The organism is Pseudomonas haemolytica, assembly GCF_009659625.1.
GTDB classification, from domain to species: Bacteria; Pseudomonadota; Gammaproteobacteria; order Pseudomonadales; family Pseudomonadaceae; genus Aquipseudomonas; species Aquipseudomonas haemolytica.
Genome location: NZ_VOIW01000004.1, coordinates 571,403 through 629,073 on the forward strand (window position 1 = coordinate 571,403; position 57,671 = coordinate 629,073).

42 protein-coding genes and 1 pseudogene (2 of these 43 running past the window's edge) are annotated in these 57,671 nt (G+C 59.9%); 5 read left to right on the top strand and 38 right to left on the bottom strand.

Translation table 11 applies throughout. The features are described from left to right. A protein-coding gene (locus FRT59_RS16495) for a M10 family metallopeptidase C-terminal domain-containing protein (protein ID WP_153871703.1) crosses the window boundary here: on the top strand, positions 1 to 802 show its 3' end. It extends 1,412 nt beyond the left edge of the window; the window shows 802 of its 2,214 coding nt (coding positions 1,413-2,214); the start codon falls outside the window, past its left edge; its stop codon occupies positions 800 to 802. Between the two features lie 23 nt (positions 803 to 825). On the opposite strand, the gene FRT59_RS16500 is transcribed toward FRT59_RS16495, so the two are convergent. From FRT59_RS16500 to FRT59_RS27555, 7 genes and pseudogenes are all read right to left on the bottom strand, one after another. After that, on the bottom strand, positions 826 to 1,476 hold the full coding sequence (locus tag FRT59_RS16500; RefSeq protein WP_034116756.1) for a DUF799 domain-containing protein: 651 nt from the start codon (positions 1,474 to 1,476) through the stop codon (positions 826 to 828). Beyond that, positions 1,473 to 1,835 (bottom strand): DUF4810 domain-containing protein, encoded by a 363-nt coding sequence (locus FRT59_RS16505; RefSeq protein WP_153871704.1) that lies wholly within the window; start codon positions 1,833 to 1,835, stop codon positions 1,473 to 1,475. The genes FRT59_RS16500 and FRT59_RS16505 overlap by 4 nt, the downstream gene beginning before the upstream one ends. Before the next feature lie 29 nt (positions 1,836 to 1,864). After that, complete coding sequence (locus FRT59_RS16510; protein WP_005783620.1) at positions 1,865 to 2,545, bottom strand: CsgG/HfaB family protein; 681 nt, start codon at positions 2,543 to 2,545, stop codon at positions 1,865 to 1,867. A gap of 208 nt (positions 2,546 to 2,753) precedes the next feature. Continuing rightward, positions 2,754 to 3,161 carry a hypothetical protein gene (locus FRT59_RS16515; protein WP_034116754.1) on the bottom strand — a complete coding sequence of 136 codons (408 nt, stop codon included), beginning with the start codon at positions 3,159 to 3,161 and terminating at the stop codon, positions 2,754 to 2,756. A gap of 365 nt (positions 3,162 to 3,526) precedes the next feature. Beyond that, positions 3,527 to 6,097, bottom strand: a complete 2,571-nt coding sequence (locus tag FRT59_RS16520; RefSeq protein ID WP_153871705.1) for an autotransporter family protein — start codon at positions 6,095 to 6,097, stop codon at positions 3,527 to 3,529. A 537-nt stretch (positions 6,098 to 6,634) separates the two neighbouring features. Further along, positions 6,635 to 7,027: a hypothetical protein gene (locus tag FRT59_RS16525; protein WP_034116751.1), complete on the bottom strand. Its 393-nt coding sequence runs from the start codon at positions 7,025 to 7,027 to the stop codon at positions 6,635 to 6,637. A gap of 1,122 nt (positions 7,028 to 8,149) precedes the next feature. After that, positions 8,150 to 10,078 (bottom strand): annotated as a pseudogene (locus tag FRT59_RS27555) (DUF637 domain-containing protein); the annotation flags it as partial. 271 nt (positions 10,079 to 10,349) lie between these two features. Between FRT59_RS27555 and FRT59_RS16535 the strand changes: the two are divergent. Together FRT59_RS16535 and FRT59_RS16540 are read left to right on the top strand one after the other, a co-directional pair. Continuing rightward, the gene (locus FRT59_RS16535; protein ID WP_116665464.1) at positions 10,350 to 10,619 is read left to right on the top strand and encodes a hypothetical protein; all 270 of its coding nucleotides are present in this window, start codon (positions 10,350 to 10,352) and stop codon (positions 10,617 to 10,619) included. A gap of 216 nt (positions 10,620 to 10,835) precedes the next feature. After that, positions 10,836 to 11,399 carry an RNA 2'-phosphotransferase gene (locus FRT59_RS16540; protein WP_080752884.1) on the top strand — a complete coding sequence of 188 codons (564 nt, stop codon included), beginning with the start codon at positions 10,836 to 10,838 and terminating at the stop codon, positions 11,397 to 11,399. Between the two features lie 225 nt (positions 11,400 to 11,624). Here FRT59_RS16540 and FRT59_RS16545 read toward each other — a convergent pair whose 3' ends face one another. From FRT59_RS16545 to FRT59_RS16635, 19 genes are all read right to left on the bottom strand, one after another. Next, on the bottom strand, positions 11,625 to 11,861 hold the full coding sequence (locus FRT59_RS16545; RefSeq protein ID WP_153871706.1) for a hypothetical protein: 237 nt from the start codon (positions 11,859 to 11,861) through the stop codon (positions 11,625 to 11,627). Between the two features lie 358 nt (positions 11,862 to 12,219). Beyond that, the gene (locus tag FRT59_RS16550; RefSeq protein ID WP_153871707.1) at positions 12,220 to 12,699 is read right to left on the bottom strand and encodes a hypothetical protein; all 480 of its coding nucleotides are present in this window, start codon (positions 12,697 to 12,699) and stop codon (positions 12,220 to 12,222) included. A gap of 100 nt (positions 12,700 to 12,799) precedes the next feature. Continuing rightward, a complete protein-coding gene (locus FRT59_RS16555) occupies positions 12,800 to 13,267 on the bottom strand; it encodes a hypothetical protein (protein ID WP_153871708.1) in 468 nt (155 codons plus the stop codon). A 289-nt stretch (positions 13,268 to 13,556) separates the two neighbouring features. Further along, on the bottom strand, positions 13,557 to 14,153 hold the full coding sequence (locus FRT59_RS16560) for an imm11 family protein (protein WP_153871709.1): 597 nt from the start codon (positions 14,151 to 14,153) through the stop codon (positions 13,557 to 13,559). 1 nt (position 14,154) lies between these two features. Then, on the bottom strand, positions 14,155 to 22,539 hold the full coding sequence (locus tag FRT59_RS16565; protein ID WP_153871710.1) for a two-partner secretion domain-containing protein: 8,385 nt from the start codon (positions 22,537 to 22,539) through the stop codon (positions 14,155 to 14,157). A gap of 31 nt (positions 22,540 to 22,570) precedes the next feature. Then, entirely contained in the window at positions 22,571 to 24,292 is a 1,722-nt protein-coding gene (locus FRT59_RS16570; RefSeq protein WP_153871711.1) for a ShlB/FhaC/HecB family hemolysin secretion/activation protein, read from the bottom strand. Between the two features lie 481 nt (positions 24,293 to 24,773). After that, entirely contained in the window at positions 24,774 to 25,256 is a 483-nt protein-coding gene (pgaD, locus tag FRT59_RS16575) for a poly-beta-1,6-N-acetyl-D-glucosamine biosynthesis protein PgaD (RefSeq protein WP_034116748.1), read from the bottom strand. Between the two features lie 2 nt (positions 25,257 to 25,258). Then, a complete protein-coding gene (pgaC, locus tag FRT59_RS16580) occupies positions 25,259 to 26,599 on the bottom strand; it encodes a poly-beta-1,6-N-acetyl-D-glucosamine synthase (protein WP_034116747.1) in 1,341 nt (446 codons plus the stop codon). Between the two features lie 2 nt (positions 26,600 to 26,601). Further along, on the bottom strand, positions 26,602 to 28,605 hold the full coding sequence (pgaB, locus tag FRT59_RS16585) for a poly-beta-1,6-N-acetyl-D-glucosamine N-deacetylase PgaB (RefSeq protein ID WP_153871712.1): 2,004 nt from the start codon (positions 28,603 to 28,605) through the stop codon (positions 26,602 to 26,604). A gap of 12 nt (positions 28,606 to 28,617) precedes the next feature. After that, positions 28,618 to 31,098, bottom strand: coding sequence for a poly-beta-1,6 N-acetyl-D-glucosamine export porin PgaA (gene pgaA, locus FRT59_RS16590; protein WP_153871713.1), 2,481 nt, complete (start codon positions 31,096 to 31,098; stop codon positions 28,618 to 28,620). Between the two features lie 303 nt (positions 31,099 to 31,401). Then, a complete protein-coding gene (locus FRT59_RS16595) occupies positions 31,402 to 32,898 on the bottom strand; it encodes a YdgA family protein (protein WP_034116744.1) in 1,497 nt (498 codons plus the stop codon). 145 nt (positions 32,899 to 33,043) lie between these two features. Next, a complete protein-coding gene (locus FRT59_RS16600; RefSeq protein ID WP_034116743.1) occupies positions 33,044 to 33,676 on the bottom strand; it encodes a hypothetical protein in 633 nt (210 codons plus the stop codon). 81 nt (positions 33,677 to 33,757) lie between these two features. Then, positions 33,758 to 35,200 (bottom strand): efflux transporter outer membrane subunit, encoded by a 1,443-nt coding sequence (locus FRT59_RS16605; RefSeq protein WP_153871714.1) that lies wholly within the window; start codon positions 35,198 to 35,200, stop codon positions 33,758 to 33,760. Further along, the gene (locus tag FRT59_RS16610) at positions 35,197 to 36,087 is read right to left on the bottom strand and encodes an efflux RND transporter periplasmic adaptor subunit (protein ID WP_034116741.1); all 891 of its coding nucleotides are present in this window, start codon (positions 36,085 to 36,087) and stop codon (positions 35,197 to 35,199) included. The genes FRT59_RS16605 and FRT59_RS16610 overlap by 4 nt, the downstream gene beginning before the upstream one ends. Beyond that, complete coding sequence (locus tag FRT59_RS16615; protein WP_003187469.1) at positions 36,084 to 36,293, bottom strand: DUF1656 domain-containing protein; 210 nt, start codon at positions 36,291 to 36,293, stop codon at positions 36,084 to 36,086. Before FRT59_RS16615 ends, FRT59_RS16610 begins: the two co-directional genes overlap by 4 nt. After that, positions 36,290 to 38,368, bottom strand: coding sequence for an FUSC family protein (locus tag FRT59_RS16620; RefSeq protein ID WP_153838551.1), 2,079 nt, complete (start codon positions 38,366 to 38,368; stop codon positions 36,290 to 36,292). Before FRT59_RS16620 ends, FRT59_RS16615 begins: the two co-directional genes overlap by 4 nt. Beyond that, positions 38,365 to 38,784 (bottom strand): MarR family winged helix-turn-helix transcriptional regulator, encoded by a 420-nt coding sequence (locus FRT59_RS16625; protein ID WP_034116739.1) that lies wholly within the window; start codon positions 38,782 to 38,784, stop codon positions 38,365 to 38,367. Before FRT59_RS16625 ends, FRT59_RS16620 begins: the two co-directional genes overlap by 4 nt. 265 nt (positions 38,785 to 39,049) lie before the next feature. Further along, a complete protein-coding gene (locus tag FRT59_RS16630; RefSeq protein ID WP_153871715.1) occupies positions 39,050 to 39,295 on the bottom strand; it encodes a DUF2789 domain-containing protein in 246 nt (81 codons plus the stop codon). Between the two features lie 33 nt (positions 39,296 to 39,328). Continuing rightward, complete coding sequence (locus FRT59_RS16635) at positions 39,329 to 40,909, bottom strand: glycosyltransferase family 39 protein (RefSeq protein WP_198809706.1); 1,581 nt, start codon at positions 40,907 to 40,909, stop codon at positions 39,329 to 39,331. Positions 40,910 to 41,089: 180 nt separating this feature from the next. Between FRT59_RS16635 and FRT59_RS16640 the strand changes: the two genes are divergently transcribed. Together FRT59_RS16640 and FRT59_RS16645 are read left to right on the top strand one after the other, a co-directional pair. Then, positions 41,090 to 43,246 carry a PA5441 family protein gene (locus FRT59_RS16640; RefSeq protein ID WP_153871716.1) on the top strand — a complete coding sequence of 719 codons (2,157 nt, stop codon included), beginning with the start codon at positions 41,090 to 41,092 and terminating at the stop codon, positions 43,244 to 43,246. After that, complete coding sequence (locus FRT59_RS16645; RefSeq protein ID WP_198809707.1) at positions 43,243 to 43,947, top strand: DUF3142 domain-containing protein; 705 nt, start codon at positions 43,243 to 43,245, stop codon at positions 43,945 to 43,947. The genes FRT59_RS16640 and FRT59_RS16645 overlap by 4 nt, the downstream gene beginning before the upstream one ends. 112 nt (positions 43,948 to 44,059) lie before the next feature. Here FRT59_RS16645 and FRT59_RS16650 read toward each other — a convergent pair whose 3' ends face one another. From FRT59_RS16650 to FRT59_RS16705, 12 genes are all read right to left on the bottom strand, one after another. Continuing rightward, positions 44,060 to 46,513 carry a TonB-dependent siderophore receptor gene (locus FRT59_RS16650; protein WP_153871717.1) on the bottom strand — a complete coding sequence of 818 codons (2,454 nt, stop codon included), beginning with the start codon at positions 46,511 to 46,513 and terminating at the stop codon, positions 44,060 to 44,062. A 92-nt stretch (positions 46,514 to 46,605) separates the two neighbouring features. After that, complete coding sequence (locus tag FRT59_RS16655) at positions 46,606 to 47,556, bottom strand: FecR domain-containing protein (protein WP_153871718.1); 951 nt, start codon at positions 47,554 to 47,556, stop codon at positions 46,606 to 46,608. After that, entirely contained in the window at positions 47,553 to 48,062 is a 510-nt protein-coding gene (locus FRT59_RS16660) for a sigma-70 family RNA polymerase sigma factor (protein WP_153871719.1), read from the bottom strand. The genes FRT59_RS16655 and FRT59_RS16660 overlap by 4 nt, the downstream gene beginning before the upstream one ends. 73 nt (positions 48,063 to 48,135) lie before the next feature. Further along, positions 48,136 to 49,581, bottom strand: a complete 1,446-nt coding sequence (locus FRT59_RS16665) for an efflux transporter outer membrane subunit (protein WP_153871720.1) — start codon at positions 49,579 to 49,581, stop codon at positions 48,136 to 48,138. Then, entirely contained in the window at positions 49,578 to 50,636 is a 1,059-nt protein-coding gene (locus FRT59_RS16670; protein ID WP_153871721.1) for an HlyD family secretion protein, read from the bottom strand. The genes FRT59_RS16665 and FRT59_RS16670 overlap by 4 nt, the downstream gene beginning before the upstream one ends. Before the next feature lie 15 nt (positions 50,637 to 50,651). Continuing rightward, the gene (locus FRT59_RS16675; protein WP_153871722.1) at positions 50,652 to 52,187 is read right to left on the bottom strand and encodes an MFS transporter; all 1,536 of its coding nucleotides are present in this window, start codon (positions 52,185 to 52,187) and stop codon (positions 50,652 to 50,654) included. A gap of 159 nt (positions 52,188 to 52,346) precedes the next feature. Beyond that, positions 52,347 to 53,267: a LysR family transcriptional regulator gene (locus tag FRT59_RS16680; RefSeq protein ID WP_153871723.1), complete on the bottom strand. Its 921-nt coding sequence runs from the start codon at positions 53,265 to 53,267 to the stop codon at positions 52,347 to 52,349. Between the two features lie 60 nt (positions 53,268 to 53,327). Next, entirely contained in the window at positions 53,328 to 54,176 is an 849-nt protein-coding gene (locus tag FRT59_RS16685) for an ABC transporter permease (protein WP_153871724.1), read from the bottom strand. Positions 54,177 to 54,188: 12 nt separating this feature from the next. After that, positions 54,189 to 55,040, bottom strand: a complete 852-nt coding sequence (locus FRT59_RS16690; protein WP_153871725.1) for an ABC transporter ATP-binding protein — start codon at positions 55,038 to 55,040, stop codon at positions 54,189 to 54,191. A gap of 1 nt (position 55,041) precedes the next feature. Further along, positions 55,042 to 56,067, bottom strand: a complete 1,026-nt coding sequence (locus tag FRT59_RS16695; protein WP_034116724.1) for an ABC transporter substrate-binding protein — start codon at positions 56,065 to 56,067, stop codon at positions 55,042 to 55,044. 14 nt (positions 56,068 to 56,081) lie between these two features. Further along, positions 56,082 to 56,966, bottom strand: a complete 885-nt coding sequence (locus FRT59_RS16700; protein WP_153871726.1) for a TauD/TfdA dioxygenase family protein — start codon at positions 56,964 to 56,966, stop codon at positions 56,082 to 56,084. A 216-nt stretch (positions 56,967 to 57,182) separates the two neighbouring features. Then, positions 57,183 to 57,671 carry the end of an HlyD family type I secretion periplasmic adaptor subunit gene (locus FRT59_RS16705; protein WP_034116722.1) on the bottom strand. 876 nt of this gene lie beyond the right edge of the window, so 489 of the gene's 1,365 nt are visible here — the last part of the coding sequence; its start codon lies beyond the right edge, outside the window; the stop codon is at positions 57,183 to 57,185.

Here is a 57,671-nt window from a genome sequence, read left to right on the forward strand (position 1 = left end):
CCCGCAACCGCCCTCGCTACCGATTAAGGCACTGCACAAGCGACACACCACGCCAGTCACCGTGCCGCAACAAGCGCCCTTTTCCTTGCAGAATCACGCCAGCGCATCCCTCAAAGGCACGCCGATGCATGCAGCGGCCAGGGCCGTGGGCAGTATTCGCGAAGTGAGCGTCACACGTGACTCATGGGGCTACGAGCGCGTGCATTCCCGCGCATTGGGTACCGGCTCGCTGATCAACAATGGCAACAGCGTGTTGACCAACCAACATGTGCGCGACGCGCTGGCCAGGGGCAGCAAGCTCGAGCTTTGGCTGGGTTATGAACAAGACAACAGCGGCCGGATGAAGGTAGGGCGCAAAGTGCCGTTGGACCCCAAGCCGCTCAGTGGGGATGCCCGGCTGGACTATGCCGAGCTGCGTGTCGACTTGCCTGCCCAAGAGCGAAAGACCTTGGCCGAGCAGTTCCCGCCCCTCACGTTGGCCGCCCACCCACACGCATCGCCTGGGCAGAAAGTCTTTATGCCCAACCATGGGCAAGAGGCCCTCGGCATTTCATTTCTAAATACCAAGGGCCAACCCACCACACTCAAGGGATACGACCAGGACAGCCCTTATCAGGGCACGGTCTACCACGATGCCTTCAAGAAACCCGGCACCTCCGGTTCACCGCTGATCAGCGTCGATACGGGCGAGATCGTTGCCTTGCACAACGGCACCATCGGCACCAACGTCAACGGGCACCGTGACTCCATGGGCACGGCCACCCGCATCGACCTGATTCAACAGCACCGTCGTCAGAGGTGACGCGGTTTATGGGTTGCCGCTGATCAGTCGGTGCCGTACTTGGGGTTACGCGGGCCGTACAGAATCCCGGTGCGTTGCCCTGCCGACAGCAACCGCGCACTGGTGATACCGGCAATCGGATGCGCCGCATCGGTGGAACTGTTGATCACCTGCTTGACCGCTGCCGTGATCAGCATGCCCACCAGGCCGCCGCCATTGTTGTTGCCTTCCTCGCTGGAAGCCCGTGCCGAACCGGTCCACAAGGTGGTGCCGGTGCGCAGGTCCACCAGCTTGGCCGAGGCCGTCACCGAGGTGTCGCTGGAGATCAGCATGTACTGGGTGCCGTACTGGCTGATAGTGATGTACAACGCCGCGTCCGCACCAAAGATCTCGTGCAGCTTGGCCGGCAGTACGGCCTGGATGTCGTTGGCGGTGGTCAGGCCGTTCTGGCGAAAGGTTTCATCCACCAGGGCAATCGGCATCACGTAGTAGCCGGCTTCGGCCAACGGGTACGTCACCTGCGATACCAGGCTGTAGGACGCCTGCACTTCCGGCGACTCATTGATCGGTGGCAGTACCAGGATCGACTTGGGTCGTGCCTGCTTGTACGCCGTGTAATCAATGGTCTTGGGCGCTGCGCAACCGCCGAGCAACGCCAGGGCCAGCAAGGCGCCGGTGAGTTTTAACAGGCTCATTTAGTGGCGACTCCGGTCTTGGCGTTTTTCAGCAGAAAGTCCATGTACGCAGCGGACTCAGGGAACAGTGCCTTCTCGGTGCGTAACTCCTGCACCATCTGGTCGTCCTTGCCCATGGTCATGTACAGCATGCCCAGGTGCGCGTGGTAGCCCGGCGGTGCCTTGCGGCCACTGGCGTTGATCTTTTGCAGGTCACGCTCCAGTGCTTCCACCTGCGCTTCCTTGGGCTCGCCCTTGAAGTATTCGTATACCTGCGGCTGGTAACTTTCCCATTGATAAAGGGGCTGGGGCGCCGTCTGGCACCCCGCTACCGCTGCGATTGCTGTCAGCGTCAGCGCCAACTTCACTGCCTTGCTCATCCGTGTACTGCTCCTTGAGGTGTTGCTGATCAGTTACGCGGGTTCCAGGCACCGGCGTTGATGCCGTCCACCAGGCGGTTGATCGCTTCGCGCATGGCCAGGTCGAGCACCTTGCCATTGAGGGTGGAGTCGTAGCTGGCGGTGCCGCCGAAGCCGATCACTTCACGGTTGGACAGTGCGTACTCACCGGCGCCCTGGGTGGAATACACCACTTCGGAGGTGTTGATGTTGACGATATTCAGCGCGACTTTGGCGTAGGCCACTTGGGTCTTGCCACGGCCAAGGATGCCGAACAACTGGCGGTCGCCGGTCTCTTTGCGGCCGAACTCGGTCACGTCGCCAGTCACCACGTAATCAGCGCCCTTGAGCTTCTGCACGGTGCCTTTGATTTTGGCTTCCTGGGAGATTTCGCCCATGTTGTCGCGGTCCAGCACGCTGAAGCGGTTGGTCTGCTGCAAGTGGGTGATGAGGATGGTCTTGGCCTGGCCGCCGAGACGGTCGACGCCATCAGAGAAGATGCCGCGCATGTAGCTGGAGCGGTTGTCGAACTTGCCCACGGCAATCGGTACACGCACACCGGAATAAGCCACGTGGGCGCTGGCGACTTGCTCCACCGGCATGGCGCGGTTGCTCTCGGTGGCGCAACCGGCCACGGTCAACAGCGCCGCGGCGGTGAGGCCCGACAGCAGGATTTTGGACAGTGTCTTCACAGGGTGCTCCTTGGGTGAGGAAATCAGCGTTGCTGGGTTTTCCAAGGAGTTAGGCAGCCTGACAATACGCTGGCCTGAATTCTTCCCTGAAAGACTGTGATGCAACGGCTGCGGCATTTTACGGGGTTGAGAGCGGTTCTCAAGATGTTTCGGCCATGCACAGATCCAAATGTGGAGGTCTGCAGTGTGGCTTAGCCAGTGGGAGCGCTTAACGCGCCTGCTGCTGGCGCGGCTCTGCGCAAAACTGCTCCCACCCTTTTTCGATGCGGCCGGTGTATTTGCCGCAGGACGCGCCCTCCAATGCGGCATCGAGCTCATCGCGCTCTGGCGAAAACCATATTCCATCGGCCACATAGGCCGCGCCTGCCGCCAGCACGAGCACCACTGCCAACCGGGTCGCCATGTAGCGCGCAGTGGCCCGAGGCGTACGCGAGCGCTCGAATACAAACGCGAACAGCAGCCCAATGCCGCCCATCAGGAAAGCACCCGGCGCCGCCCCGAAGATGGCCCCCGTCGTACTATCGAGGCGGCCCCACGTCAGCATGAAAATGCTTGCACTGAGGAACATCAACAGCAGGCACACACCCTGTGCCAGTCGATAGCCAAATACCCTCATCTAAACCTCGCTCCTGCAATCAATAGGGTCATGCCTGCGTCGGCAGGCTTACTTGAGTTCCTTCACCAGATACCAATTAAGGGGACAGAATTATTAAATTGTCCCCTTTTACCCTGTTCTGACCCAACGCTCCGGATTCACGCAAACCAAATGCAAGGGCTAGCCGGAATGCTGGCCAGTCAAGCGCAGGTCCCCTGTGGGAGCGGGCTTGCTCGCGAAGGCGTCGGCCCAGCAAACATTGATGTTGACTGACCCACCGCTTTCGCGAGCAAGCCCGCTCCCACATTTGATCTTCGCTGCTTTGAGCATTTCGCTCGCTTAACTGACCGGCATTCGGGCCTGCCCACAGGGCTCAGCGGTGTTGGTTAGAACGCGTAGCGCGCCTTGAGCATGACGCCGTCAGCATCGAAACCGCTGCGCGCCTGGCGGGTGTAGCTGGCGCCGACGGTGAAGTCCGACACCTGGTAATTCACCCCCACGCTGGCTTCATAGCTGTCACGCGCCACCGACGCACCGGTGACGGTAAACGCCGAACCACCCGCCACGAAGTTGGAAGTTTGCGCGACGCGGTCACCCATCAAGTCGTGGTAAGCCATCAATGTGGCTTCCGGCTGTAACGTGCCGGTGCTCAATGGAAGGTTGGCCGCCAGGCGTATACCGGCACCCAACTCGCCCACTTCATAACGCTGCGAAGCCGTGCTCAAGGCCGCTGACGAACCTTTCTCGGTAAAACCATCCATGCGCACGTTGGCATAACGCGCAGCCACACGCGGCTCGATCACCACCGCCTGGGACGGCTTGAAGCTGTAGCCGCCGACCACGCTGGCCGACAACACATTGCTGTCATAGCTGCCCTTGGCCGTGGTGCCCGCGACGTGGCGCTTGTTGTCATTCTCGTTATGGCCGTAGCTGAGGCTGCCATCCACGAACCAGTTCTGCAGCGCCCAGTTGCCGTACAGCGACAGCGCATGGCCCTCGACGTCGGTCTTGTTGCCCAGGTCCGAATGGATATTCGAGTTGAGGTAGCTGTAGGCCACGCCCAGGGTGGTGGTGTCGTTCAAGCGACCGTCCACACCCACCGCCATGCCGCTGCTGTTGGCCGAGTAGCCGTTGTTGCCGCTACGACCGTCCTGGTCCATGTTGCTGCTCAGGCCTTGCACCCACACACCGCCAGTCTGGTGGCTGTCGCGCTGCTCGGTGAGGCGGTTGAAGATCGCGCCGTTGACCACGGTTTGCCCCGACAGGGCCACGTCGAGGGCGCCACGGTTGACGTCCGGTGTGAGCTGGTCGGCGAGCTGCGCGAGTTGCTGTGCACTGCCGGCGGTGGCCACGGCCTGGAATATAGGGTCGTATTGGCTGAGGTCGCCGAGCAGGTGGTTTTTCACCACATTGACCGCAGTAGCAGCCGACGCCCCAGCGCCGACACCCGCCAACTCTTGCTGCACTTGCTGATCGCTTTTCACCGCCACCACGGCCTTGACCGTCTGCGCATCCGCCGAGTAGCTGAGCACGTCCAGCAACGACGACGCGCTGGCGACGGCCACGCCGTTGTTCTGCAGGTTGGTGGCTTGCAGCAAGGTGTATTGCGTACCGGCCTTGGGCGCGGCGAAGTCGCCAGGGTTGGCGCTGATAGTCAGCTTGGAGGCCTGAGCCAGGTTGGCTGTACCGTTGACCGTGAGGTACGGCGTGGTCGGCACCACACTGTCGGCCAAGTGCATATCAATGCCCGCACCGCTGGCCACATTGAGGGTGCCGGTGACGGTGGTGCCGGGCGCGGAGAGGTTCAACGAACCTGAGTTGACCGACACCGGCGCGATGATGCGACTGCCAGTGAAACCTGCCTGGCCGTCGACGTTGACCGCGTTGAGGTTGAGCAGGTCGCCGGTGATTTGGCCGCCGGTCCAGTTCAAGCTCGCGAGGTTGTTAGCGTCGATAGCAGTCCCGCTGCCGCTGCGGATTTCGCCGGCTTGCTGGTTGATCTCCAGCGGCGCCACCGGGCGCGTGGGGTCGAGGTAAATGGCGGTGGCATCGGCGCTGATCACGCCACGGTTGACGACGCCCCGTGCACCGCTCGGTGCGTTGTTGGTGAAGGTTGCGCCACGCAAATCCACGGCGACGGCATTAACGCCCTTGGCCTCGATAGTGCCGGTGTTGAGCAGGTAGTCGATATTGCCGCTGTAAAACTGCACCGCTTTTGCCTGGTCGCCGAGCACCGAGATCAGCCCGCTGTTTTCAATTTTCAGGTCGTTGGTGTCGGTTTCGATCACGAACCCCAGCGCCTCTCCACCGGTAACACGCAGGGTGCCGGAGTTAAGAATCTTGCCGCCGACGGTGACCGGCATGTTGTTGTGCGTGTCCAGGATCAACCCGTAACCGTAGTAGGAGGTGACATCCACCACGCCGGAGTTGATCACATCGCCGCCGACACTCGTGCCGTTCAGGTAGATACCCTCGCCGTCGCTTTCCGGCCCCGAACCCGGCACGTCAACGGTGATGATGGTTCCAGAGTTGATCACACTGCCGCCGACGTTTGCCGCGCCGACTTCAAACCCTTCTGCCCAAATCTGGTTGGTCAGCCTGATCGTGCCCGCTTGAACGACATCGCCGGTGATGGTCCCACCCCGGCTCGTGAGGTCTGAATCCAACGCACCATCCACAACAAACCCGCGTATGTTCAGGCCACTGCCATCGATGGTGTAATCGGCGCGATTGGTCAGCGAACCCTGGATATTGGTATCGGCCACACTCGCGCCATCAACATAGCGCTGGGTCGCTACCACATTACGTGAACCCACCAGGGTGACCGGCTCGTTGAACACTTGGTCTTTCCAAACGTTCTGGCCAGTGCTCACATCGAATTCCACCGCGCTTGCGTGTGCGGCGCCGGCGCTGACCATCAGGGCCAACAAGGTTTTCTGGAACGGCTTGCGCTTCATTTCAAACTCCATGAACTACAGTCAAAGCCGCCAATACGCCCGGCGGCAGTAGGTGTGCTGAGCGAAAGGATCAATCGATCCGAATGATGCCCCCAGGGCGCCTTTGCAAATCGCAGGCGCGAGCCGGTGCACCGTGGGCGGTGGCACAAAGGGGCTGTAAGGGGGAGAGGTTCACATTAATCCTTAATGTTATTGAAAACGCTGCAGTCCATGCAGCCCGACCGATTGCGGGTGGGCGGGGTAAAGACACTGGGATAAACAAAATGTTCAAAGCCCAGGGTGGAGGCGCTTCACAATGGAAGGTATTGCATGAGGGGTGGTGCCATTGTTGTGATGCCTTGCGCGGTTTTGGGTGGGGGGCTTATAGCCCGGCGGTCGCTCAAAAAGCGACCGGGTTTGGCGACCCGAAGAACGAGCCCTCAATAATCAATGGAAAGAAAGGAGAAAGAAAAGAAAGGGGACAGATTTATTTATTTGGCTTTTTTACTGGCACCTCGAACCCGAATAAATCTGTCCCGCTTCTCCGTTCTTACCCATTCAGACGACGATGATGTCACCGGAATCCAAATAAATCGAGTAAGACTCATAACCATCTGAAACATCCGACTCGATGGTAATTTTCGCTCCCGTGCTAAATTTTATTTGTAGTGCGTCAGTTTCGACTTTCTCAACAGACTCAACGTCCATTAATAAAAAATCCAATAAGGGTGCACTGGTAGACGAGTCGTTAAATTCGCGCTGACCCACAATGTCGTCAATTTGATATTTCAACCCGGCTTCTACACAGAATGAAACTTTATAAGGCGACACACCAGCGAATGTCTGCGGTCTTGAAAAATCAAGCCTCGTGACACGCACTCCAAAACAAACCATTTCCAGATAGCAGCCAGAAAGTAGAGAAAAATCAAAATCATCTGACAAAGTGCTCATATGTACCTCTAATTAATCTATAAGCGTTCAGCGACGAACGGGGGGTAAAGAATCAGGAGGAAGCGGAATATGCGTGTCTCCCTGACCGATCCCCGGCTTTCCAGTCGCAGGATTCATCGGCTGCTTCCCTGAATTTTGCCAGCGCCAGTAGCCATTCTCATAACCTGAAACAGCTGACGATCCAGGGGGCATAACCCGTATGTGCTCTCCTTTCGCGGGATCTGTCCCTTGCGGATAGTAGACTTCACCGCCGTTTTTACCCGGTCGGCTCACCCAGCCAGACGGGATTATCGGGGCCTGTGGTGGATTTGATATTTCCTCTACGGTTTTTGGAGTCTTCGCTTTGCCTTTGGGTACCTCCGTACCTTTTACAGTATCCGCGCCTACTCCGCGTGGTTCGCCGCCAACGTACTGCTGCCAATCCGGATGATAAGGATTGGCTCTCATTTCATCGGAGACAGTTGTAATTCCACCAGAGGAGTTTTTTCCCCCTGCCGTTGTTATATCACTCTGACCGCTTTTCCCTTTCCCCGCGCCAGAACGTGAGGGTAATGTAATCCCAATTCCTGCCTTAATTGCCTCCGCGCCGAGCTTAACTAATGGCCCACCACCCGCAGAGCTGATATCTGCTGCAATTTGGCTGGACGCGTCTAGGTTGTTCCCTATCACAAAACCAACCGCAGAAGCAGCACCGCCCTGCCCTTGGGATCTCAACCTACCTACCAGATCAACGAGTTTCTGATCATCGTTCGCCAAGGAAGTGGCAATACCTCTGCAGCGTTGCGGATCGCGTGCGCAAAGCGCATCCAACTCGTCATTTCTCTGCTGATCAAGTTCCGCATAACGCTGCCGGACCTCACGCTTCTCTTGCTCCGTAGCCTTGCTATCTACCTCCCGAAGCATCTCCTCGACTTCTTCGTGGTAAAGATAGTTGAACGTCGTCGCCTTCTGAGCAATCTGAGAGCCTTTTTCCAAATCTCCATCGACCGCCGCAGCTGCTAACAAGCCTGTCAGCTGTGAAAGCATCAGCGTGATGTCGTCATTGCCTTGAGCAGCCCACACCAACTGATTGATGAGTGCCTCATTCAGCCCGGCAGAGGCAGCCCCGGTTTTGAAATCGCTACCTGTGGCTTCAGCTAGCAATCCCCCCATCAAAGCATGCGCAATAATCTTTTGAGGGCTGCCATTGGGGAACGTGACGTAATCACCCACCCAATTAAAACCGGTAGCCATTGCAACGTTGCCAGCCTCTCCCAACAAGGCCGCATTGAAGTTGTCGCCGAAGCTTCCCCCTTGAACGGCCGTCGATATCCCGCTGGAGATTACCGCCCGACCACCAGTACGCAGCGCGATATCGCCTGCTGACGTCCAGGTGAAAATATCTTTGGAGGAGTTTGTAACCGCCAAGGTTGAACCCGTACTCGGGGTAACACCTTGGACTGTGCTTGTACTTGTGCCTGCACCTGCGCCATCAGCACCAGCGAACCAATTAGTGTCGGCATACTCAAGAGCCCCCGCCGTAAACCCGGCGACTGCTGCGCTTTTCAGGCTATTGGCGCTGACCGTTTCCTTAAGCGCTGCACCCAAATTGCCTTTGTTGTTGATGGTGCTGGTGACTGCCGTCGTACTCAGGCTGGTGCTCACCGCAAGGGTGGCTCCCTGCAACCCGAATCCTACCGGCCCCATAATCGCCGCCATCATGATTGCTATCGCAATCTTGGCACCGGCACCCAACCCTGAATTGTCGTACTTGAAGCTCTCGTGAATCTCTTTCACCTGGCGCCAATCAATGTCGCCACGCGCCTCAGCTTGCTTCAACCAGGCCAAATTAGGATCAGCCTTGACCATCGCATCAACGGTCTGGCTTACAGTCTGCTGATCGACCTGTTTGACGTCGATACGAATGCCTTCGGCTGCCTTGATGACGAGTTTTCCTTGGGCAACCAACTCGCTCTGACGCAAGGTTTCGTCTGTATTACCTTTGCCCTTAGCGCTGAACCACGAAAGGTCGCTTTTGCTCTTAGTGTGGCTCTCATCGTGCAGGTCCTTGACGCCTTCAAAGACAATTGCACCGCCGCTATCAAGGATGATGTCCTTGCCGCTATTAAGCTTTGCGACTTGATACAGCTGGTCGCCATCGCTTTTCAGCACCAGGTTGCCACCTGTCTTGATCTCGGTACCTACCTGAGTAGTGCGGGTCACTTCATCCATCTGCGCCTTTTTAGCGCCCCAGCTTCCCTTCTCCTTCATGTCATACAACGTATGCGTGCTGTTCTCAGCCGCCAACAAACTCAACTTATCCCCGCTATACAGATAAGCCTCATTCCCCGCGCTGATCCTGCTCGCCACGATCGTGGTGTCACGCCCGGCCTGGCTGACAAAATCCCCACCCGCCGTGATTACGCTTGCCACTTGGGTAGTCTGGTCGTCCGAGGTCTTGATGCGTTTCTTGCCGTGTTTTTCCTTGCCCTCGACGTTGTGCATGTCGCTGACCGAGGCGACGCTTAAGTCGCGGCCGGCGGCGATGTTGAGGTCTTTGCCGGCGGTGGCGGTGGTGTCGTTGGTGATGTCGCCTTTAAGCGCCGTGAGGCTGACTTGCTTGCCGCGGATTTCGCCGGCCATGGCGTTGCGGATGCTGTCCTGGGCCAGCAGGTTGAGGTTGTTGCCAGCTTCGACCAAGCCGCCAGTGTAGATACTGCCGCTGCTGATGGCGGAGAGGTTGTTGCTGGCGCGCAGGGTGCCGACGTTGATCAGGTCGCCGCCGGTGACCAGGTTGAGGTCGCGGCCCTGGATGAGACTGTTGCCGCGTACGTTGCGCGAGTCCGCCTGGGCCAGGTAGAGCACCGGCACGAGGACGGTCTGGCCGTCGATGACGCGGTTTTCCATCCACACGATGTCGTGCGTCAGGGCGCCGACTTGCTGGTCGGTGAGGGCCACGCCAAGGCTAAGGCGCAGGGCGTCTTTGCTGGCAAGGCCGTTGTCCATCAGGTAGCGGAATTGGTCGGCGTCGCTGTAGAGGCCGCCGGCGAGGAAGCGTTGGCTTTTTGATGCCTTGCACGTTTTTACGTGAAGGACTTATAGTCCGCTGGTCGCCCCCATGGCGATTCAGGTTTGGCGACCTGACGGTAGAGAATGCGCAAGCTGGTGGCTTTTGTGCAGCCACTTGCGCGCCTGCAAAGTCGTTTTATGACGGCTGTGCGCGGGAGACCTTCGGGTCTGCCGGTTTTCTCTACTGCCGGTTCGCCAACCTGCGTACAGCTGTCACCCATACGTTTGGCGACGTTTGAGTGATGGCATTTATCACTTAAGTAGAGAGCTTAATATGAACCGATACATGCCGTTAACAGGTCACGACTCAACCATCCCCGCGCTGGTAATCGACACGCAAGCGCCTCTCGATGTTCTCTATGACGCCGCCGCGTATCGTATTCGCGCGGTGACGCAGTTTTTGGAGAACCTGGCGTTTCGGGAGGAAATCAGCAGTGATGCGATTGTGCTGCACGACTTTGCGCTGTTGCTGGCCATCCCTCTGAGAGATGGGTGTGATCTACTGGATGTGGTTGGACGGAAGTTGAATTCGCTAGCTTCTTAAATAAAAATGGGCGGTTATCTGGTAACCGCCCTACTCAAAAATCCAAGCAGACAAAAATAAAAATTGATTTTTAAAGAACGCAATTCTTGTAACCCTATCAAAAACCGGATACTTATGGCCCGACACGTCGGCCCTGTTCGCGACAGAAATATATTAAACAAATTGCCAATTTAAATATAGACAAAATTCTCATACTGACAAATAAGGTAAATGACTATGGATAGCAAACAGATCAATGAAGCCAGCAAATTTCTTAGCTACGTACTAAGACATAAACCACACTCTATTGGGCTTGAGTTAGACTCGGACGGGTGGGCAGAGATCGACCAATTAATAATTGGCTCCGCGAATGAGGGGCGTAATATAAATCGTGAAATGATTTTGGCTATCTTGACAAGCAGTGAAAAAAAACGCTTTGCAATTTCTAGCGATGGGCAACATATTAGAGCTTTGCAGGGACACTCAAGTGAAAATGTAAGTATCCGACTCCCTGCTGAAACCCCGCCGACAATTTTGTATCACGGAACGGCCACTCGCTTCCTAAAGTCAATCCAGCAACAAGGATTAATCTCCGGTTCTCGCCATCATGTACATTTAACAAAAGATAAAAGCACAGCATTAGCCGTTGGACAGAGATACGGAAAACCTGTGATCCTCATAATTGACTCTCTAAAAATGCATCAAGACGGTTTAGCTTTTTATCTAGCTGAAAATGGTATATGGCTAACAACCCACGTTCCGCCACAATATATTATGCAGGAACAAGGAAGCTCCATCTAGCATAAAGGTCTGGATACACGCACCTTATAGCTTACATCAACCAAACACCCAACTCTCAGCGTAAATCTTTTCATTCAAAAGAAAAGGATTTGGCTATCACATATACAGCGACACCTATAGAATGGAAAAACAATCGATAATGAGCATAACCGGAAATACCAGACCTTTCTTTATCTATATCTACCATCTCTGAATAACCATACTCGACCAAACAATTAAGAAGCTCTATGCCTTCATCACTTGAACAGCTAAATGGGCTGTACCCAGGGAACGGCAACTTATAAAAGTATTTTGCCTTTTTAAATCGAAACGTTTTTTTTCGTCGGAAGCCCCATCACCGATTTCAAAAAAAACATTTATGATCAGTTCTGTTCCTGCATAAAGTATTTCAACCCTACTCTCACCATCAAGGGGCAAAAAACTATTCATATCAACAAGTTTTTTAGGATTAGATAATTTCACTTTGTTTATTTCCTCGCCTTCTCTACAGAGCCTTCATAGTTTTTATTAAGCTGATTCTTTACCAAATCATCAAAAGTTGTATTATCAAAAGCTTTTAGGCCGGTTTTATCGATACCGTGCCATTGGCTCTTCGGTATGCCTGCGTCTATGAGCGCAGTGGAGGTTCTGGTGTTGGAAATTACTTTTCTTCCGTCGATAACCACATAATCAAGAGGTACCTGATTCGGACGAATAGTAGGAGAAAGGGGACAGATTTATTTAATACGCTTTTCAACTCTAATTTAAATAAATCTGCCCCCTTTTCTCCCGAACCAAAAGAATAAATTATCAAGTTTTTCATATTTATTAGCCAGACCTTTCAGTCCTCTCCCTCCACGGCTATAAAAATAAGACATTCACTCTCAACAACATCCGAGGGGATAGACCTGTAAACAAAAATCTCATCTCCCAAATTCAAAATAAAAAGACGCTCTTCGCAATCAAATGAAAAACCAACACCCACAACCCTATCCTCCACTGAGGATTTCACCAGAACAGCTGAAGACAGCGTTTTTTTTATAACATTACTAAAGCATGCATCGTCGGACATCGACGCAATTACTTGCGCGCCATACTCTTGCATATCGCACTCGATTAATGGCTCCACGGATAGTCCTATCGAAGCCCCATCACTATCGCAAAAAAAACGGCCAGGAATGCTTCCTTCAAAATGGAAACTAATCTCTTGCGGAAAGCCATGCGCCACCGAGCCTAACTTATGAATCAGGGCGTCCACCGACAAAAGCTTTTTGCCAATGGCAAGTATAAGCCACGCTTTCAACGAAGAGTCTTTCATCATCTAACCTTCCCTTCCAGGGGAAAAGGGGACAGATTTATTTGTCAACTTTCTACGAAAATTCAAATAAATCTGCCCCCGCTTTCTGATCCCATACGACGCTCTATTCACTAGGCAGACTTTGAGGGAGAAACCAATAAGCGGCAGCCCAAGTAGAGCCCCCACCCAACAAAAAACTCAAAACCACAGGAAAAATATTTCTCATTATTTGATAGTTCTCAACTTTATTTATAAAGAAAAAAACAACACCAAACATCCATACGGAGGAAACAATAGCGCCCACAACTGAAACCACTACGTACACTTTAAACCCACCCACAGGCTTAATAAAAACCAGTGATAGAGCGAAGACCAATGAAGGAAGAAAGAAAATCAATTGCGCCATTAATGGAATTGTAATAAATAGCGAAAAAACCTCACCCCCTCTCACCTCTCCGATTAATGATGAGTTTTCAAATACTGTTACCATTATCGAAATTAACATTAATGGAACAGCTACCAACCCCGCAAAAAATGGACATAATAAGAATGCGAAAAACACTTTTATTCGGGGATATGTACTAGACGTCATAGCGCGCATCCTTGACTAGCATCATAGCCTAGCAACTTACAACCAAATTCAACCCTAGATCTATAATCTAAGATATCTACACCATCGGTGATACCCGGCACATCAACTGGCAATTTTGCCGCACCTTTGTCCGAATCCGTCATGTATTTTGATACCCCAAAAAAGGAACAAAGAGGAACAAAAGGGGACAGATTTATTTATACGCTTTTCCAGCTCAACTTAAATAAAATCTGCCCCCTTTTTTCCGCCCCCTTTTTTCCAACTGTCCCCTTCCCAACTATCTGACTAACTAGGCAACGGTTTCTTGATCACCATTAACAGAATCAAACAGTACGCCGACAACACCAGCCGCCATAAATCGCCGCTTCACTTCCTCGCTAACTATGATCGCACCCAAATATTTTTTGAGTCTAAAGATATGACTTGATCCGACCCTGCCCGGGTCAACCACCAAATTGTAGAAAGCACGATAATTGCCGGCCATATCTGGCCTAACAGGATCATTAACCTCAAACTTTTTATAGCGAGAGCGCTTTTCATCCACGCAATCAATTTGCGTTTCTATAATCATCAAGAAATAGTTCTGACAAACCTTTTTATTATTTATCTTAACCGGCTCAAAAATGACATTTTGATAAGGTTCGTCTATCTCTGGCAAGCCGGCGAGTGAATTTATTGCCCTCTCGCTTAAAACAGGAACACTGGCGTACCCAGCAAGGGAATAATCAACTTCTTTACCGTCGAATCTTACATCGAGGGTATATGTGCCTGGCTCCATAAAATTAACTGGAGGATCACTGAAATGCCAGTTATCTACATGATGTACATCTCCGAGCACCCACCTATCGCAGACAGTTACATCTTGTCGCATTAAATAATATTTCATTTCAGTCCCTCGTAAGCCATTTATTAACTTCACTACCCACGATTACTGCTTCTGACTTAATTCCTTCCAATGTCCTTGTCACAGCTGACTTATACGCTGGAGTCCCTGGAGCTAATCCTCGAGTAGCCTGCTCCAAACTACCAAATACATACTGGTGATACTCAATCGGATGAGGACCTCTGTGTCCTGGCACCGCAACCAAGTTTTCCGTGGCACGGTTAATATTAAGGTCAGCGCCATCAAAGAATTGCTGATACTCCTTTGTCCACGCTATCTGTCCATTCGCGCCAGAGGTACATTTGTTAGTACAAATATGATGTATGGGTATAGATTCGTAATTTACTGGTGCGGGGACACTGACCCGGCCTTCATCCAATGTAACATAACCACCGCTGTTATCCCGATACACAGGCTTCCCTTCTGCAGTATAACGCCCAGTTGAGTTATACACTCCACCTCTAGGCCCAGTAACCGTGGCTGTACCATCTGCGTTCCGACTCAAAAGATAGTCTACTGGCACGTTAAACTCAGGTGATGGTAAGGCTAAAGGCTTGCTTGAGGGTATTTCTCCCGCTGCTTTTAAATTGCTCGCTGAAAGCTCTTTCGAAAGCCCCTCAACCAAATCCGCAGACTCGGCAACCTTACCTTCCAGATAAAGTTTTTTAGCCTTCCCTAAGACTTTCTGGGCGGCATCACCGGCGCCCGGGATGAGTCCAATACTCGCCATGGCATAGTCAAACGGATCCTCAGCCTCATAGAAGCCCTTTGCATCGCCGTAAACCGGAATGAAGTCTGAACCAAATTCAGCGAGCTGCTCAGCCAGGCGCTTTGTCTGAGCAAGCGCAATCGGGCTATCTACTTGCTTAATGCTTCGAAGCTCCGCCTCAATGGAATACGCCGCAAGCTCTTTATTCTGGTCAATTTGCTTAGCCTGCTCTTTAGCCTCAGGGCCAAATCTTGCAACCACAAGGCTTCGAGCAGCCTCCGATGCTTCTCGCCGTAAAGAACGACAGGTAGCACCTGCACCATTCGCACTGCAGGCTGTGGTTAGCGCCAAATCTCGACTTTTATCTAGAGCATCCAGAGCGTCAGCACGCCCACACGCAGCACTATCTCCTCCCTGGCATTTCTTCTTGGCAGCCCAGCGCTCTTGGTTTTCTTCATGGTTGAGGTAGTTGTACTGTGTCGAACTGCCCGCCACCCATGCTCCGGTCTGCAAACTCTCACCGTCAGCATCACTGTCCACCGACGCCGCAAGCACACCAATCAACTGCGAGCTCATCACCAGCAAGCTCTTTCGCTTATCCTCCGGCATGCTGGCGTACTGTTTGGCGAGGCTGTCTACCAGGGCTTCGTTCACACCTGCTGCCAACGCACCGGTACGGAAATCGCCGCCAGCGGCTTCAGCTGCCAGCCCGCCCATCAACGCATGCAGCCCAATCTTGGTGATACCGCCGTCGGCAAACCGATTCTTGGATACATCACCAATCATGTTGAAGCCATAGGCAGCAAATGCATTGGCAAGGCTGCTTTGCAATGCATCCCCGAAGCTGGCTTCTCCTCCCAGCGCTTTAGTCAGGATGGCCGATGTGCCGTTTTGCAGAACCTGATTCGCAGTAAATTGACCAACACCTTGCCAGGTACTCAATGGGCTCGCGGATGTCACTGCGCCCGAGTTAGGCAGCGCAGTAGTAGTGCCTGTCTGCGTGCTGGTCCAGTCGTCGTAGAACCCTGCGGTCAGCCCCGCGGTAACCCCCGAGACAACATAGCCCCGCATCGCATCGCTGGAGGTTACGTCCTTGACCACTGCGCCTAAATTGCCACGGTTATTGATTGTGCTGATAGCACCATTGCTGGCCATGCCGGCAAGCACAACGCTGCCCGCAGCATTGGCCCAGCCTGCGGCAGATGTGGCAGTGGCAGCAGCCGTCGCCCCAGCCATCGAGGTGCCCGTCCCAGCGGCTGCAATTGCGCCGCTGGCGGCCCCCATCGTGAAGTAGGTAACAATGATCGCTATGACAATTTGCGCACCGGCGCCCAGGCCGGAATTGCTGTATTTGAAGCTGTCGTGCAGCTCTTTGACCTCGCGCCAGTCAACATCGCCACGCTGCTCCATTTGCTTGATCCAGGCGAGGCTTGGGTCCGCCTGGACCATCGCGTCGATGGTCTGGCTTACCGTGTTCTGGTTAACCTGCCTTACATCAATCTTCAAGCCGTCCACGGCCTTGATTGCCAGCTCACCCTGCGCCACCAACTCACTCTGACGCAACGTCTCGTCGGTATTACCCTTGCCCTTGGCGCTGGTCCAAGCCAGGTCACCCTTGCTTTTCTCGTGGCTCTCCTGATGCAGGTCTTTGACTGCCTCGAAAGTCACCGCACCGCCACTGGTGATGGCCAGGTCTTTACCGCTCTTAAGCCTAGCCCGCTGATACAGCTGGTCACCGCCACTGACCAGCGACAAATCCCCACCGGTCTTGATCTCAGTCCCCACATTCGTAACGCGTGTCACCTCATCGCGCTTGGTCTTCTTCGCGCCCCAGCCACCCTTCTCCTTCATGTCGTAAAGGCTGTAGGTGCTGTTCTGCGCCGCCAACAAACTCAACTTATCCCCGCTATACAGATAAGCCTCATTCCCCGCACTGATCCTGCTCGCCACGATCGTGGTGTCGCGCCCGGCCTGGCTGACAAAATCCCCACCCGCCGTCAGCACGCTTGCCACCTGGGTGGTCTGGTCGTCCGAGGTCTTGATGCGTTTCTTGCCGTGTTTTTCCTTGCCCTCGACGTTGTGAATGTCGCTGACCGAGGCGATGTTGAGGTCGCGGCCGGCGGCGATGTTGAGGTCTTTGCCGGCGGTGGCGGTGCTGCCGATGATGTTGACGTCTTGCCCGGCCTGCATGTTGAGGTTGCCGCCGGCCGTGACGCTGGCGGCGAGGTTTTTGACGTCGGTGGTGATGCTGGATTTCTCGCCGCCGTCGCGGGTTTCGTGCTTGATGCTGGTGTCGCTGGCGGCGATGAGGTTGAGGTCGCGGCCGGCGGTTAAATTAGCGTCGTTGCCAGCGGTGAGTGCGCCGCGGTTGGTGAGGTCGCGGCCGGCGTCGATGGCGAGGTTTTCGCGGGCGACGATGGTGCCGGCGCTGGTGTCGGTGAGGGTGCGCATGCCGACGCCGTCACGCACCTGGATGGCGGTGGTGTCGTTGGTGATGTCGCCTTTAAGCGCCGTGAGGCTGACTTGCTTGCCGCGGATTTCGCCGGCCATGGCGTTGCGGATGCTGTCTTGGGCCAGCAGGCTGAGGTTGTTGCCGGCCTCGACCAGGCCGCCGGTGTAGATAGTGCCGCTGCTGATGGCGGAGAGGTTGTTGCTGGCGCGCAGGGTGCCGACGTTGATCAGGTCGCCGCCGGTGACCAGGTTGAGGTCGCGGCCCTGGATAAGGCTATTGCCGCGCACGTTGCGCGAGTCGGCCTGGGCCAGGTACAGCACCGGTACGAGGACGCTCTGGCCGTCGATGACGCGGTTTTCCATCCACACGATGTCGTGGGTCAGGGCGCCGACTTGCTGGCCGGTCAGTGCCACGCCGAGGCTCAGGCGCAGGGTGTCTTTGCTGGCCAGGCCGTTGTCCATCAGGTAGCGGAACTGGTCGGCGTCGCTGTACAGGCCACCGGCGAGGAAGCGTTGGCCGGTTTGCGCGAGCACGGCGTCACGGATCAGACGGGTTTCGTACTGGCCGTCACCGAGGCGGCGCCAGGCGTTGTCGGAGGTGTAGCCGAGCTTGCCGAGCATGTAGTCGGAGCTGAGGAAGCCTGATACGGAGGTGAACTCGGGGTTGGTCTCGATCAGGTAATGGCTGGTGGGGTCGGCGTTCTTGACGAACAGGCCGTACTCGCCCTTGGGCAGTTGGAAGGTCGGCGAGGTGGTGGGGTCGACCGGGGCGAAGGCGGTGCCGGTGTAGTCCACGGGCACGAAACCGCCGCCGGGGGCCACGCCCACGACGGGCAACACGCTGCCGGGCGCCTGGGCGCTCGGGTCGTTGGCGTGTTTGCTCAGGTTGATGTTGATGCCGCCAACCGGGATGCCGGTCTGGTCGTCGCCGAGGGTGCCGGTCAACTGCGCCAGGGTGTTGTTGTGCAGCGTGCCGTTTTGCAGGGTGCGGGCGACGTTGAGGTTGACCGTGCCGCCAGCTTGTAGGGTAGCGTCGTAGCCAGGGCCGCCGTTGTTGGTCCAGGTGGTGACGTCGCTTGTGTGGGCGAAAGGCCGGCTATTGGGCGAGCGGTTTTTCAGTTCTTCGAAGCGCGCCTTATCGAAATGCCCAGCCGCCGTGGCCGCATTGAACGCGGGAACGTCGACATATTGCATGCGTTCAAACAAATCGTCGGAAACATGCCCTGGCGTGCTGATGACAAGCTTGCGCTGCCCCGTGCGCGTGGCGGCGCCCTGGTTGAGCAGGTCACCGGCGGTGATGCTCAGGTCGCCATTGGCGGCCATCAGGCTGTAGCGGTTCTGCACATTGTCGCCTTGCACTAGCATGTTTTTGCCAGCCACCAGGCGTGCCGCTACCGAATCCTTGGTCGCCGCCTCAAGGTACGTCTCGTAGATGGTGATCTCGCCACGTTCCCAGTTGTCTTTCTCGCCGCAGTGCTGGTGACAGATCCAACTCAAGCTGCCGGTGGTCAGCGTCTGCCCGAGTTCGAATTCATCTTTGGCGTTTTCGATGAAGCCCGCATTGATGCCGATCGAGCCTTCGCTTTCAACGGTGCCGGAGCGGTTGCTGAACAGCACGGCACGCCCGCCATCCCGTGCGGCGAAGCTCAAGTTGCCTTTGCTGTAGACATCGCCATAGAGGTTGCTGAAACCATTGCTGCGCAAGGTCATGTCGCCGCCGCTGAACAGCAGCGTGTCGGCGGCGTTGGTGATGCCGTTGACTGCGGTGAGGTTCACTGCACCCTGGGCACCGAGGGTGCCGCGGTTGTTGATTTGCGCGGCGGCGATATCCAGCTGCTGGCGGGCGGTGAGGAAGCCGAGGTTGTCCAGGGTGCCGCCGAGGGTCAGGCGGGTATTGGTGGCCGCCAGGCGGCCGCCGTTCTGGCTGAGGTTGTTGGCGGCGACGGTGAGTGTTTGCAGGGCCGAAACGCGGCCGCTGTTGGTCATCTCGCCGGTGGTGATGCTCACGTCACCGTCGCTGAGCAACTCGCCGCCGTTGTTCAGGCTCGCCACATCAAGGGTCAGGCCCTTGCCGCTGGCCATGCGGTCGCCGGCCTTGAGGGTCAGGCCCTGGGCGCTCTTGTAGGTGAGGACTTCGTTGAGTTGTACGCGGCCCAGGCCGTCGACGGTGCCGAACGCCCAGTCGGCGGTGCCCATGCCATTGATAGTGCCTTGGCTGCCGCTGAGGCTGGCGGTGTTGAGGCGAAACAGGCCGGTGCCGGCGTGCTGGATCTGACCGACCTGGTTGTTGAGGCTGGCGGCGTCGAGGCTGAACGCCTGGCTGCCGAATTCGAGGGTGCCGTTCTGGTTATTCAGCGCACCGCTGAGGTTGAGACTGCTGTCGGTGCCGCCCAGGGCGCGCAGTTGCCCGTTGGCGCTGTTGTCCAGGTTGCCGCCGTTGAGGCTCAAGCCCTGATTGGCTTCGATCAGGCCGCCCTGGTTAATGAGAGTATCGCGTGAGGTCAGGTTGAGTTGGTTGCCGCTGATCTGGCCGCCCGCGCTGTTGTCGAGGGTGGCGCCGCTGACGGTCACCTGCTCTTTGCCGAACAGTTTGCCGCCTCGGTTGGCCAAGGCTTCGACGGTCAGTTGCAGGTTGCCAACCAGGCTTGCCATCAGGCCGTCGCTGGCGTTGTCGAGCGTGTCGGCAGTGACGGTCAGGCTGTCGCCCTGCACGGTGCCGCCCTGGTTATCCAGGCGGGCGGTGTGCAGTTCGGTAAGGGCGCCGCCGCTGAGGATCAGACCTTTGCGGTTGCTCACGTCCTGGCCGCTGTAGCTCAGGCCCCCGGCGCCGGCCAGCAATTGGCCGCCGTCGTTGTTATTCAGGTGTTGGGCGGCGATATCCAGACGCTTGCCACGCAGGGTGCCACCGTCGTTGTTAAGGGTGGTGAGTTGCTTGACCAATACGCTGCGTTCGCCCGCGTCGATCTGGCCGCCGACGTTGGTCAGCAGGTCGCTGACATTGAGCACCACGTCGCCGCCATCGCTGACCAGCGCGCCCTTGTTGCTGTTGTTGAAGCTCTGCGCCGTCACCTCGACGGTTTGTCCAAGCAGAATGCCGGCGCTGTTGTCGAAACGCTCGCCGCGCAGTTGCAGCAGGCCTTCGCTCTGGATGCGGCCCTGGGTATTGAGCAACTGGCCCGGGCCGTTGAGCAGCAGGCTTACGCCCTGGGCGCCACCGGCCAGCAGGCCGGCGTTGCGGTTGTCGAGGCCGGAGGCGCGCACGTCGAGCCCATCCCCCAATACGCGCCCGGCGCGGTTGTCGACGTCACCACCGGCGACGTCGAGCAGCAGTTGCTTGCCGACGATCACGCCGCCTTGGTTATCCAGGTTCGCGGCGTGCAGTTCGATATCGCCCTGCCCGGCCTGTAAACGGCCCTGGGCATTGTTGAGCTGTTGCGCGGCGGTGAGGGTCAGCTTGCCGCTGTCGGCGCTCAGTACGCCGCCTGCGTTGCTGCTGAGGTTGCCCGCCTTGACGTTGAGGTCTGTGCTGGCCTGGGCGAAACCCTGGTTGTTGTTGAAGCTGTTGTTGACGGTGAGGTTGAGCGCGCCGCCGTCGGCCTGGATCAGGCCCTTGAGGCTGTTGTCGAGGTCGCTGGCGTTGACTGTGGCGGTCTTGGCGACCAGCACGCCGTTCTGGTTATTCAGCTTGCCGGCGTTGACGCTCAGGTCGTTGGCGATGACCTGGCCACCCCTGTTGTTCAGGTCGGCACTGCTCAGCACCAGGCTGCCACCGGCCATTTCGATGCGGCCTTGGCGGTTGTCCAAGGACGCGCTATTCAGCGTTGCGGCCTGGCCTTCGCCGAAGCGAATCAGCCCGCCGAGGTTGACGATGGCCGGCGAGCTGATCGCCAGGCTTTGTTCGCCAAACAGACGTGCGCTGGCACCTTGGTTGGTCAGTTTGGCGCTGCTGACCTCGACAGTCTTGGCCTGGATGATCGCGCCCTGGTTGGTCAGCGCCTGCGCGGCGGTAATCGCCAAGGCACGGCTGGCCAGCAGGTTGCCGCTGGTGGTGACGGTCTGCGCATTCACGACCAAGTCGCCGATGGCGTTGCGGCTGTTGTCGGGCGCAACGCCGGCTTCGATGATGCCCGGGTTGGTCAGCGTGGCCGCGTTGAGTTCGATGCGTTGGCCGGCGGCCACGCTTTTCTGGTTGACCAGGGCTTGGGCGCTGGTGACCTGCACATTGCCCGTGGCGTAGACCTTATCGGTCAGGTCGACGTTCTGCGCGGTGACCTTGACGTTACCGCTGGCCGCCGCCTGCGCCATGCTCAAGCGCCCATTGGCATCAAGCTGGATATCGCCGCCACTGGCCGCCAAGGTGCCGTCGAGCTTCACGCCCACACCGGCTTCGGTACCGACCAGCTTGATCGCGCCGGCATACATGCCGCCCAGGGCCGAGGAGTCGATCGCCAACTCGGGTTTAGCGCTGCCGTCGTCGGCGCGGGCGGTGGCTTTCAGGGTTTGCGCATCGACGTCGTTGCGGCCAGCAATCACGTTCAGTTCGCGGGCGTTGATCTGCGCGTTGATCTTGGCCGAGCGGGTAATGATGTCGAAGCGCTCGACGTTGCTGGCGTTCAGGCCCTCGCCGTCGATGGTCACGGCGCCGCCATCGACCTGGTAGCGCTGCAACTGGCCGTTCTGGTCGATCACCGGTTTGCCGGTGGTCAGGGTGACGTTCGGGGTGTTGATAAAACCGCAACCGCTGCAGGTGATGCCGTACGGGTTGGCAACAATGACCTTGGCCGACTGCCCCGCCACTTCGGTGTAGCCGCGCAATTGGCTGCGGCTACCGCCGTTGACTTCGTTGAGGATGACGCTGGCCGCGCCGCCCTTGAGGTTGGGGTTGCCGACGATGTAGCCGCCCAGTTGGGTGTTGACCATGGCGCCGTTGGCGTTGTTGAGGATCACGCCGTTGGGGCCGACGTTGTAGTCCTTGTACTGGTTATGGGACAAGCCAGCGCCGTTCGGCGTGGCGATGTTCACCACCGGTACGCCATTGCCCGCCTGGCCGACCGTAGTACCCGGCGCACTGACCACGATACCTTCGGCCTGGGCCAGCAGCGGCTGCCAGAACAGCGCGTTGGCCAGGATCAGCACCAGCCCGCGCTTGGGCAGGCCGAAGAACGCGTCGCGCGGCTTCAGGGCAGCAGAAGGTTGGCGGGCCAGGAAGGCAAATTGGCGAACATCCATTGTCAGTTTCTCGTTGCAGCGGGGCGTTGAATTACAGGAAGAAATCCATGCGGAAGTAGATCGGCGCTTCGCGCTCGGTGACTACACCGGGTCTTTCCAAGGAGTGGGCAAAGGTCACGCTGGTGCTGACGTTTTTGCCACGGGCGAACAGCTCCAGGGAGTTGCTGGACACCCGGCCATGGACGTTGTCGTTGTAACGGTCATTGCTGATCACGCCCTGGTCGTAGCCGACGCTGGCGCCGTATTCGGCGAAGGCCGGGCGCATCCAGTCGAGGGTCACCGGGCGCGCCCAGCGCACCTCGTTGCGCCAGTAGCCGCCGCTGTCGCCGGTCAGCAACTGGTCCTTGAAACCGCGTACCGAGGCCGAGCCGCCGAGGCTCATGCGCTGGGGCGAGAACAGGATGTCTTCGCTGCGTTGGCCGGTGGCCAGGCTGCTGAAGCTGAACGACTCGCCCCACAGGCTGAAGGGTTGCAGGTAACTGACGGTGGCGGTGTATTTGCGGTAGCGCGAGTTCGGTTGGCGCCCGCCGTAGGGGTCGCGCTCATCTTGAGATTGGGCGTCGAGCAGGCCGATGCCGCTTTGCATACCCAGGTCCACGTTGACGAAGGCATTGCCGATACGCCGCCCGTGGTTCACGCCCAGTTGCAGTTCGCTGAGGCGATTGCTGCTGGGCGCGGTGCGCACGTCGAGGACGTAGTTATTGGTGCGCAAGTGCGCCAAGCCGACATTGACCGAGGTCTTGCTCACGTCATCGCGATGGATCACTCGCTCGGCGCGCAGTTGATGGTTCTGGTTGTCGCCGTTCTGCTTGTATTTGTAGTCGTCGGTCACGCCGTAGGTGCGGTAGTCGCTCTCGCTGTAGGTGTAGCTGAAGTTCCACCAGCCCCACGGCACGTTGTAATAGAGCATGGTGTTTTTCGAGGTTTTCTGGTGGTCGCTGATGGCGTCATGGCCGCCGCGTAGCATGAGCTGGTCGCCCAGGCCGAGGGGGCTGTCCCACTCAAGGCCGGCGCCCCATTGCTGTTCACCGGTGCTTTTCTGCCCGTCGTTATTGCGCGACAGGCTGGCGCGCCAGGGCTTTTGCGCGGTGTTCTTGACCACCACGTCGCTGCCGCCGACTTGCTTGCCGGGGGTCAGCTCCATTTGCGCCTGTTTGGACGGCAGGCGGTTGAGCTGGTCCACCAGTTGCTCGATCTCGCGCAGGTTCAGTGCCTCGCCGACCTTGCCGGGAAAGGCCATGGCCAGTTCGCGCTCGGTCACCGTGCTGCCTTCGGCGCTGCGCAAGGCTTCGAGCTTGCCTTCCACCACCAGCACTTGCAGATGGCCGCTGGAGAGGTCTTGTTGTGGCAAGTAGGCGCGGCTGGTGACGCGGCCTTTGCCGAGGTAGTAGTCGGTGATGGCCTTGAGCAATTCGTTGAGCTGCGTCACGCCCAGGCACTGGCCGATATAGGGCTTGAGCAGGCGCTCGCGGTCGGAGGCCGGCAGGCTGTCGGCGCCCTTGAGTTCGATGTCTTTGATCGGGAAGCAGCGAGTGTCGGCAGGCGTTGCCGGGGCTTGGGGCTTTTGCGCTTTACCGGGCAGGTCCTGAAGTTCCTGGAGGCGTCGCTGTTGCTCTTCGAGCAGGCGGTTTTGCCGGTCGCGGATCAGGTCTTGGTCCCCAGGCGTGGGGGCGGCGAACGCGCTGTTCTGGCTCAAGCAAGTGAACAGGAACGTGCAGAGCAATAACCGAGTCCGTGGCAGTAACGAAGACATGTTCGATCCATCGAAAATCAAAGGCCGGCAAACTAACATCGAACTTCCAGCTAGCCTAGAAACTGGCAAAGTTGGAATTTTTGATGAGTTAGTTATCCAAGCTATTGATTAATAAATACAATTTTTTATCAAAAGAGTTTGAGGCGATCACTTGAAGTGATTATTCCGACAAGCGGCAACTGTTTTGATGGCGATTCGACGAATGACTTTTGAATAGCCATTATTTAGCCATCAAGTTCTCGTCGAGTTAGGTTAGTACCGGGGAATGGAGAAAAGTTCGCGGGAGTTTTGTGAATTGGATCCCATTTATCGGAATTTCGACGATAGGGTTGAACCACCGCAACCTATGGGGTGGGCAAATATCAATTGTGGGAGGGGGCTTGCTCCCGATCGCGGTGTATCAGTCATATACATGGTGACTGACACTCTGCTATCGGGAGCAAGCCCCCTCCCACATTGGATACTCGTAGCAGTGAGAATGTCAGCCTATACCCTTGTCTTTTTCTGCGCCGGGTACCAGGGTCAGGCCGGGGCGCTCGACGTCGCGGGAGACATGGGACTTCACGTCTTCCACGCCGCCCTCCTCGTCGTTGTGAATCACCAGCACGCCGGGTTTGCGAAACTGCTCCAGGTGGCCGTCTTCCAACTTGAAGCTTTCGCTCAAGTGCTTGTCACTCAGGGCATTGGCCTCGGCGCGGCGCTGGGCAAATTTACGTCCGCGACGTTGCTGATAACGCGCCCAACTGATCAGGATCAGCGCATTGAACAGGGCGATCCACAGGTAGATCTGCAAGGTGTTGAGCGCGGCAAAAATCGGCGCCTCGATGCGTGGGCCGCCATGGGTTTCGAGCATGGCGTTGATCCCACGTGCGAGCAGCCAAACCAACCCGCCCCAGGCCAGCAGGGTCAGCAGCACATCGATGATCCACATCAGCGTGTTTTGGCGAGTTCTGACCAGTTTCATGCTCACGCCTCCTCTTCGGCAGGTTTGATACCGCGATCCGGGCTGACCCAGCGTGCGCGCTTCTGGTGCTGGTTGAACAGCACTTTGGGAAAGCTGACCAGGGTGGTCAGCAGGCTGACCAGCCAGAACACCATCGGGTACCACACGGTCCAGAACAGGGTTTTCCACAGGTCTTTTTCGTAGCGCCGGTCGATCAGGATGCTCACCGCAAACTGCAGCAGGCACACCATCGCCAGCACCAGGCCGGTAAAGGCAGGCGGCACCAACGAGTCCACGGTAATCGCCGCTGGCAGCGTGACGAATTTACCCACGGCCCAGAAGATCACCGAGAGCAGGAAGGTGAAGGCCCAACCGGTGGACAGGCAGTATTCGAACAGCAGCGGCCACAGGTAGCGATGACGCCATTGCCAGATGCCACGGATATTCTTGAACAGCACTTCGGCGCCGCCCTGGGCCCAGCGCAGCCGTTGTTTCCACAGGCCGCCAACGGTTTCGGGCATAAGGATCCAGCACAGTGCGCGCGGCTCGTAGAAGATCGACCAGTGGTCGAGCTGCAGCTTCCAACTGACATCGATGTCCTCGGTGATCATGTCGGTGCTCCAGTAGTCGATGCGGTCCAGCGCCTTCTTGCGGAACGCCACCACCACACCCGAGACCGTGAAGATCCGCCCGAACACCCGCTGGGTACGCTTGATCAAGCCGATGATCGAGGAGAACTCGCCCACCTGTACCCGGCCGATCAGGGTCGAGCGGGTACGGATACGTGGGTTGCCGGTCACGGCGCCCAGGCGCGGGTTGTCGAGCATCGGCGCAACCATGTAGGCCGCCGCGTTTTTGTCGAGCAAGGCATCGCCGTCGATGCACACCAGGTATTCGCTGCGGGCGGCCACGGCGCCCATGCGCAGGGCCACGGCCTTGCCCTGGTTCTGTGCCAGGTGCAGCACGCGCAGGCGTGGGTGTTGCAGCGCCAGGGCATCAAGCACTGCGGCGGTGTTGTCGCTGGAACCGTCGTTGACCGCGATCACTTCGATGTTCGGATACAACTGGCCGAGTGCCGCATCAATGGTTTCGGCGGCGTTATCACCCTCGTTGTAGCAAGGGATGATGATCGAGATCAGCGGCTCGCCGGCCAGGGTCGGCGCGGGCGTATCTTCCTTCCACGGCCAATGGCGCTCCCAGTGCAGCCAGAAGTACAGGCCTCCGGCGATCCACAGTGCCGACATGAACAGCGGGTAGAAGAACACGAAGTCCATCAGGAACTGCCCGGTGACCAGGAAGATCAGGCCCAGGGGCAAGCCCAGCACCAGCGCCAACACGAATAGAGCCAGGATTCTGTCAAACATGATCAAGGGTTCCATTGGTTGGAGAGGGCCGGACGTATCGTCTTCAAGTCCGGGGAGTTTTCCAGGAAGTTGTCCGGGTAGTAGCCGAAACTGGTGACGCCCTGGCGTTTGAGCACGCTCATCCATTCCGCCAATTGCGTGGCGCTGATATCCGGTGCGGCCTTGGTGCGCCAGTCTTTGGCTTGCAACTCGAAAACGGTTTTTTCCAATGCACCGGGGCGCGCCTTGACCGTGGCCACCAGTTTTTCCAACCAGGCATTGGAGTTCTTCAATGCCTGGCCTTCCATCAACGGCATGGCCATGGGGGCGGTCCAGTCGTAGGTCTGGAGGAAGTCATCAAGGTTCTGCGCGAACCAGGTTTCGCTGCCGGGGTTGAGCATCGGCTCGGCGAAGATATTGCGTGCGGTGAGTATCTGCGGGCCACGGATAGCACGGACCTTCGCCGTCAATTCGTTGGTGAAGTCGATCAGGTAGCGGCTCTTGAAACGGGTCCAGCGCTGCATCACCGCAGGGTCGGCACGCAAGGCAGCAATAGTGTTTGGCAAGCCTTGGGCGGCATACGCCTTGAGTGCTGCTGGGCTGGCGTCTTCAAAGTCGCTCAGCAGCGCATCGTCGTGATAGAGCACACCGTCGATTGCACTGTTGCTGGTGCGCGCCAGGTCTTCATAGATCTCGCCGATGAGCTGCCGCACTTTCGGGTCAAAGGGTGACAGCCGCTGGTATTGATCCGGATCGGTACCAACCTTGCCGGTCTCCGGGTCCCAGCGGGTGACGCGTGGCAACTTGGAGTCGAGGGCGAAGCTGAGCACCGGCATCCACGCAAACACGCTGGCGTGGGCACGGGTATGCAGCTGCCAGGACACGCGGTTGAACAGGTCGGCACGCATCGGCAGGTGGCGGTTTGGGAAGTACAGCGAATGCACCAGGCCATCGCCCTTGGGGTCGGCGTAGGCTTGCAGGAACACCGTGACGGCGCCCATATCCACAACACGCTGCACCAGCACGTCAAGATTGCGCGCCTGTTGCTCCGGGTCGGGATCATAGACGTGGTCCAGGTCCACATGCAGGACGCGCAGCGGCGCCTTGGCCTGTACCGCAACCATGCTGCTGGCGAAGTGTTCGCCATCCGGGTCGGAGGCCACCAGGAAGCGCGGGCTGTTCATCAGCTTGTTCGAATCATCCAGACCGTCATCGAGGGTCAACGCCATCTCATAGCCGTGCTCACCCACCACGGCCAAGGTGGTGCCGTCAGCCGCGCCGTACGGCCATACCCACACCCGTGGCGCCTTGCCGGTGACGGTACGGATCTTGTTGGAGATCGCCGCGACGTCGGTACGCATCCGCGCCTGGAACTGTGCTTCGGTTTCGTAGCGACCGGTCGCCGGGTCATAGCGACGCGTGGTGGCGGCCGGCTCAAGGTTGCCCTGAGGGTTGGCCAGTATGCCTTTGTGATTGGCGTCGGTATGGGCGGCGATTTCCACCAGGCCCGATTGGGACACTTCACGAATCTGCTGCCAGGTCAGGAAGTCGCCCCGCGCCCGTGGTGTACCGGCAAAGTCCACCGGCTGGTTCAGCGGGGTATCGATCCAGGTGCCCACCGGCGCCAGCACGGCCGGCCAGTTGTAGGCCCGCAGGATCGGCATCACGCGGGTGTAGAAGCTGGAATAGCCATCGTCGAAGCTGAGCATCACGGCCTTGGGCGGCAGTGTCGGCCCACCACGGCGCGCGGCGAGAACCTGATTCACGCTGACCGCCTGGTAGCCGTTCTCCCGCAACCAGGCCAACTGCTCGATCAAACGTTCGGTACGCACCGCCACCACGGCCTGGTCTGGGTCGTTATCCGAAACGTCGTGGTAGGCAATGCCCAGGAAATGGTTCTTCGGCCACGGCGCTTCGCTGGCCAGTGTCGGCCGCTCGGCAGGTGGAACGAATGGCGCGGGTTGCTGGGCGCAGGCAGCGGCCAGCATTACACCCAGGACCAAAAAGCAACGGCTGAGGAGGGTCATGGTCAGGCTCTTTTAGAAACGGTAAGTGAGGTCGAGGAGCAGGCGCAGATCACGTTCGCGCTCTCCATCGTAAGGTCGGCTGACCAGGCTCAGGTTGGCGCCGGCTTCCAGCACGTCATTCCAGCGAAAACGTTGGCCGTAACCGATCAAGCCAACGCCGCCGGTGGAGTAATCCTTCTGGCTATAGGTACCCGCACCGAGCTGGAACTGCTGACTCCACTGGGTTTCGTAGCGGTGATAGAGCACATGGTTGACGTTGACGGTGGGCAACACGCTGAAGTCGGACTTGGGGTTGAAGTAGATCGCGTCTTCCTTGCTGTTGCGGCTGGCACCGACTTCCAGACCTAACTCCACTTGCACCTTCGGCGAGCTGTAGACGCCTTCGCGACCTGTGAGCAAGGCTTCGACGCGGTCGTTGCCGTCGCTGAAATGAGACGGGCTGATGGCGAGCTTCCACTCGCGGCTTTCGTTGGCGCGCCAGCGGATGAAGCCGCTGCCGCCGTTGGCTGTGACACCGTCATTCAACGCCCGCAGCGGTGTGGTGTTGAGCAGGTAGCCAAGGCTGCCGCCGTACTGCCAGTGGTCGTTGATGTCGCGGGCAATCGACACGCTGGCGCCTTGTTTGGCGCCATCGCCATAAGAATGGTTGGACACTTCGGCTTCGATGGTCATGTCGCGGGTGCGCCGCTCCACCCCCACGCGCTGCCAGCGGTGCTGGCCGGTGCCTTCGGCAAAATCGGCGGTGCCATAGCCAACGCCGGCGAATACGCGCCAGTCTTCGTCGATGGGCGGGGTGTAGATCACGCTTTCGATGCCCCAGTCACGGCTGCCTGACACCGCCCCGGCCTCTTGGTTATTGCCGCCACCGAAGCTTTTACCGGTGTAGGCTTCCACCCGCACCTCGGCCATGTCGTGCACGTCGCGCAGACGTTTGAGGCGCTGTACCTGGCGGTTGTCCGGGTCACGGGCGACGACGTCATCGGTGAGCAGGTCGAGTTGCCGCCATTCCTGCAGGTCTAACGCGGTGAAGCCTTGGGACATTTCCACACCGATGTCGCGGGGGCTCTGGTTTTCAGTTTCCTTGAGAGAGTCTTCAGCGCGTCTTGGCCAATCACGGGCACGGTACATTTCCGCCTGGGCCAAACGCACACCGATGCTCCCGGGCGCTTTATTGCCCAGGTCTTCCAGGGTTTGTTCGCTGGCGTTCAGGTCAGCACCATAGGTACCGGCCTGGGCCGCCAATTGCTGGGCGTCCATCCACTCGTCGTTAGGGTTGCCGATGGGCAAGCCCTTGAGTTCCACCCGGGGTTTCTCGGTGCTGGCCAGCTGCGTGGCGACCGCACGTGCCTCGTCCACCTGGTCGTTTTCCAACAAGGCGTAGAACAGCGCGGTGCTGTCTTTGACATGATCACCCACATCGGCGTCCGCGGCGCCCAGCGCCTGGCGGTACAGCGGCGCGGCTTTTTCCGGCAGACGCTGGTCGAGGTAGGACGCGGCCACCCAGCGCACGGCGTAGGTCGGCAATTGCACGCCCTCAGCCGTGAGGGCTTCGTATTCGCTGATGACCTCAGCCGTACGCGCCCGTGCCTTGAGCGCGCCCAGGCGGTCAATGCGCCAGACCACCACGTCTCCGTGAGCGGTGGCGTCAGGGCTCCAGCGGCTGATCAGTCTGTCGTAATCCTGCAGGGCACGATCGGCGATGACATAGCGTTCCTTCTCAGTGCGCGTGGCGAACTCGGCCATGCGCACGCGCTCGGCGGCGAGGTCGCCTTCCAGGCGGCGCTGGGTGACCGCGTCCACCACGCCGGGGCGCTTGGCCGACAGGCGCAGGGCCGGTTCCGGCAAGCGCGCGTTTTGCAGGGCGACAATGTATTCGCGAACGACTTCGGGCTTGTCACCGGCGCGGGTAAAGGCTTGGTCAAACTCAAACAGCGCGTCGTAGTTCAAGCCGGCGCGCGTCAGCGCATAACCCAGGGCCATGCGACGGTTCGGGTCATTGGGTTGCGCCGCCACCATCGCGCGCAAGCGTTGCACCGCTTCGTTGGCTTTGCCGCCATCAGCCTGGGTCAGGGCCTGGCCCAGTTGCAGGTCGACATTATTCGGTTCACGCAGCAGCGCCTGGCGATAGACCGCCTCGGCCTGGGCCCACTGCTTTTGATTACGGTATGTGCGCGCCACCGTGGCGAGTGCCTGGGTGGTGAGGTTGCGATTCCTGCCTTGTGCCTCATACACCTTCAGCACTTCGGCGTCTTGCCCGGCCCAACCGGCGATCACCAGGTGGTCGCTGACCTGGCCTGGGGTCTGGCGTTCGGTGGACAGTTGGCGCAGTTGGTTCAGGGCCGGCGTGAAGTTACCGTTGCGGGCCTGGATGATCAGCGCGTCGTAGGCGGGGTCGGCGAAAGCGAGGCCCGGGACCAGCAATTGGCTGCACAGGGCTGCCCCAATAAGCAGACGCAACCGGCCTGAGGCACTGTAGGGGAGGTTTCGCAGCATATCGTGAGCTTCCTTACACACGGAAAGCCCTAACGATAGATGGTCCTGAGCGAAACGCATCAGGGCGCCGGTATCTAATGACCCGGCCTAGCTTTCCTGTAGGAACTATCGCTTAGCGACGTCAGAGGGAGGGCAATTCAGAACAATTGTTCAGAATTGGCTGACACAGATTTTTTGCCTGGCACACAAACCAAATGTGGGAGGGGGCTTGCTCCCGATGGCGGAGTGTCAGTCAGTATATTTTTTCTGACCTACCGCCATCGGGAGCAAGCCCCCTCCCACATTTTTTACCGCATTCCAGGCTTATTGAGCGCCGCTTACTGCACCAACTTTTGACATCACAAAACCAATGAACTGCTCAACGGTCATCTTCTGGCCGTTGAAGGTCACTTCATTGTTGGCGTAGTGCAGCTTGGAAACCACATCGGTACCCACCAGGGTCGCCAGTTGGGTGCCGACGGCCATGCCGCTGACCATCTCGGCCGCCATCTGCGATTGTTGCTCGATAGCCTGCGGGTCAGTCACACCACCTACCTGGGCTTGCAGAGCAGCTACATCGCTGATCATCGGCTTGGACAGGGTCAGGTTGGCATCCAGCAGCGAGACCATCTGCTTGCCCAGTTCAACCGGCGGCAGTTCCATGGACGTTGGCTTGGCCAGGTCGACCACCAGGTTGAACTTGCTTTCGCCGTGGGTGGTTTTCAGCGATAGGTTTTCCACGGCCAGTTGCGGCTTGGCGGCCAGCACCTGGTTGACGTTGGCCTCGGCCAGGGTCTGCTCGGCTTCGGTCAGTTGCAGTTCCGGCACCGGTTGACCGGCAGCGGCGGCGGCTTGCACCGGTTGCATCTTGTCCTGGTAGAGCTTGGTCAGCACCAGCATCGCCGGGATATCAACGTTCTTCATGCTCACGGCCATGGCGGCCGAACCTACCGGCTTACCCTGGTAACCGATCTCGTCAATCTTGTAGTCGACGCGGCCGGCCAGGTTGTTGTCCTTGGTCTCGCTGGAGTCTTTCTGCTCGAAGCCCTTGAGGGTCAGCACGGCTTTCTGCGGGCCGAAGGTGACCTTGGTGTCGGTCAGCTCCACGGTGTTCTGGCCGGTGTAGAAACCGAAGGTAGATTTCTCCAGGTTGCTGGCCACGGTCAGGCCGTTCAGTTGCGCTTCGAACGGTGCGCCATTGGCATCCACCGCCGCGACCTTGAGGCTATTCATGAAGCCCTCGGCCTTGACCTTCTTCCCTTCGGCGCTGCTGTCGAAGTCCAGGTTGGCGCCGGAGAAGCTCACCGAAGATGTGTCGTCCTTGAACTCAAGAGGCAGCAATTCGACGTTGCCGCTGACCGAACGGCTATAGCCGATATTCGCCACGCCTTTGAGCGGCGACACGTCTTTGCTGGCGGCGAACCATTTTTCCGTGGTGGGGTTCTTTTCCAGTTCGTAATGACTGGTGGCCATGACCGGCAGCCATTTGAGGGTCACCAGACGCGAGAACGGCAGCGGGCCATGTTCGATATGGTCGACGAACAGCAACTCGGGGGTCGGGTTGTCTTCACCGAAGACGCTGCCCTGGCCCTTGAGGCGATAGTGCGCGGTACTGCTGAACACGCCACGGTCAAGGGACACCAGTTCCAGGGCCAAGGTACCGTCGACGCCGGCCATGGAGGTCTGCAGCTCTTTGTTGGCGTTCTGGATCGCGGTCTGCAGGACCGGCTCCAGTTGTTTACCGGTGTACCAGGCGCCGCCCGCACTGACAGCGCCGATGGCGACAACAAAACCCAAGAAAACAACTGCTGGCTTATTCATGAAGTGACCTGATCAATCCTGTGAGAAGTGGGCTGTCTTCCCTGAACCCCGAGGGGGTTGGCTCAAGCCCGCCGAAAACGGGGGAAGATTAGCACTGGCGGCCGCAAACGGCCCAGCCTTTCAGAGGGATCAGTTCGCCAGTAGTTCAGGAGTACTCCAGTTCGATTTCGTCCAACTGGTGATCAAAACTCTTCAAACGTGCGGTCCAGGTGTACACCAGCACCTCAAACTCGCGGTGTATCACGGCATTGCCGGGGGTGTCGGCCTTGGGATCGCAGAAATCCAGCTGGTAGCGCTCACGGGCCATTTGCGTGGCCACATCGGACAATTCCCGCGCGTTATTCAGCCAGTGCCTGCCGTCGGCTACCTGCCGGTCAAGCAACACACATTGTTTTTTCAGGACTTCGAGGCTTTTTTCCAGCGGCGTACCGGTGAGGTCACCCATGACTTCCTGGAACGTGCGCCCGGGCTGCCAGTAGCTGCCCCAGAAATAGCGGTCGAACACGGTTTCGACGCGGCGCAGGGCGACCTTGGTGTCCCAGATGGCCACCCGGGTCTTGCCTTGCTCGAGGAGCTTTCGTTTCACCCGCTGGTTTTGATAAGACGCCCAGGCCACCACGCCGATGGACAAGGTGCCGATCACCAGGCAGGCGCTGTCGAGGAACACCATGGCCTTGTCGAGTTGATGGGCGAGCATGACGCCATAGAAATACGCGGCCGATAACAGTACCAGTGCGAAGAGCACGCACCAGAAAGCGGGAGCATAAGGGTTTTTCATTATTGGAATCCCCATGAGCAAACGCGAGCTTTGTCGGGTGAGACGTCACGGCGCCTCACCAGACAAAGCATAGCAATCCGCTCAGGGTTTGCCGGGTTGTGATGCTTGCGTTCGTCCGCTTTCCCAGCCGCCGCCCAAGGCCAGGAACAGATCGATCTGGCTCATGGCAACCTGGGTATTGGCCGCTGCCAATTGCGCGCGCATATCGGTGTAGGTGCGCGTGGCTTGCAGGTCGGCCAGGAACGATTCGCGACCGGCCTGGAAGAAGCGATGGGTCTGGCCTGCGGCCTCTTGCGCCGATTGTTCGGCCTCGGCCAGGGCGTCGCGGCGCTGCAGCACGGCGGTGTATTGCGCCAGACCGGTCTGGGTTTCGCGAATGGCGTTGAGCACTACGCCGTCAAAGTGTGCCAGGGCGCCCTGGGTCGCGGCTTCGGCTTCATGGATACGCGCACGGGCGCCGTTGGTCGGCACGGTCCAGCTGATCATCGGGCCAAAGCCCCAGCGGTTGGTGGCTGGTGTACCGAGGTTTTCCAGCAGGCCCACGGTGCCTACCGTGGCGCCGATGCTGATATCCGGGTACAGCGCGCCGGTCGCCACGCCGATACGTGCGGTGGCGGCAGCCAGTTGGCGTTCAGCCTGGCGCACATCGGGGCGACGTTTGAGCAGCGTGGCGCCGTCGCCCACCGGCAGCAGTTGGGCGATGTGCGGCAGCTCGGCGCAAGTGCCTGTGCCGGCAGGCAGTTGGTCCACGGGCTTGGCCAGCAACATCGACAGCCGGAACAACCCGGCCTGGCGCGAGGCTTCATAGCGCGGGATGTCGGCGCGCAGGGATTTGTATTGGGTTTGCGAACGCGTCACCTGGGTTTCATCGCCGCGCCCGGCATCGCGCAGGCGCTGGGTCAGTCTAGTGCTCTGGGCTTGCAGGTCGAGGGACTCGTTGGCAATCGCCAGCTCTTCGTTGGCCGCGCACACCTGGGTGTAGGAGCGCACCACATCGGCGACCAACGTGATGCGGGCGATATCGGCAGCAGCCTGGGTCGCGTCTGCACTGGCCTGAGCGCTTTCGATACCACGCTGCAAGGTGCCGAACAGGTCGAACTGGTAGGACGTGGTGATGCCGACGCTACCGATATTGCCAACCGGGACTTTTTCCGGCAGCAAAAACGCTTCGCCCGACTCTTGCAAACGCTGGGCCTCGGCCTTGGCGCCAGCACTCCAGCCGCCAGCGGATTCGGCCTGCTGCACCTGGTAACGCGAGCGCTGCAGGTTGGCCGCGGCCACGCGCAGGTCGGTGTTGGAGGCCATGGCTTGGTGCACCAGTTGGTCCAGGCGCGGGTCTTTATACAACTTCCACCAATCGGCCGGCACCGGCGCCGAGACCACGTTGCTGCCCTCGCCCATGATCGGCCCTTGCAGGTCGCCACGGTTGACCGCGGCCTGTTCCGGCAGCTTGTAATCCGGCCCCACCACTTGGCAGGCCGACAGCAGCAACCCCAACGCAGCGGTTGGCAACAGCCGCTTCATGGCTGTTCTCCATCTTTAACCTTATCGCCGATGATCGACACCGTCGCCGTACGCCCGGCGATCATGCGAAAGTCCGCCGGTACGTCATCGAAGGCAATGCGCACCGGGATCCGCTGGGCCAGCCGCACCCAGCTGAACGCCGGGTTGACGTTGGGCAACAGGTTGGAGCCGCTGCTGCGGTCGCGGTCTTCGATACCGGCGACGATGCTCTGCACATGCCCATGCAGGCGGGCGTTGTCGCCAATCACACGGATATCCACGCCCATGCCGACATGGATGCCATCGAGCTTGGTCTCTTCGAAGTAGCCGTCGATATGGAAGGAATTGCTGTCCACCACCGACAGCACCGGGCGCCCGGCGGTGACGAATTCCTGGGTACGCGGTGCGCGGTCGTTGACGTAGCCGTCCACGGGACTACGGATCACCGAGCGGTCGAGGTTGAGTTGGGCCGAATCCACCGTCACTTGCGCTTCGGCCAGGGCCGATTGGGCGCGGGCGACGCGGGACTGGCTTTCTTCCAGTTGCTCGCTGGGCACCAGGTTGCCGAGGCCACGGTTACGCTTGTACTCGCGCTGGGCCTGGGCCAGGGTTTCCTGGCGGTCGGCCACGGCGGCCTGGGCTTGGCGCAGGGCCAGCTTGAAGCGGTCCTGGTCAACGGCGAAGAGCACCTGGCCCTTGGTCACCAGCTGGTTATCGCGCACGTCGACGCGCTGGATCAGCCCGGACACGTCCGGGGCGATCTGCACGATGTCGGCGCGGATGTGCCCGTCACGGGTCCAGGGCGCATACATGTAGTACATGACCATGCGCCACACGACGACGACCGCGAAACTCACGATCAACAGCGTCAGGACGACACGGCCGATGGTCAAAAAAGGTTTTTTCATGTCATCAAATATCGACTGAGTGAGTCCACCGCGCCCAGCAACAGCGCGTAGAGCCCCACATTGAACAATGCCCGGTGCCAGACCAGGCGATAGAAGTGCATGCGCGTCAACAGCCCGTGCACCACCAGAAACAACACATACGTAATGCCCATCAGCACCAGCAGCGTGGGCAGGAACACCCCACTGATATCCAGATCACCGATCATAAAGGCGCTCCATCGGGTAGCGGCGCTTCCATCTCAGTGCCGCCAATGAATTCCACGCCGGGCAGCAGTGCCAGGCGCAGGCCGGCCAAGGCATGCAGCAGATGCAGGCGAGTGTCGTCTTCGTCTTGCAGGCCCTGGCCGTTGAGGGCGCGGCGCGTGCGGTCCAGGGTCATCAGCAGACCGCTGGGCGCGGGCAAGCGTTCACCCGCCTTGAGGCACGCCTTGAAGTAGCCGCCCACGCCTTCCACCACCTGGTTAAGTAATACCCGTGGCACACCGAGGATGCGCGGCGAGTAGGCCAGCAGGTCGAGCAGGTTCAGCGCTACACGCAGGTCGCGCAGGGCGATGCCGGTGTCTTGGCCAGTGAGAGCCAGGCGCGGCAGGTGTTGCATCAGGCGGTCGAGCATTTGCGCGGCCATGTGCCGGTGCTCGGCCAGGGTTGCAGGCTCGGTGAGGCTGACAATGTCGCGCCAGCTGAAACGGGTGAGGCGCTTGGCCGCCAGTTCGGCACCGAAGGGCCGTGCAATCAAGGTCCATACAAACGCGAACAACAAACCCACCGGCCCGGCCAGATTGACGTTGGCGAAGTTGAGGAAGTCGGCGTCATAGGCGCCCTGGATGCTGATGAACGACGAAGTGTTCACCAGCGTCAGCAGCATGCCCAGGTAGAACCGTGGCTGCACGGTAAGCGTACCGATGCAGATAAACGGTACGGCGAAAGCCAGCACCAGCATGGGGAAATCGTGCAGGTTGGGCAGCACCAGAAACAGGTACAGGCTGGCGAACAGCACCGACATGGCGGTCCAGAAAAAGAACCGATAAATCTGCGGTGCCGGGTCATCCATCGAGGCGAAAAAGCTGCAAGCGACGGCGGCCAGAATCACGGCGCTGCCGCCATCGGTCCAGCCCAACAGAATCCACAGCACCGAGGCGACGATGATCGCGGTGACGGTGGAAAACGCCGAGTAGAACATCAGGCCACGGTCGAGGAATGGCGTCAGCCGGCCCAGGCGCCAGTGGCGGTAAACGGCGCGCCAGGTGTCCTGGCTTTCGCACTGGATGGCGGCTTGCAGGCTGCGGCAGTCTTGCCACAGGTCGATCCATTCACCCAGCCGGTACAGGGCGTTGGAGAACAGCAGCGTGTGGCGATCATCCAGCGCTTCGCCCTGGGGTTGCGCAGCGTCAATCTTGTCGCGCAACACACGCCAGCGTTCCAGCGGCGCTTGCTCGGTGGTGCTTTGCAGCCAGGCGTTGGCTTCTTCCAGCAAAGGTTTGAGCCGGTCAAGAAACTCCGGGGCGCGGTGCTCGATGGCGTACACCGCGTCATCCAACGCATCGATCACCGGCAGCAGATGAATCATGCGCCCACGCAGTTCCTTGGTGTTGCGCACCGTCTGCGGGCGCGCGCCTTCGTGGGGCAATTGGCCGATCATCAACTCAAGGGTATTGAAGGTGGCGACCATGCCGCCGCGCAGGTTGCTGACGGCTTCAGGGTCTACCTGGCGGGTGAGGAAGCGCTGGCTGTAGACCTGGGCGTCGCTGAACCACTTGGCCACTGAGCCATCGAACACCGGCATCAGGCGCCGTGGCCAGAACATCGCCCCCACCACCGCCGCGACCGCGATACCGAGGAAGATTTCTTCAGTACGCGCCTCGGCCACATCCCATACCGCCAGCGGGTTATCCACTACCGGCAAGGCGATCAGCGGCAAGGTGTAGCCGGCCAGCATCAGGGCATAGTTATTCGCGGTGCGCAGGTGCATGGAGAGGAACAGCAAGGTGCCCGTCCATAACGCAATCACCACCACCAACAGGTAGGGCGACTGCACGAACATCGGCACAAACAGCACCGCCGCCGCCGCCCCCATGAAAGTGCCGATGGCGCGGTACAGGGCCTTGGAACTGGTGGGGCCGACAAACGGGCTGGAGACGATATACACCGTGGCCATCGCCCAGTACGGACGCGGCATTTGCATCAGCATGGCGATGTACAGCGCGATCATCGATGCGGCGAATGTGCGGACCCCATAGAACCAGTCGCGGGCAGGCGGGAAGCCAGTAAAAAAACCGTTCAAGGCGTCACAGCCTCGGCCGCCTCGAAGGCCCGCAGCACGCGCAGCGCGGCTTCCAGATCGGTGGGGGCGATATCCGCAAGGACTTCGTTACGCAGGCGTACCAACTGCGCTTCCACCGCCTGCACCAGCTCACGGCCACGCTCGGTGAGGCTCAGGGCCTTGGCGCGGCGGTCGTGGATGTCTTCGGTGCGGCAGACATACCCGTCGTTGCAGAGCCGGTCGAGCAGGCGCACCAGCGACGGGCTTTCCATCCCGGAAGCCTGGGCTACCTTGACCTGATGCACACCGTCGCCCAAGCGGCCGATCATCAACAACGGCACGGCGCAGGCTTCGGAAATGCCATAGCTCACCAGCGTGGTCTGGCAGATTTTGCGCCAGTTACGGGCGCCCACCACCATGCTGCTGCTGAGGTTCATCTGGAGTTGTTCGAGGGATTGGGACACTGGATAGTTCGCATACAGTTAGTTTGCTAACTATTAATATGGTGGAGTGATCCCAATGCGTCAAGTTTTGAAACAATTTCGCGGATGAGTGGTGGGCTGTGGCTTGAGTAAAGCGGGTTCCGGTGTAGGCATCAGCAAATCGCGATATTTGCCACACAACAAAACAAAATGTGGGAGCAATCCCGCTCCCACATTAGGTCGGCGTCGGCTTCAAGCCAGTGGCTACCCTCCAGCCTTTTTACACCCCTCGCCCACCCCGCAACATCAGGTTCAACTCATCCACCACCTCCGCCCAATCCGCATCCTCCAGAATTTCCTCACGCAAAAAAGCCTTCTGGCTATCCGTCCAGAAGAACGCCTCCGCCAGTTTCAACTCCGGCTTGAGCGGCGAATGAGCGACCACAAATTTTTCAATACTGACCGGGTCATCGTCCAATCCAAGCTGTTTGAACAACGACGGCAAGCTATGCACTGGCAATTCCATGATGAGCTCCTGATAGAGAAGGTTTAACCGAGGCTAGCGACAGCCCTCGGGTTGCGGCGCCGGCACTTTGCACAGCACGAACAGACGCGCCCGTGCGCCACCGCCGTCCTGGCGACTGAGTTCGCGCCAGCCTTCGGGTAGCGGGGCGAAGTCGTCCGGTGCTTCGTTGCTGCTGATCAGCCACACGCGCCGGGTATTGGCCGGTAATGCCGATAAAGAGTCGAGGTATATGCGCCCGCCATCCTGATCTACCAGGGTGCCAAAGCCGTAGGCATTGGGCCGGGTCGACGTGCCGTCGGGTTTGGGCGGGGTGTAGAGCTGCAACTGGGCGTCAGTCTCGTCGTAGTACACGTAGCTGAGGTACCACAGCATGTCGCTGAGGACGATGCGGTCGTCTTCCTGGTAATTGCGATTGACGAACTCCACCGGCACGTTGAGTTGATCGTGCTCATCCACGGTGAAGTTGTTCTTCAACCCCAGCAGTTCCACGCCGACAAACAATACCAACAGCGCCACGCCCAGCCATGACCAGCGTGACGGCAGGCGATCGATGGCAAGGGCAACGAGGATCGGCAAAGCCAAGGCGTACACGGTGAGATAACGTTCGATAAACACCGGCGAGATAAACGAAACCCCATATACCAGCAGCAGCGGCAACAGGAAAAACAGTGCCAGCAGGCGTGCCGGTCGATAGTGCCAGGCCGTCATCACGACCACCGCAATTAACAGCAGCGGAAATAGCCAGAACAGCGGCGGCCAGAAATCAACGCCTTCATCCTGCAGCACGAACTGCCAGATCATCGACGGCAGGGACTGCAGGTTGACCGGATCTTCCCAACCAATGTCCCCGCCGACCTTGAGTTGGTCGACGTGCTGCACCAGGTCCAACAGGTTCGGCAGCCAGGGCAGGTACAACAGCACTATCGTGGCGTTGGCTACCCACCACGCAGGTCGCGTGAGCAAACGTTGCCCCGGCGCCTGCACCCCCAGGTACGCCCAATGCACCAGCACGCACAACGCAGTGAAGTAATGGGTGTAGAAACCGGCACTCATCAACAGCACATACGCGGCCAGGTAACGCGTACGCTCGGGTTGGCGCAGCCAGTACACCAGCGCCAGCGTAGCGCCCAACAGCCACACGCCCAGCAGCGAATACATGCGTACTTCCTGGCTGTAGCGCACCGCCGTGGGCAGCAGCGCCAGCAGGATTCCCGCCAGCACCGCCGCGCGTCGGGTGGACAGTTGCCGCGTCAGCCAGATACCCAGGCCCACCGCGACCACGCCGGGGATGGCACTCATGCTGCGGATCGAGCCGATGCTGTCGCCGAACACCTCGATCCAGCCGCGCAGCAGGAAGAAATACAGCGGCGGATGCACATCATGGGCTGCGTGAAACCACAGGTCGGCCACGGCGTATTCGCTGAGCAGCAGGCTCGACCCTTCGTCGCCCCAGATCGCCGCTGAAGTGAGGTGGTAAAACCGCAGGGCCATAGCCAGCGCCAGGATCGGCACCCACCAGAGACGGCTGAGCCAAGTGGCGCCCTCCCAGGTCAGGCGATGGGAGGCAGGCAACACCGCGAGTTTTTCATTTTGCTCTACCACAGACCGACGCACCTCAATTCCCCTGGCATTGCCCTGCTTGCCTAAGCGCAAACATCGCCACTCTAGGACAAAAGCCCCGGGTTCGCCGCTGGAATCGGACAAATCAGCAATTTGTGTAGGCCTTCACCGAAGCACGCGTCAGGATCAGGCTATTATTGACTCCCTCCAAGGACCAAGGATCAAGGACACGTCATGCGCATCGGTTTTTTGTCACCTCTGGCACTGGCCCTGCTGGCCGGTATTTCCCTCCAGGCCCAGGCCAGTTCCGACGACTCGTGCTACCCGGACTGGCGGGTCTCGCGTGACAGCCTCGAACCCTGCAGCAACCAGCCCTTTCTCAGCCCAGGCAACGACAGCCGGGTCAACCTGCGCCTGTTGCTGGCCGACAAGAAAGCCGCGCCGCTGACGCCCAATGCCTTGGGTGAAGATGACCTGGCCCAGGGCTTTGGCCCGGTACCGTTCCCGGTGTATCGCCTCACGCCTGCCGCGAATGCAGAGACTGACGCGGACTCGGACAAAACGCCCAGCCCCGAACTCGATGTGTTGCTTGCCTCTGTGGGCATCAAGCGCGACGACGCCAAAACTGCCGGCGAAGCCTTCCTCAATGGCGAAGGCAGCCGCTGCCGCAGTAATAGCGAGGGCAGCGCCACCGCGTTTATCAGCCAGGTGATCAAAGCCCAAATGCCGGCGACCGAGCGTGACCTGTTGGTCAAGGCGCGGCTGCAATTGCTCACCACCTGCAACTGGGACGGCCAGGTCGTGGATGCACAGCAGACCCCATCGGCCAACGCCCAGCTGTTTCGCACCTACCTGCAGGCCGCCGCCGATTTCTATAGCGGGCGCTTCGGTGACGCCGAACGCGGTTTCGCCGCTGCCGCTACCAGCGATGTGCCTTGGCTGAAGGAAACCGCGCTGTACATGACCGCTCGCACATCGTTGAACCAGGCCCAGGCCGAAGCCTTCGACGAATACGGCATGCCGCAACGCGAGCATGTGGATAAGGCCGCCCTGAGCGATGCCGAAGAAGGCTTTCTCGGTTACCTGAAAACTTATCCACAGGGCGATTACGTTGCGTCCGCCCGTGGCCTGCTGCGCCGCGTGCATTGGCTGGCCAATGATGAGGCTAAGCTCGCCGCTGACTTTACCTGGCAACTGACCGAGGCCAGCGACGCCCAGCGCAATGTGAGCGTGAACGCGTTGGTGGAAGAAGCCGACCTCAAGTTGCTGATGGTCGGCAACAAGTCGTCGAACAGCCCGATGCTGCAGGCCGTCAGCGACCTGATGGCGATGCGCGCTCATACCCCGCCTCTGTTGACCCGCGAAGACCTCGACAAGCAGAAAGCCACCTTTGCCAACGAGCCGGCGCTGTTCGACTACCTGCAAGCGGCGCATGCGCTGTACGTCGAGCATCAACCCGACACTGCCCTAAAGCATCTGCCCGCAGATGTGCCATCGAACCTCGATTACTTCACCTTCAGCCAACAGACCCTGCGTGCCCTGGCCCTGGAGGCCAAGCAAGACTGGAAAGGCGCCGAAGCCCTGTGGCTGCAACTGCTGCCCCTGGCCAAGCAACCGCTGCAACGCGACCAGCTGGAGCTGGCACTGGCGATGAACTACGAGCGCAGCGGCCAACTGGCCAAGGTGTTCGCCGCCGACTCGCCGATCAGCGCCAAGCAAGTGCGTTACATCCTGCTGCGCAACGTCGCCGGCCCTGACCTGCTGCGCCAGCAGATCGCCAAGGCCAGCGACCCGACCGAGCGCCAGAGCGCGCAATTTGTGCTGCTCTACAAAGACCTGCTTCACGGCCAGTACGCCACCTTTGCCGACGACCTCAAGCAAGCCTCGCTCTCTGAGGACAAACTCGGCACCAGCCTGGGCTACACCTATACCAGCGGCCAGACCTTGAAGCTGTTCCAGTGGGACGGTGACAAAGCCGAATCCGGCTATGCCTGCCCAAGCATCGCGCAAACCGCCGCGACCTTGCAGGACGACGCTAAAAACCCCCACGCCTTGAACTGCTTCGGTGAATTCATCCTGCGCAACGGCCTGGACGGCATGCCCCTGGAACAACCCCGCGCCGCCGGCAGCCTGGGCAGCACCGCCTCGCAGTTCAAGGGTGAAACCTTCTCGCGCCTGGACGGCTACAAACAGGTGATCGCCAACGCCAAGGCGCCGAAAACCGACAAGGCCTATGCGCTGTTCCGCGCCATCAACTGCTACGCGCCGGCTGGCTACAACAGTTGTGGTGGCGAGGACGTCGCGCCAGCGGTGCGCAAAGCCTGGTTCCGCCAACTCAAGACCGGTTTCGCCGACACCCAGTGGGGCAAATCGCTGCAGTACTACTGGTGAAGTCGCTGTGGCTGGGCTTGCTGTTGCTGGCAAGCCCGGCTTTCGGCACCGTCGACGCCCGCGACTACGACGCCTTCTGGCTGTGGAGCGGCGTCACGCCCCAACCGGTTATCAAGCAGGCCCGGACCCTCTACATCCTCCAGGGCCAGATCAACTCCATCCGCCGCGCGCCCCAACGCGGCGTGCAACTGATCGCCCAGGGCATCAGCGTACCGCGTATTACCCAAGGCGAAGTCTGGGTGGTCTACCGTGCCCACACCTTGCACTGGCCGGAACAGGTCTACACCCAACTGCTTGGCCAGGTGCAACGCTGGCGTGACGCGGGCAACCCGGTAATCGGCATCCAGATCGACTTCGACGCTCGCACCCAATACCTGCACGAATACGCCGACTTCCTGCGCGATTTGCGCCAACGCCTGCCCGCCGACCTGCGCCTGAGCATCACCGGCCTGATGGACTGGAGCAGCAACGCCGACCCGGCCGCCATCGCCCAGCTCAAGGGTGTGGTGGATGAAGTGGTGGTGCAGACGTATCAAGGGCGCCATAGCATCCCCGACTATGCGGCTTACCTGCCACGGATGAATCGGATGGGGGTGCCGTTCAAGATTGGCTTGATTCAGGGCGGGGAATGGGAAGAACCGGGGTATTTGCAGGGAAGTGAGTGGTTTCGGGGGTATGTGGTGTTTTTGCAGAACCGTTGAGTCTTTTCGACATTCCACAAGACCCGCTTAAGACGCTCACAGAGCGCACCCTTGAAGGGTGCGCAGCCGAAGACGACATCACGCTCATGCTATTGCGCACGTAAACACGCAATTACCAATCGTAGGTCAGGCTCGACACCACCGTACGCCCTTCGCCGTAGTAGCAGTCCAAGTCACTGGTGCACTGCGAGACGTAGGTCTTGTTGGTGAGGTTCTGTACGTTCATCGCCAGTTTCACGCCCTTGAGCTTGAGCGGCGAGGTGCTCAGGTCGTAGCTGAGGCTCGCATCGTAGACGCTGTAGGACGGCACGCTGAAGGCGCCCTCGTAGTAGTCGCCCAGGCTTTGGCGGGCATAGCGCACGCCTAGGCCCGCGCCAAGGCCGGCCAGCGGGGTGTCGCCGAGCACGGTGTAGTTGACCCACATCGAGGCGGTGAGTGGCGAAATACCGGCCGGGTGGCGACCCTGGCGGCCGTCGTTGTCCTTGGTGTATTTGATGTCGTTGCGCGCAGCCGAGGCGATGATTTCCCAGGCGTCACTCAGAACGGCCTTGGCTTCCAGTTCAACACCCCGCGAGCGCATGGCGCCGCTTTGGGTGCTGAAGGTGGTGTCCACCGGGTTGGTGGTCAGCACATTGTCCTGGTCCAGTTGGTACACCGAGGCTTGGATAAAACTCTTTTGGCCTGGCGGCTGGTACTTCACGCCGACTTCGTATTGTTTGCCGGTGGACGGTTCGAACGGTTTTCGGTTCGAGTCGGTGCCGGCCAGCGGCAGGAAGGATTCCGAGTAGCTGACAAAGGGCGCCACGCCGTTATCGAATAGATACACCAGACCCGCACGGCCGGTGAACGCCTGGTCTTTGCTGGCAAAGCGGGTATCGGCCAACGGCTCCTTGTTCACCACATTGGCCCAGTCATAGCGCCCACCGAGCACCAGCGCCCATTTATCCAGCTTGATCTGGTCCTGCATGTACAGGCCGGTCTGAGTAACGGTGCGGTCCCAGCGATAGGGTTGGCCGAAGTTCATGCGCTGGCCGTAGACCGGCTTGAACAGGTCGATGATCGGCGGGTTGCGGTCATACAGGCCATGAAACTGCGAGTTGGAATGGTAGTAGTCCAAGCCAACGATGACGGTGTGGGACAACGCGCCCGTGTCGAATTCGGCCTGGGCAATGCTGTCGACGCCGAACACCTTGTTGGTCTGCGACCAGTCCACGCCGAAACGTTGCAGGTAGCGCTGGTCTTGCACGCCGGTGGCCGGGTTGGCGACGAAGCGGTAACCGTGCAGCGGCGCGGTGTAGCGATCGTCTACCTCGGCGTAGCGGGCGTTTTGCTTGAGGGTCCAGATGTCGTTGAGGCGATGGGAAACCTCGTAGCCCAGCACGTATTGCTCGCGGTTGTACTGGTTGACGCCCGGCTCGCCGATAAATACGTCGCGCTTGATCTTGCCATTGGGGTTGTCCCACAGCGTGCCGGAGGCCGGCAAGCCTTGGGCTTCGGGTACGCCTTTGTCTTTCTGGTACTGGGCGAACAGGGTCAGGCTGGTGTCGTCATTGGGGCGCCAGGTGAGGCTGGGGGCGATGAACTGGCGCTTGTTTTCGACATAGTTGATCTCGTCCTGCCCGTCATTGGCCAGGCCGGTCAGGCGATAGAGAAATTGCCCCTGTTCATCCAGCGGGCCACTCAGGTCGATGGCGGCGCTTTTGTGTTCGTAGGTGCCGGCCTCCAGCACCACTTGGCGTACCGGGGTTTCGCTGGGCCGCTTGCTGACCATATTGACGATGCCGCCCGGCTGGTTCTGGCCGTAAAGCACTGACGCCGGGCCCTTGAGCACTTCGATGCGCTCCAGGGAGTACGGCTCGATCTGCAACGCGCCGCCGGTGCTGCCACCGCCGTAGGGCAAGTGCAAGCCGTCGAGGTACAGCGGCGTGGGCGAAAAACCGCGGGAGGTTGGCTCATCGAACAACTTGACCCGATCGGCGAAGCCGCCCGCGGTCATGCCGGGCGTGTAGAGCAACGCCTGGGTGACACTCTGGGCACCACGCGCCTTGATCTCGGCGGCGGTAATCACGTTGATTGTCTGGGGGATTTCCACCAGCGCCGAGTCGGTCTTGCTGCCGGATGCACTGCGCTTGGCGACAATGCCGTCCACTGGGCCCCAGGCGCTTTCCTGCTCCTGCTGGCCACTGATCTGGGTCGCCCCCAGCTGCAATGCGCCGTCGCCGGAAATGGCTTGCAATGACCAACTGCCCTGGGATTGCACCGCCGCCAGCCCGCTGCCCGCCAGCACGCGTTCCAACCCCGCGCCTATGCCGTAACGCCCTTTCAGCCCTGCGCTGCGCTTGCCTTCGGTGAGCGTCGCGTCAACCGACAAGAGGATGCCCGAGGCGCTGGCGAAACGGTTCAACGCCTGGTCGAGGCTACTCGCCGGAATGTCATAGGTGCGCAGCGCCTCGGTGCTTTCTTCGGCTTGAGCCAGGTTCGGCAGCACCGGCACGGTCGCCAGCAGGCCAGCAAACAAGCCACGACGCAGGGCGCGGGCCAAGGGTTGGATTGGGTGGTGCGACATTGCAGGACTCCCCGTGAGAACGCTTCTTGATTGGCTTTCAAGAGGTATCCCGCACGGCGCGCAAAAACCGACAAGCGCTGATGATAATTTTTTCAGGCGCGCGCCTTGATCGTCACCCAGTAGCGCGTCACGGCCTGCACCTGCACCGGCAATGAGCGCTCCAGGGCCGCGAGAATCGCATCGGTATCGTTGAGTGGGAACACGCCGGTCAACAACAGGCCAGCTACGGCTTGATCACAGCGCAACAAGCCCGAGCGATAGCGGCTCAGCTGCGCCACGAACTCACCCAGCGGCTGGCGCTCGGCGACCAGGCGATGCTGGGCCCAACTGCTGGCATTGGCGCTCACCGCCGGCAGCGCAGCGCATTGGCGTGCGCTGAACCACAGGCTGTCACCGGCATTCATTTGCACCGCCGTGCCGTGCAGCGGAGTGACTCGCAGGCGGCCTTCATAGAGGTCGACACGGCTACCGTCGGGCAGTTCGCGCACGGCAAAGCGCGTGCCTAATGCCTGCACATCACCGGCAGGCGTTTCGACGATCAACGGCCGGGAGGGATCGTGGCCGCTGGTCAGCAGCACCTCGCCACGGATCAGGCGGATACGCCGTTCGCTGGCGCTGAAACGCAGGTCTACGGCGCTGTCACTGTTGAGGTCCAACTGCGTGCCGTCGCTCAAGGTGACGTGGCGAATTTCACCCGTGGCGGTGCGGTGCTCGGCGAAGGCGGCCTGCCAGGGCTCGCTGCGCTGGACCAGATAGCCGCTGCCCCCAGCCACCAGCAGCAAACCAAGCAACTTCAGCGCGGCACGGCGCTGGGTGTCCGGGGCGTCGCGCAAGACTGCCCGGGCGCTGTCGGCGGGTACGCCGCCAAGGGTTTGTTGCAGTTGCTGCAAACGTTGCCAGGCACGCCGGTGTTCCGGGTCCGCCGCTTGCCATTGGGCGAACGCTCGGCGATGCTCACCTTGCAGTTCGCCGCCCCATTGCAGCATCAGCCACTCACTGGCTTGCTCGACAATTGCCGGTGCGATGGGCGCGTCGTGTTTCATTCTTCGTAGACAACCTGATAACAGGCGACGATGGCCCGGGTCATGTACTTCTGCACTGAGCTGACGGTGACGCCCAGGCGCTCGGCGATCTGCGCATAGCTCAAGCCTTCGAACTGCGACAGCAAAAACGCGCGGCGCACATTGTCGGGCATGCGGTCGAGCATGGCGTCGATCTGCATCAGGGTTTCGAGGATCAGTGCACGGGTTTCAAGGCACGGTGACTCGGGCTCGGGCAGGTGCGCGATGCTCTCCAGGTAGGCGCGCTCGATACGCAGGCGGCGCCATTGGTCGATCACCAGATTGCGCGCGATCTGTGCCAGGTAGCTGCGGCTTTCCTTGTCGCCCGGGAAACGCCCGGACACCAGCAGGCGCAGGAAGGTGTCGTGCGCCACATCAGCGGCGTGCTCACGGTCACCCAGGCGCTTGCGCAACCAGCCTTGCAGCCAGCCGTGATGGTCGCGGTACAGGATGTGAAGCTGTTGCTGGCCGTCAGTCGCGATGCTCATGAAAAGCTCGGTCACGTTATTGAGAGCAATTATCATTACATCTTATTTCGCGACTGACAAAAATCTTTGTTGCTCAGCGCCCGGCGGTCTGCAACGGATACACCGACTCCCACCCTCCTCCCAGCGCCTTGTACAAGCCGACCATGGCCAACGACACGCCGGTAGAGCTTTCCACCCACTGTTCCTGGGTCGCCAGCAACGCGCTTTGCACCGTGAGTACGTTGACGAAATCCACCACGCCTTCGACGTACTGATGTTGCGCGGTGGTGAGGGCGATCTGGTTCTGGCGCACGGCTTCGGCGAGGCTGTCGCGGCGCAGTTGGCTGGCGTTGTAGCGGGTCAGCTGGTCGTCGATCTCATGCCAGGCACGCAACACGGTTTGCTGGTACGCCAGCGCCGCTTCCTGCTGCTGGGCTTCACGCAAATTCAACATGCCTTGCAGGCGACCGCCGTTGAAAAGTGGCAGGCTAAATTGCGGGCCGAAGGCAAAGGCGCGGGAGCCCCAGGAGCCTAAGTCCGACAGTTGCATGGCTTGGGAGCCGAGGCTGCCAGACAGTGTAATGCGCGGGTAAAAGTCGCCCTTGGCCACGCCGATAGTCGCGGTGGCGGCGTGCAGGCGGGCTTCTGCCTGACGGATATCCGGGCGGCGTTCAGCGAGTTCCGAGGGCAGGCCGATGGCGACCTGGCGCTGGGTTTGCGGCACGGCGGCGTCCTTGGACAGCTGCGCGTGCAGGGCCTGGGGCGGCTCGCCCATCAGCAGGCTCAGGGCGTTGATCAATTGATCCTGGCGCTGCTGCAGATCTGGCAGGCGCGCTTCGATGGTCGCGACCTGGGCAGCGGCTTCGGCCACGTCCAGGTCGGTGGCCACGCCGTCGGCCAGGCGCAGTTGCGAGAGCTTGAGGCTGTGGCGGGCGACGTCGAGGTTTTGCTCGGTAACGGCGCGGGTGTTTTGCACGCCGCGCAGTTGAATGTAGTCCTGGGCGGTCTCGGCCAGCACCGACAACAACACGGCGCGGCGGTCGTTTTCGGCGACCTCCAGGGTGGCATCGGCGGCCTCGGTTTCGCGCTTGACCCGGCCCCAGAAGTCCAGTTCCCAGGCGGCCGAGAAGCCCGCGTCCCATTGGTTGAAGGCCGAACGGCCGTTCTCGCCGGAGGGGTCGCTCAAACCTTTGCCGCTGTTGCGCTTGCGTTGATAACCGCCACCGGCATCGACGTTGGGGTAGCGTTCGGCCGTGGTTACTTGGCGTACGGCGCGGCTTTGTTGCAGGCGGCTGCTGGCCAGTTTCAGGTCGAGGTTATCGCTGAGGGCGCGGCGCGTGAGAGACGATAGCTGCTCGTCGTGGAATACATCCCACCAGCGCTCCTGCAAGGGGTCGCTGACGGCGTGGCTGGCGGCCTGACGGCCCTGGGGTTCGCTCCACTGGCTGATGTGTGGACCCTGTGGCCGCTGGAAATCCGGGCCGACCGTGCAGGCGCTCAGGCTGATCAGGCTCAAGGTGAGCCAGGCGACGTGTCTCATTGCTGGGCCACCTCACGCTGTTGCGCGACCGGCCGGGTATCGACGCTGGCTTCTACCGACATGCCGACGCGCAGGCGCTCGGTCAGTGGCTGGTTCGGTTCGAGGACGATCTTCACCGGAATACGCTGCACCACCTTGGTGAAGTTGCCAGTGGCGTTGTCCGGTTTGACCGAGGCGAACGTCACACCCGTGGCCGGTGCCAGGCTCTCCAGGTGGCCGTTGAGCAACTCGCCGTCGAGGCTGTCGACACGCACCTGCACGGCTTGGCCGGCGTGCATGTGGGACAGTTGCGTCTCCTGGAAATTGGCCACCACATAAGCCTCGGCCAACGGCACGACCGCGAGGATCTTGCTGCCCGGCGTCACGTAGGCGCCGACCCTTACCGCACGCTCACCGACCATGCCATCCACCGGCGCGACGATGCGCGTGTAGGACAGCTGATAGCTAGCCATTTCCAACGCCGCCTGGGCGCGCTTGAGCCCACCTTCGGCCGCATGACGCTGGGCGGTGAGGATTTCCACCTGCTTGCGCTCGGCGGCCAACACGGCGGTGGCGTTGGCCAGGCGCGCGGTGGCCTGGTCGATGCGGGTCTTGGCTTGCTGGGCATTCTGTACGGTGCCCGCGCCCACGCCAGCGAGGTGGTTGTAGCGGTTCAGTTCATGTTCGGCAAAGGCCATTTCGGCGCGGTCAGCCGCCACGGTGGCTTGGGCCTGGGCGATCACCGAGCTTTGGCGCTCCAGGGTTGCGCTGGCGTTTTTCAGTTGCGCCTGGGCCACCAACGTATCGGCGTCGGCAGCCTGGGCGGCGGCGCGAAAGTCGCGGTCGTCGATCAATGCCAACAATTGGCCGGCTTTGACGCGCTGGTTGTCTTCCACCAACACTTCCTTGATGAAGCCCGCCACCCGCGGCGCGACCAGGGTGAAGTCGGCGGCGACGAAGGCGTCGTTGGTGCTCTGGTGCCTGCTGCCCAGCACGCCTGGCGCGACCAGGTAAACCAGTACGCCAACGGCAAATACAGCAATAACGGAGACGGCAATTTTGTCTTTGCGTTTCATGGAAAGTCCTTGTGGCTAGGTCGGAGCGCGAGGCGGATAGATCCGCGTGGGCATCCAGAAAATCAGCAGGATCAACGCCGCCGCGACACCGGCCATGACGACGTAAAGATCCGAAGAGGTCAGCACCACGGCCTGCTCGTGCAGGCGATGGGCGAGGCCCGGCGCATCAGCATCGGCCAGGGGCGAATTGCCCAGGCGGTCCACCAGCATGGTTGAGTGCAAGTGCAGGCGCTGGGTGGTCAGCGTGTCCAGCACGGCGGTGGCGATCACAGCGGCCAGGCCTTTGACGGTGTTGAACCAGGCAGACGCAAACGGCCCTTCGATGGGTTGGATACTGCCGGTGGACAGCATCAGCAGTGGCAACACGGCCATGGGCTGGCCGAAAATCTGCAGCAGGTACCAGCCATAGAAATCGTCGCGGATCCACGCCGAGGTCAGGTGCGAACTGCCGATGCAACACAGCACCAACATGCTCAAGCCGATCCCCAATACCCAGCGGCAATCGACCCAGCGCAAGTTGCACAGCGCCGCCACCAGCGGCAACGCGATCAACTGCGGCAACGCCATCAGCAGCATCACCGGCGCGGTTTGCAGCGGCCGGTAGCCCTGGACCTGGGCGAGGAAACTCGACGGGATGATGATCACCGAGGTCAACACCATTAGCACACCTGCCAGCACGATCAGGGCAAACGCCAGGTTGCGCAGGCCGAGCATCTGCAACTTGAAGAACGGCATCGGGTGCGACCATTCGTTGAGCATGAACAACACCAGCAACACGGTGCCACCACACAGCAGGAAGGTGATCAGGCCCGACTCGAACCAGTCCAGGCGATTGCCTTGCAGCAGGCCGATCACCAGCATGCAGATCGCCGGAAACCCCAGCAGCAGGCCGCGCCAGTTGAATTGCTTGAAGCGCTCCAGGCGCAGTGGGTCTTGCGGCAGGCCATAAGCGACAGCCGCCATGGCCAGCAGGCACGGCGCGACGATCTGCCAGAACGCCCATTGCCAGCCGACGTATTCGGTCCACAGCGCCGCCAACGGTGTGCCCAGGCTCGGGCCGAATGTGGCGGTCAGCGCATAGCCGGCCAGGCCATAGAGCTTGACGTTGGCCGGCAGGAAGCGCAGCGCCACGGTCATCAGCATCGGCGGCAGCGCACCACCGGCCAAGCCTTGCACGGTGCGCAGCAGCAGCAGGCTTTCGTAGTTCGGCGCAAACGGGCAGAGGATGCCCAGCACGGTGAACAAACCGATGGCGCACAGCGTGAAGCGGCGCAGGGAAAACGTCACCGAACACCACGGCGCAAAGGCCATGGCCGCTACGGATGTAGCGGTGTAGGCGGCAACCAGCCAAGTGCCTTCGTCAAAGCCGATGTAGAGCGCACCGCGGATATCAGCGAGGGCGACCTTGGTGACCATCTCGTTGAGACCAGACACCAGCACCGCCAGCAACACGCCGACCAGGCCGATGATAATGCGCAGGCCGAATACGGGCGGGCTCAGGGCAGTGGGTTTGGCTGCGGCCTGGAGCGCGGGGGCAGCGAGGGACGTCATGAACAGGTAACTCGGAATGAGAAATACCCGAGCAGTTTAATCAGGCACTTGCATGACAAAAAGTGACTTGTTGGCAGGTTATAAGTGCGCCAGACGCAATCCAAATGTGGGAGGGGGCTTGCTCCCTCCCACATTTTTATTGTGCATGGCTTGAGGTTTTTAGTTGGGTTGGGCTTCGAGCCAGGTGGCGTGGCAACTCTCGCGCATGGTTTCGCGCAGCCATTTGTGCGCTGGGTCTTTGTCGAAGCGCGGGTGCCAGGATTGGGCCAATACCAGCGTCGGCAACGAGATCGGCAGCGGAAATGCACGCAGTGGCAGGTTCAGGCGCTTTGCACTCAAGAGCGCTTCCTTGGGCACCGGCAGGATCAGGTCGGAGTCCGACAGCATGAACATCGCGCCGTGAAAGCCCGGCGCGATCATCGCCACGCGGCGCTCCAGGCCCTGCTCACTCAGCGCGGTGTCGATCGGCCCACGGGCGATGCCGCGCCGCGAGATGCTGATGTGGGAATAGCTGGCAAAGCGTGCGGCGGTGATTTCTTCGTCGAACAACGGGTGGTCTTGCCGCGCCAGACCGACGAAGGTGGTGGAGAACAGGTTCTGCACCTTCACCTCGGGGCTGACCGGCATGGTGTTGCTCACGCGAAGGTCCAGCCGCCCTTCGCGCAAAGCTTCGTCGTCGGTGTCGCCTTCGGGCACGAAGCGCAGTTCGCAGAGCGGGGCCACACGCTCCATGGTGTCGAACAGCCGACCGCCATACACCCCGATGAAGAAGTCATTGGCACGCACGCTGAAGCGGCGGCGCAATGTGCTCAAGTCCACTTGGTCCGCCGAGCGAAACAGCAGCGCGGCCTGCTCCACCACGTTGCGCACCTGGCCTTGCAGCTCCAGGGCCTTGGGGGTCGGCACCAGGCCACGGCCGGCACGCACCAGGATCGGATCGCCCACCGCTTCGCGGATCCGCGTGAGGGTGCGGCTCATGGCGGCCGGGCTGAGGTTCATACGCCGCGCGGCGCCGACCACACTGCCCTCGTCAAGCAACGCGTCGAGGGCGACCAGCAGGTTCATATCCGGTAATTGCATGCCAAGCACTCGTGATCAGTGGGGAGTGAACTGGGCGCAATCGTAGCAGGGATCAATGGCTCAGCGCTGCATACCCCAGCGCTTCACCGTAAGCCGCTCAAAGGTATTGAACACCAGGTTTTCCACCAGCAAGCCGATCAGAATCACCACCGCCAAGCCGGCAAAGACCTTGTCGGTGTACAGCTCATTACGATTCTGGAAGATGTACCAACCCAACCCACCCTTGCCGCTGGTGGCACCGAACACCAACTCGGCGGCGATCAGCGTACGCCAGGCAAATGCCCAGCCGATCCTGAGCCCGGCCAGGATCGACGGCAGCGCCGCCGGGATCAGGATGAACAGCACGAAGCGCATACCCTTGAGGCCATAGTTGCGGCCCGCCATGCGCAGGGTTTCGGACACGCCGAGAAATCCCGAATAGGTGTTCAACGCCAAGGCCCACAGCACCGAATGCACCAGCACAAAGATCAGGCTGTTCTGCCCCAGGCCGAACCACAGCAGCGCCAACGGCAGCAATGCGATGGCCGGCAGCGGGTTGAACATTGAGGTCAACGTACTAAGCAAGTCGCGACCCAACTGGGTCGACACCGCCAGTGTGGTCAAGGCAAACGCCAGCACGATACCGATCAGGTAACCCTTGATCAGCACCACCAGCGAGATACTGACTTTGCTCAGCAACTCGCCACTGAGCAGGCCGTCGAACAGTGCCTGAGAGGTCTGCAAAAAGCTCGGCAGCAGCAGGTCGTTGTTCTGGTAGCGGGCAACCGCCTCCCAGAGAATGGCGAGCACGATCAGGATCAGGCCCTTGCGCAACCAGCCTTGCTGCCACAGGCGTTGGCGAAATGGCAGCTCGCGCTCCACAGGCACGCTGAGCAGCGGTTCGAGGGTGACTTCAAATTCCTGGCGCATACGTCGGCCCCTTCAGTAAGCGATGCGAATATCAGCGAAACCCAACTCACGCTCGGCCTCGGGCACTTCATCGAACAGCAGGCGATGAATACGCCGCGCCGACGCCTGGAACTCCACACCGCCAAGGCTGTGCAAGTCGTATTGATGGCTGTGGATCTCGGCGCGCACGCGGCCGGGGTGGGGCGACAACAACAGGATGCGGTTACCCACCACCAGCGCCTCCTCGATGGAGTGGGTGACGAATAACAGGGTGAAACGCACCTCTTCCCAGAGCAGCAGCAACTCTTCCTGCATCTTGCGCCGGGTCAGGGCGTCGAGGGCGGCGAAGGGTTCGTCCATCAGCAGGATTTTCGGCTGCATGGCCAGCGCGCGGGCAATCGCCACACGGGCCTTCATGCCGCCGGAAAGGGTGTGGGGGTAGGCGTCGGCAAAAGCACTGAGGCCAACTTTATCGAGGTAATGCAGCGCACGCTCTTCGGCCTCGCCACGCTTCAACGTCTTGGAGGCCAGCAGCGGGAACATCACGTTCTGCTTGACGGTTTTCCACGGCGGCAACTGGTCAAATTCCTGGAACACTACAATACGATCCGGGCCGGGCTGTTCGACCTTCTGCCCCAGCAAGCGAATCTCGCCTTCACAGGGTTTGATAAACCCGGCGATGGACTTGAGCAGGGTTGATTTGCCGCAACCCGAAGGGCCGAGCAAGACGTAACGGTCGGCCGGGTCGATCTCGAAACTGACTTGGTGAGTGGCCCGCACCACGCGCTCGGGGGTGCGGTATTCAAGGCTGACGTGGTCCACGGCCAAGAGTGGCTCGGCGGTGTTCAGGCTGCTGGCCGTGTGGCCTTGCAAAGGCGCGTTCATGTCAGCTTCCTTGCAAGGGCTTGGCGTCCTGGAAGAAGTAGTCCTTCCACGATTCAGGCTTGTTCTTGATGGCGCCAACGCGGTAGAGGAATTCCGCCAGCGGGTAGGTATTTTTCGGGGTGACGCTGAATTCGAACTGCGGGTTGTCGATGATTTTCAGCAGTTCGGCACGGTCAATCTTGGCCTTGGTGACACGGATGTAGGTGTCCGCCGCGGCGCCTTTGTCGTTCTGGGCGAATTGCGCAGCTTCGGTCAACGCCTCGACAAATGCCGTGTAGGTTTTCGGATTGTCTTTGCGGAATTTTTCGGTGGCGAACAGCACCGTCGGCGAGTTCGGGCCCAACAGGTCATAGGTGTTCAGTACTACATGCACGTTAGGGTTGGTAAGCGCCTGGTTCTGGAACGGCGGGTTGGAAAAGTGCCCGGTCAACTCGGTACCGCCGGCGATCAACGCTGCAGTGGCGTCAGGATGCGGGACGGCGACGGTGTACTTGTCGAGGCGATTGAACTCCTTGTCACCCCACTGTTTGGCTGCGGCGTATTGCAGGAAGCGCGATTGCACCGATACCCCCACAGCCGGCACTGCGATGCGGTCTTGTTCGGTGAAGTCGGCGATAGTTTTGACCTTGGGATTATTGCTGATCAGGTAATAGGGGAAGTTACCCAGGGAGGCCACAGCCTTGATGTTCTGCTTGCCGTGGGTGCGGTCCCAGATGGTCAGCAAGGGGCCGACGCCGGCTCCGGCGATGTCGATGGAACCGGCGAGCAAAGCGTCGTTGACGGCTGCGCCACCGGACAACTGGGTCCAGTCGACCTCGATGTCGATGCCTTCTTGCTTGCCGTATTTTTCGATCAGGTTTTGGTCACGCACCACGTTGAGCAAAAGGTAGACGATGCCAAACTGCTCGGCGATGCGAATTTTACCTTCGGCCTGGGCGGTGGCCGGGGCGATCAGGCTACCGGCCAATAGGCTGATACCCAAGCCGATGGTCAAAGCCAAGCGTGCAAATGGAAGACTTCTGGACATGCTCATGCTCCGAATCAGAAAGGCGAATCGCCCTGGATGGTGGTGCGGTACAACTTGCGGCGCAGGTGGCTTGGGCAACCGGCGGCCAGGTGGATCAGCGAGCGGTTGTCCCAGAACACCAGGTCGTGGGGTTGCCATTGATGGCGGTAGATGTTTTCCGGCAGCACGCTGTGTGCATAGAGCTGGGCCAGCAGGTCACGGCTTTCGTCATCGGGCAGGCCGACGATACGGGTGGTGAAACCTTCACTGACAAACAGCGCCTTGCGGCCATTTTCCGGGTGGGTACGCACGACTGGGTGTACCACTTCGGCAACTTGAGCGAGCTGTTCCGGGGTAAGCGTTGGGCGCCAGTTGCCTTCGAATTTGGTTTCGCTGTAGCGCGCCGTGTAGGAGTGCGCGGCACTGCGCCCTTCCACGGCGTTGCGCAGGTGTTCGGGCAGTTGCTCCCAGGCCTTGTGCATGTCGGCAAACAGGGTGTCGCCACCTTCGGCGGGCAGCTCCTGGGCATGCAGCATCGAGCCCAGGCTTGGCAGCGCCTTATAGGACAGGTCCGAGTGCCAGAACTTGCCGGCATCCCCCAGGCCGACGGATTGGCCGTTCTCGATAATGTTGGAGACGATCAGGATTTCCGGATGGTTGGCCAGCAGAAACTGCTTGAGCACATGGATCTGCAACACGCCGAAGCGGCGGCTGAAAGCGATCTGTTGTTCGGGAGTGATGCGCTGGTCGCGGAACACCACGACGTGATGGTCCAGGTGTGCGCGGTGGATACGGGCGAAGTCCTGGTCGTTGACCGGGTGGGACAAGTCCAGGCCAATGATCTCGGCGCCGACACTGCCGGGGAAGGGGCGGATGTCGAAAGTTTTGACGGTGGTGGGGGCAGCAGCGGTGGCGGACATTGGATTCACTCCCGGCGGTCAGGGAAGTGAATTTATAGGTATAAGAACGGGATTTTAAATACTGTTAAGGCATATCGATATGGCCGTTTGGTTTGAGGCCCAGGGTGATGCTGATGGTCCTATCGGGAGCAAGCCCCCTCCCACATTTGAATGTATTCACAAATCAACTGTGGGAGGAGGCTTGCTCCCGATGGGGCCGGCAAAGGCGCCAGAGAATTACCGCTCGTGCAACGCCTCGGCCCGCGCCTTGATGATCGGCTTGAGCAGGTAGCTGAGGATGCTTTTCTTGCCGGTGATGATATCCACCGAGGCGACCATGCCCGGGATAATCAGCAACGGCTTCTCATCGGTGCCCAGGTGGCTGCGGTCGGTGCGCAGGGTGATCATGTAGTAGGTGGTTTTCTTGTCTTCGTCGGTGATGGTGTCGGCACCGATGCGTTCGAGCTTGGCCTTGAGCCCGCCGTAGATGGTGTAGTCATAGGCGGTGAACTTGACCACCGCTTCTTGCCCCGGGTGCAGAAAAGCGATGTCTTGCGGCCGGATCTTGGCTTCCACCAGCAGGGTGTCGTTCAGTGGCACGATTTCGACCATGTCGCTGCCCGGCTGGATGACACCGCCGACGGTGTTGACCAGCAACTGCTTGACGATCCCGCGCACCGGCGAGGTGACCAGGGTGCGGCTGACTCGGTCTTCCAGGGCGCGGCC

What these genes read in the sequence shown, in the direction of transcription:
- FRT59_RS16500 (WP_034116756.1), bottom strand. Translation starts at nt 1,476, where the DNA reads ATGAGCCTGTTAAAACTCACCGGCGCCTTGCTGGCCCTGGCGTTGCTC.
- FRT59_RS16505 (WP_153871704.1), bottom strand. Translation starts at nt 1,835, where the DNA reads ATGAGCAAGGCAGTGAAGTTGGCGCTGACGCTGACAGCAATCGCAGCG.
- FRT59_RS16515 (WP_034116754.1), bottom strand. Translation starts at nt 3,161, where the DNA reads ATGAGGGTATTTGGCTATCGACTGGCACAGGGTGTGTGCCTGCTGTTG.
- FRT59_RS16520 (WP_153871705.1), bottom strand. Translation starts at nt 6,097, where the DNA reads ATGAAGCGCAAGCCGTTCCAGAAAACCTTGTTGGCCCTGATGGTCAGC.
- FRT59_RS16525 (WP_034116751.1), bottom strand. Translation starts at nt 7,027, where the DNA reads ATGAGCACTTTGTCAGATGATTTTGATTTTTCTCTACTTTCTGGCTGC.
- FRT59_RS16535 (WP_116665464.1), top strand. Translation starts at nt 10,350, where the DNA reads ATGAACCGATACATGCCGTTAACAGGTCACGACTCAACCATCCCCGCG.
- FRT59_RS16540 (WP_080752884.1), top strand. Translation starts at nt 10,836, where the DNA reads ATGGATAGCAAACAGATCAATGAAGCCAGCAAATTTCTTAGCTACGTA.
- FRT59_RS16550 (WP_153871707.1), bottom strand. Translation starts at nt 12,699, where the DNA reads ATGATGAAAGACTCTTCGTTGAAAGCGTGGCTTATACTTGCCATTGGC.
- FRT59_RS16555 (WP_153871708.1), bottom strand. Translation starts at nt 13,267, where the DNA reads ATGACGTCTAGTACATATCCCCGAATAAAAGTGTTTTTCGCATTCTTA.
- FRT59_RS16560 (WP_153871709.1), bottom strand. Translation starts at nt 14,153, where the DNA reads ATGAAATATTATTTAATGCGACAAGATGTAACTGTCTGCGATAGGTGG.
- FRT59_RS16565 (WP_153871710.1), bottom strand. Translation starts at nt 22,539, where the DNA reads ATGGATGTTCGCCAATTTGCCTTCCTGGCCCGCCAACCTTCTGCTGCC.
- FRT59_RS16570 (WP_153871711.1), bottom strand. Translation starts at nt 24,292, where the DNA reads ATGTCTTCGTTACTGCCACGGACTCGGTTATTGCTCTGCACGTTCCTG.
- pgaD (WP_034116748.1), bottom strand. Translation starts at nt 25,256, where the DNA reads ATGAAACTGGTCAGAACTCGCCAAAACACGCTGATGTGGATCATCGAT.
- pgaC (WP_034116747.1), bottom strand. Translation starts at nt 26,599, where the DNA reads ATGTTTGACAGAATCCTGGCTCTATTCGTGTTGGCGCTGGTGCTGGGC.
- pgaB (WP_153871712.1), bottom strand. Translation starts at nt 28,605, where the DNA reads ATGACCCTCCTCAGCCGTTGCTTTTTGGTCCTGGGTGTAATGCTGGCC.
- pgaA (WP_153871713.1), bottom strand. Translation starts at nt 31,098, where the DNA reads ATGCTGCGAAACCTCCCCTACAGTGCCTCAGGCCGGTTGCGTCTGCTT.
- FRT59_RS16595 (WP_034116744.1), bottom strand. Translation starts at nt 32,898, where the DNA reads ATGAATAAGCCAGCAGTTGTTTTCTTGGGTTTTGTTGTCGCCATCGGC.
- FRT59_RS16600 (WP_034116743.1), bottom strand. Translation starts at nt 33,676, where the DNA reads ATGAAAAACCCTTATGCTCCCGCTTTCTGGTGCGTGCTCTTCGCACTG.
- FRT59_RS16605 (WP_153871714.1), bottom strand. Translation starts at nt 35,200, where the DNA reads ATGAAGCGGCTGTTGCCAACCGCTGCGTTGGGGTTGCTGCTGTCGGCC.
- FRT59_RS16610 (WP_034116741.1), bottom strand. Translation starts at nt 36,087, where the DNA reads ATGAAAAAACCTTTTTTGACCATCGGCCGTGTCGTCCTGACGCTGTTG.
- FRT59_RS16615 (WP_003187469.1), bottom strand. Translation starts at nt 36,293, where the DNA reads ATGATCGGTGATCTGGATATCAGTGGGGTGTTCCTGCCCACGCTGCTG.
- FRT59_RS16625 (WP_034116739.1), bottom strand. Translation starts at nt 38,784, where the DNA reads ATGAACCTCAGCAGCAGCATGGTGGTGGGCGCCCGTAACTGGCGCAAA.
- FRT59_RS16630 (WP_153871715.1), bottom strand. Translation starts at nt 39,295, where the DNA reads ATGGAATTGCCAGTGCATAGCTTGCCGTCGTTGTTCAAACAGCTTGGA.
- FRT59_RS16640 (WP_153871716.1), top strand. Translation starts at nt 41,090, where the DNA reads ATGCGCATCGGTTTTTTGTCACCTCTGGCACTGGCCCTGCTGGCCGGT.
- FRT59_RS16650 (WP_153871717.1), bottom strand. Translation starts at nt 46,513, where the DNA reads ATGTCGCACCACCCAATCCAACCCTTGGCCCGCGCCCTGCGTCGTGGC.
- FRT59_RS16655 (WP_153871718.1), bottom strand. Translation starts at nt 47,556, where the DNA reads ATGAAACACGACGCGCCCATCGCACCGGCAATTGTCGAGCAAGCCAGT.
- FRT59_RS16660 (WP_153871719.1), bottom strand. Translation starts at nt 48,062, where the DNA reads ATGAGCATCGCGACTGACGGCCAGCAACAGCTTCACATCCTGTACCGC.
- FRT59_RS16665 (WP_153871720.1), bottom strand. Translation starts at nt 49,581, where the DNA reads ATGAGACACGTCGCCTGGCTCACCTTGAGCCTGATCAGCCTGAGCGCC.
- FRT59_RS16670 (WP_153871721.1), bottom strand. Translation starts at nt 50,636, where the DNA reads ATGAAACGCAAAGACAAAATTGCCGTCTCCGTTATTGCTGTATTTGCC.
- FRT59_RS16675 (WP_153871722.1), bottom strand. Translation starts at nt 52,187, where the DNA reads ATGACGTCCCTCGCTGCCCCCGCGCTCCAGGCCGCAGCCAAACCCACT.
- FRT59_RS16680 (WP_153871723.1), bottom strand. Translation starts at nt 53,267, where the DNA reads ATGCAATTACCGGATATGAACCTGCTGGTCGCCCTCGACGCGTTGCTT.
- FRT59_RS16685 (WP_153871724.1), bottom strand. Translation starts at nt 54,176, where the DNA reads ATGCGCCAGGAATTTGAAGTCACCCTCGAACCGCTGCTCAGCGTGCCT.
- FRT59_RS16690 (WP_153871725.1), bottom strand. Translation starts at nt 55,040, where the DNA reads ATGAACGCGCCTTTGCAAGGCCACACGGCCAGCAGCCTGAACACCGCC.
- FRT59_RS16695 (WP_034116724.1), bottom strand. Translation starts at nt 56,067, where the DNA reads ATGTCCAGAAGTCTTCCATTTGCACGCTTGGCTTTGACCATCGGCTTG.
- FRT59_RS16700 (WP_153871726.1), bottom strand. Translation starts at nt 56,966, where the DNA reads ATGTCCGCCACCGCTGCTGCCCCCACCACCGTCAAAACTTTCGACATC.